Raw genomic sequence first — 45,512 nt, forward strand, 5'->3', positions numbered from 1 at the left:
CACTGCTCTACCAACTCCTCCTGGACTTCGATGAACTGAAGTAAGTTGCTGTCGAATTCTGCGTAACTCTTTGTTTAACAAGGAGTTTTCCGTTTCGACTGCGCCGGAAGTGGGGCGAATTATAGACTTCCAGAATCTGCCGTCAACCCTTAATTTGGTTTTTCTATCAAAGAGCCTGAAACACTCAAAGTCCGTCCTGTATAACGCATCAAAAAGGATAATTGAGCAATATATTGCTCATCACCAAACAGTTGAGCATCATAGCGCTCTTGCTTCTTTTATATGACTTCGGACGAATTCCCCAATGACCACCTCCCCCCGCAGCCTGGCCTCGACACTGTTCCCTGTCGGCCTGCTGTTGATCGCCATGGCCTCTATCCAGTCCGGCGCCTCGCTGGCCAAGAGCATGTTCCCTGTCGTTGGCGCACAAGGCACAACGGCACTGCGCCTGATTTTCGCCAGCGTGATCATGCTGCTTTTGTTGCGCCCGTGGCGCGCCAAACTGACCTCCAAGTCCTTACGTACCGTCATCGTCTACGGGATGGCGTTGGGTGGCATGAACTTTCTCTTCTATATGTCATTGCGCAGCGTGCCCCTGGGGATTGCGGTCGCCCTGGAATTCACCGGCCCCCTCGCGGTGGCCATTTACGCCTCTCGGCGCGCAGTCGACTTCCTGTGGATTGCCCTCGCCATCATCGGCCTTCTCTTGTTGATCCCGATGGGCGAGGCCAGCAGCGGCATCGACTTGCTGGGGGCAGCCTACGCGCTGGGAGCAGGCGTCTGCTGGGCACTCTACATTCTGTATGGTCAGAAAGCAGGGAATGACAACGGCGTCCAGACCGCCGCCCTCGGGGTGATGATCGCCGCATTGTTTGTTGCACCTATCGGCATCGTCCACGCAGGCAGCGCATTGCTGACTCCCGCACTGATCCCGATCGCCATCGGCGTCGCCATTCTGTCCACCGCCCTGCCCTACACCTTGGAAATGGTCGCACTGACGCGCCTCCCTGCCCGAACCTTCGGCACTCTTATGAGCATTGAGCCGGCTTTCGGCGCGCTTTCCGGCCTGTTATTCCTGCACGAGCACTTGTCCTTCGCCCAGTGGCTGGCAATCACTTGCATCATTTTGGCCTCCGTAGGTGCCACGGTAACGATGCGCAGCGAACCAAAGCCACTGGTTGCCTCGGATTGAAGTCTGTTTGAATGTAGCTCTGGTATTTACCGCACATTTAGGCCATGTTTAAGCCGTAAACGAATGTCATTCATGGAGAATTTCGACAAGGACAGCGCGAACGCTACACCCGAAAGCGAGTAGAGCCGGCCTCTGGCATTGCAAGGCGGCTATTAAGGATAGGAATGAAGCGAATTTTAATACTGTTAATGGTCATGGCCGTTGCTGGTTGTGCCGCGACCACCAAGACAGAAGTGAAACGTGGCAAAAAAGGGTTGCATATCAACTGTTCCGGCCTGTCTTCTTCCTGGGAGCAGTGCTACACCAGTGCGACCAACTCCTGTGGCGCCAAGGGCTACCGAGTAATCGCAAAGTCCGGTGACAATTCTGAGGAACCTGGGGACTACCCATTCGGCCTCAACCCTGCCGGCTACACCAGCCGCAGTATGATCGTCATCTGTAAGTAATCGAATGAGCAGTCATCTCTGACTGCTCCTATCAAATCCGGATACAAATCCGGCCCTTCGCGACACGGCGTCTAAACTCCTGCTCTACCATCGAGCCAACGGAGTTCCCATGACACACAACAAAAAAATCGTATTGGTAGTGGGCGCCGGTGATGCAACCGGCGGCGCCATTGCCAGACGCTTCGCCCGCGAAGGCTATGTGGCCTGCGTCAGCCGCCGCAGCGCCGATAAGTTACAGCCGCTGGTGGACAGTATTAACGCAGTGGGCGGCGAAGCCCATGGGTTTACCTGTGATGCGCGTAAAGAAGAAGACGTCATCGCGCTGATCGAACAGATCGAAACTGAGCTGGGTCCGATTGAAGCCTTTGTGTTCAATATCGGCGCCAATGTGCCGTGCAGCATCCTGGAAGAAACCGCGCGCAAGTATTTCAAGATCTGGGAGATGGCCTGCTTCTCCGGTTTTCTGAACGCACGCGAAGTGGCCAAGCGCATGGTCACGCGCAATCGAGGCACCATCCTGTTTACCGGCGCCACCGCCGGATTGCGCGGCGGCGCAGGTTTTGCCGCCTTCGCCGGGGCCAAGCACGGGATTCGGGCCCTCGCGCAAAGCATGGCGCGGGAACTGGGTCCCAGGAACATCCATGTCGCCCATGTCGTGATCGATGGTGCCATTGACACCGACTTCATTCGCGACAATTTCCCGCAGAAATACGCACTCAAAGACCAGGACGGCATCCTCAGCCCCGAGCATATCGCCGATAACTATTGGCACCTCCACAGCCAGCCACGTGATGCCTGGACCTTTGAACTGGACCTGCGCCCCTGGAATGAACCCTGGTAAGCACGCCCCCATAACAATAATCAGCGAGCATCGACCATGCGTAAAACCCTGGAATTCTTCTTTGACCTGGGCAGCCCCGCCACCTACCTGGCCTACACCCAGCTACCGGCATTGTGCGCGGCAACCGATACACAGCTTGTGTATAAACCCATGTTATTGGGCGGCGTGTTCAAGGCCACCGGTAACGCCTCTCCAATCACCGTTCCTGCAAAGGGTCGCTACATGCTCGATGACCTGGCGCGTTACGCCCGGCGCTACAACGTACCGCTCCGGTTCAACCCGCACTTCCCCATCAATACGCTGGTGTTGATGCGAGCGGTCACCGGCATCCAATTACACCAGCCTGAGCGTTTCCTGGACTTCGTTGATTGCCTGTTCCATGCCCTTTGGGTCGAAGGCCGTCACTTGGGAGACCCCGCCGTCGTGGCTGCCGTACTCACTGAATACGGATTTGCCGCCAATGAAATCCTGAATTTGGCCAATGACGAAACCGTTAAGGCTGCCTTGAAGGACAACACCGAACAGGCCGTTCAACGCGGCGTGTTCGGTGCCCCCAGTATGTTTGTAGGCAACCAGCTGTTCTTCGGTCAGGACCGTCTGGAATTTGTGCGCGAAGCGTTGAGTTAGAGCTTGATGGCCAAAACGCCCTGGCACGTTACTGCCTGGCAGGTAATCAGATAGCCGCAGTGCGTACCTGCAACCACTCCAGCGCGGCACCGCTGAGCAATGGGCTCAAACGCTTGCGCACCTCAGTGTGGTAAGCGTTGAACCACTCACGCTCGTCTGCCGTGAGCAACGATGGCAACAGGCAGCGCGTGTCGATCGGGCACAAGGTCAGGGTTTCGAACTTGAGAAACTCACCGAACTCGGTCTTGCCCGCTTCGCGGTTCAACACCAGGTTCTCGATACGCACGCCCCAACGGCCTGGACGGTAAGTACCCGGTTCAATGGAGGTGATCATCCCCGCTTGCATCGCCGTTTGCGGCGCGGTAGCCGCCTGGTAGGCAATCACTTGTGGGCCCTCATGCACGTTGAGGAAATAGCCTACACCGTGGCCAGTACCGTGGCCGTAGTCCACGCCTTCCGCCCAGATCGGCGCGCGGGCAATCGCATCCAGCAACGGCGACAGGATCCCTTTCGGAAAGTGGGCACGGGACAAGGCAATCACGCCCTTGAGCACCCGGGTGCAGTCCCGCTTCTGCTCGTCACTCGGCGTGCCGATCGGCACCATCCGCGTGATATCCGTGGTGCCGCCCAGATACTGGCCACCCGAATCGATCAGCAGCAGGCCATCGCCTTCGATCAGCGCGTGCTCTTCTTCAGTGGCGTGGTAATGCGGCATCGCGCCGTTGGCGTTGTAGGCCGCAATGGTGTTGAAACTCAACGACACATAACCAGGGCGGCGGCTGCGTGCAGCGGTCAGGTGTTCGTCGATGGTCAACTCGGTGATGCGCTCACGGCCCAGCGCACTGTCCAGCCAGGCGAAAAACTCGCACAGCGCTGCGCCATCCTGCTCCATGGCTTGGCGGATATGTTCTGCGTCGGCCAGGCTCTTGCGGGACTTGGCCAATGTGGTCGGGTTGAGGCCTTCGACCAGCTTGACGCCGGCATCGAGATTCTCCAGCAAACCCGCGGTAACGCGCGCCGGGTCGACCTGCAGACTGGCGCCCGCCGGCACCGCGCGCAATGCATCCGCCACTTCGCTGTAGTCGCGCAGCGTCAAGCCATCCTGCTCCAGCACAGCCCGCAACTCGGCGTCGACTTTGCTCAGCGCCACAAACAGCGTGGCCTGGTGTTGATTGATCAATGCAAAGGACACAAACACCGGGTTGAACGAAACGTCACCACCACGCAGGTTGAACAGCCAGGCAATGTCATCCAGGGTCGCGATGAAATGCCAGTCGGCGCCCTTCTCTTTCAAGGCAGCACGCAGCGAAGCGAGTTTTTCAATACGGCTGACAGTAGCCTGCGGTGGCAGGTGTTGATAGATCGGCTGGTTCGGCAATGCCGGACGGTCATGCCAGACTTCATCAAGCAGGTCGATATCGGTACGCAAGCGCGCGCCGCGCTCCGCCAGCTTACCGGCCAGGGTACGCGCCGAAGCCACGGCCATGACCGCACCATCCACCGCCACCACACCACCTTCCGGCGTTTGCTCGGCCAGCCACTCCAGCGGCCCGGGTTGGCCCGGCTGCAGCTTCACCAATTCGATGCCGCTGCCCTTGAGTTCCTTGGTCGCCTGTTCCCAGTAACGGCTATCGGCCCACACACCGGCGAAATCCGCAGTGACAATCAGCGTTCCCACCGAGCCATGAAACCCCGACAGCCATTGCCGCCCCTGCCAGTAACCCGGCAAGTACTCGGACAAGTGCGGGTCGGCCGACGGCACCAGCAGGGCATGAATACCCTCGCGGCTCATCAGTGCACGGGTATGCGCCAGGCGCTGGGGAACCGTTCCATGGGTCAAGGGCTGCGTACTCATTGTGTCTCCTGCTAACCACGAATAATTGTTATGTGTCGCGATAAATGAATCAGACCGCCCAGAACGCCGGTGCGCTGGCGAGGGCCGCCTTGATCAGTTGCACCGCCTGGTCGATATCCTGTTCAGTGGTAAACCGGCCGAGGCTCAAGCGAATGGTGCGGCTGGCGCTGCGTGCATCATGGCCCAGGGCGAGCAGCACATGGGACGGTGCATTGCTGGCCGAATTGCAGGCCGAGGTCGCAGAAAACGCGATCCCCGCGCTCAACGCCGCGGCGTTGAATTCGCCTTCACTGAACGTGAGGCTCAGGGTATGGGGAATACGCTGTGTAGCGCTGCCATTGAGGCGCACACCGGCCACCGACTCCAACTGGTCGAGCAGGCGCTGGCGCAGAGCCACAATCACCGCCTTTTCTTCAGAGAAAGACGCCGCCGCCAAGGCGAACGCGGTGCCCATGCCAGCAATCTGATGGGTCGCCAGGGTGCCGGAACGCAAGCCACCCTCGTGGCCGCCACCGTGAATCTGCGCCAGGACCTTCTGCTGCGCCCGCGGACCGACGTACAAAGCACCGATACCTTTGGGGCCATAGAGTTTGTGCGCGGAAAACGACATCAGATCCACCGGCCACTGCGCCAGATCGATCGCCACCTTACCCGCCCCTTGCGCCGCATCCACATGCAACAACGCGCCGTGTTCACGCACGCGGGCACCGATGGCAGGGATATCGTTGAGGGTGCCGAGCTCGTTGTTCACCAGCATTAACGACACCAGGAAGGTGTCCTCGCGCAAGGCTTCGCTGACGGCATCGGCGCTGATCAAGCCATCGGCGTCCGGCACCAGGTAGGTCACGGCCACGCCGGCTTCCTGCAATTGTCGCGCGGTATCCAGGGTGGCCTTGTGTTCGATCTGGCTGGTAATGATATGCCCACCCGCCACGCCCCGCGCCTGGGCCACGCCTTTGATCGCAAGGTTGTTGGATTCGGTGGCGCCGGAGGTCCAGACGATTTGGTCCGGGTTGGCACCGACCAGCCCGGCCACCTGACGACGCGCCTGTTCGACCGTCTGCCGGGCCGCCTGGCCGAACGCATGGGAACTGGACGCGGGGTTACCGAAATTGGCGTTGAAGCCCAGACACTCGACCATCACCTGGATGACCCGCTCGTCCACCGGGGTGGTGGCGGCATAGTCGAAATACAACGGACGTTTATTCATGACGTTAGAAACTCGCAGAGCAGGTTCCCGAGAGCAGCGTCTCAGGGGCACGGACCGGGACAGAGGTCGTCAGGTTTAACCGATCACACGCCATTAAAGAAGGACCACTTTATGTAAATGTGCGTAGGAACGCTCCTGAAATTCAGCTTAACAGGCTGAAGTCGCTCCATGGCAAACAAAAAGCCCGAGGATCCTTGTGGATAACCTCGGGCTTTTTGTCGCTGGGCGCGGGTTCAACTGGGACGACCATGCAGGGTCACGCTGCGTTCGGCATTCATTTCGCCCTTGCTATCAAAGTCGAAGGGTTTCTGTGGCTGGCCGGTCAGCGCGGCGCGCTGCTGTTGATATTCGTCAAACGACAAACCACGACGGCTCAATGCTTCGAGGGCCAACTGCTTGGTTTCTTCTGCGGTGTAAGGACGCAATTCAGGCGAAGGATGAGTCGCACATCCGGCAAGGACTGAGCTGACAATCAATAAGGAAACAGCGAGGAATCGGTTCATGGTGGTGGCCCTGCAAAGGAGGTTTCGAGTCAATGAACACAGGCTACTCCGGCCCCTCAATGGTGAAAAATCACCTGCCTTGATAGTTGCTATCAACCGCCAACGCACCTTCGATAGCACCGCCTTTATATTTCCTTATGATCTATAAGTATGGAAATACGTTCATTTACGGAATAAACACAACCCTCTATAACGGGACTACACCGCCCTGGCACTGTTGCCCACGCAACTGTTGCCCTGGCAACAGCCAATCAACAAATCACCAGGCAGCCAACACCGGCATTTTTCAGCAGTGAGCCTGCAACCCGCGTCGATCAAGGCTTGCACCCGTTGGTACAGCTCTTGCTCAAGCGGTTGCACTCCACCTGCTATGAACCACTGTTGAAAAAGGAACTGTTCATGACCCGTCCCCTGAATGTTGTTGCCCTCTCCGGCGGAACCTGGCGCCCGTCCCGTACCCTGGTGTTGACCCAGGCGGTGCTGGCTGAGCTGGCTACCTTGCTGCCGATCCAGGCCACCCTGATCGAGCTGGGCGATATCGCCCGGCCGCTGGGCGGTGCGCTGTCCCGTGATGAACTGCCCGCAGAAGTCGAAGCGCAACTGTTGGCCATCGAACAGGCCGACTTGCTGATCGTCGCCGCGCCGGTCTATCGCGGTTCCTACCCGGGCCTGCTCAAGCACCTGTTCGACCTGGTCGGCCTCAATGCGCTGATCAGCACCCCCGTGCTCCTGGCGGCAACCGGCGGCAGCGAACGCCACGCGCTGGTCCTCGACCACCAACTGCGTCCGCTGTTCAGCTTTTTCCAGGCGCTGACCCTGCCGATCGGTGTGTACGCCACCGAGGCCGACTTCACCGACTACCAAATAACCAGCGAATTACTGAAAGCCCGTATTCAACTGGCGGCAGAACGCGCAGCGCCTTTGTTCGCCGCGCACTCCCCCTCTCTGCTGAAAATCGCTTAAGGATTGGTCATGGATGTTTTCTGGTTTCTGCCAACGCACGGCGACGGTCATTACCTGGGCACCACCCAGGGTGCACGGCCGGTCACCCTCAATTATCTGAAACAAGTCGCCCAGGCAGCTGACAGCCTGGGCTACCACGGCGTGCTGATTCCTACCGGGCGCTCGTGCGAAGACTCCTGGGTCATCGCCTCGGCCTTGGTGCCGCTGACCGAACGCCTGCGTTACCTGGTGGCGATTCGTCCGGGCATCATTTCGCCGACTGTCTCGGCGCGCATGGCGGCGACCCTCGATCGCCTGTCCAATGGCCGCCTGCTGATCAACGTGGTGACCGGCGGCGACCCCGACGAAAACCGTGGCGACGGCAGTTTCCTCGACCACGCCGAACGCTACGAAGTCTCCGACGAATTCCTACGTATCTGGCGCCGTGTGTTGCAGGGCGAATCGGTGGATTTCGAAGGCAAGCACCTGCGCGTGCAAAACGCCAAGGCCCTTTACCCGCCGGTGCAGAAGCCTTACCCGCCGCTGTACTTCGGTGGATCCTCCGACGCCGCCCACGACCTCGCCGCCGAGCAGGTGGACGTGTACCTGACCTGGGGCGAACCACCCGCCGCCGTTGCGGAAAAACTCGCGGATGTGCGTGAGCGCGCCGCACGCCACGGGCGCACCGTGAAGTTCGGCATCCGCCTGCATGTGATCGTGCGCGAGACCGAAGAAGACGCCTGGAAAGCCGCCGACAAGCTGATCGAGCACATCAGCGACGAAACCATCGCCGCCGCGCAAAAATCCTTTTCGCGCTTTGATTCCGAAGGCCAACGCCGCATGGCCGCCCTGCACGACGGGCGCCGTGACAACCTGGAAATCGCCCCCAACCTGTGGGCCGGCGTCGGCCTGGTGCGCGGCGGGGCCGGCACCGCGCTGGTGGGCAACCCGCAACAAGTGGCCGAACGCATCAAGGAATACGCGGACCTGGGGATCGAGAGCTTCATTTTCTCCGGCTACCCGCACCTGGAAGAAGCCTATCGCTTCGCCGAGCTGGTGTTCCCGTTGCTACCGGAACCCTATGCCAGCCTTGCCGGCCACGGCATCACCAACCTCACGGGCCCCTTTGGCGAAATGATTGCCAACGATGTGTTGCCGACCAAAGCTTGAGATCAATGAGGAACACCGTGTGACCGCCAAACCCCACAGCGTCCTGCCGTCCCCCTTGCAGACCGCCAGACTGCTGGCCGCCGACTTCGCCCTCACCGCCGTCGAACGTGACGAACGCGGCGGCACGCCCAAGGCTGAACGCGACGCCCTGCGCCAGAGCGGCCTGCTGGCCCTGAGCATTCCCACCCAGTACGGTGGCCTCGGCGCACGCTGGAGCGACACCCTGGGTATCGTGCGTGAATTCGCCAAGGTCGACAGCTCCATCGCCCATGTCTTCGGTTTTCACCACCTGATGCTCGCTACCGTGCGCCTGTTTTCACGCCCGGACCAATGGCAACCCTGGTTCGAACAGACCGCGCGCAAAAACTGGTTCTGGGGCAACGCCCTCAACCCGCTGGACACGCGCACCGTGGTCAAGGATTTCGGCGGCTGGCGCGAGTTCTCCGGCAAAAAGAGCTTCTGCTCCGGCGCCAGCGACTCTGAAATGCTGATCGCTTCGGCGGTGGACGAATCCGCCGGTGGCAAACTGCTGATCGCAGCGATCCCCAGCGGGCGCAGCGGCATCACCTTGCACAATGATTGGAACAATATCGGCCAGCGCCAGACCGACAGCGGCAGCGCCAGCTTCGAACGGGTGCGCGTCGAAGAATCCGAGCTGCTGCTCGATCCGGGACCGCTGAGCACACCCTTCGCCTGCCTGCGCCCGTTGATCGCCCAACTGACGTTCACCCACATGTTTCTCGGCATTGCCGAAGGCGCCTTCGAGGAAGCGCGCAATTACACCCTCACCGAAACCCGCGCCTGGCATAAATCCTCGGCCGAAGATGTGCGCAGGGACCCTTACGTACTGCATCACTACGGCGAATTCTGGGTCGCACTGGAAGGCGTGCGCCTGCTGGTGGAGCGCGCTGCCGACCTGCTCGACCAGGCCTGGGCCAAAGGCCCGAACCTCAGCGAAACCGAACGCGGCCAGTTGGCCATTGCCATCGCCACCGCCAAGGTCGCCGCCACCCAGCAGGGCCTGGAGCTGTGCAGCCGCCTGTTCGAAGTCACCGGCGCGCGCTCCACGCACGCATCGCTGCGCCTGGACCGTCACTGGCGCAACCTGCGCACCCAGACCCTGCACGACCCGGTGGACTACAAACTCCACGAACTGGGGGACTGGGCGCTGAACCACTCCCTGCCGATTCCAACGTTCTATTCCTAAGAGAGGTGCCCATGCAGCTGTTGACCCTACCGCCCTCGCCCGCCCTCGCGACCTCGATCCGCGCCACGGCCCAGGTCTTCGAAGACCCCAAATCCCAGGCGTTGCTCGACCACATCCAGCAAGTGGCGCCCAGCGAAGCCAGCGTGCTGATCATCGGCGAGACCGGCACCGGTAAAGAGCTGGTGGCACGCCACATCCACAACCTCAGCGCACGGCGCAACCGGCCGTTCGTGGCGGTCAACTGCGGGGCGTTCTCCGAGTCCCTGGTGGAGGCCGAACTGTTCGGCCATGAAAAAGGCGCCTTCACCGGCGCCCTCAGCGCCAAGGCCGGCTGGTTCGAGGAGGCCGACGGCGGCACGTTGTTTCTCGATGAGATCGGCGATTTGCCGATGGCGATCCAGGTCAAACTGCTGCGGGTCCTGCAGGAACGAGAAGTCGTACGCCTGGGTTCGCGCAAGAGCATTCCGATTGATGTGCGCGTCTTGGCCGCAACCAACGTGCAGTTGGAAAAAGCCATCAACGCCGGGCATTTCCGCGAAGACCTCTATTACCGCCTCGACGTGGTCAGCCTGGAGCTCAGCCCGCTGCGCGAGCGCCCCGGCGATATCCTGCCGCTGACCCGACACTTTATCGAAGCCTACAGCCAGCGCCTGGGGTATGGCCCCATCACCATCAGCCGCGAGGCCGAGCACAAGCTTAAAAGCTACAGTTGGCCGGGCAACATCCGCGAGTTGGAAAACGTAATCCACCACACCCTGCTGATCTGCCGGAACGGCGTGATCGAGCGCGACGACCTGCGCCTGTCTAACATGCGCATCGAGCGCCAGGACGACAGCCAGCACGGCAGCGACAACAGCGCTGAAGCATTGCTGGCGCGGGCCTTCCAGAAACTGTTCGAGGAACAGGCCGGCGCCCTGCATGAAAAGGTCGAAGATGCCCTGCTACGGGCCGCCTACCGTTTCAGCCATTACAACCAGGTCCACACCGCCAACCTGCTCGGCCTGAGCCGCAACGTCACACGTACGCGCCTGATCAAGATCGGCGAGCTGGCGGTGAACAAGCGCCGGCCCGGAGAAAACGTGCAAGGCGAGCGCATGCTGCACCTATCCATTTAGGCGGCAGTGCAACGCGTTGTCGTGGCTGCGCTCGAAACTGCGCAGCACCTGGAACGAACCAAAGGTCACGGCCGTGGCCTGGTGGGCGCGAATCAATGTCCAGAAATCTTCCTCGCCATGCTCAAAACACTGGAAGGCCGCCTCGCCGTCTTCACGCGAGTGCCATTGCAGGTAATTGAGCACCCGCCGTCCGTCATCGCTGACCAGCACACTCGCATTGATAAAGCCGCCATGGCCCTGGGCCAGGCGTTCGCTCTGAAGGGTCAGGGCGGCCACCAGGGCAGATTGTTGCCGGGGTTCGATCTGAAACTCGATCAATTGAGTGAAGCTGCGATTCTTCTCTGATACCTGCATGAACACTCCCCTTCCTCTGTAGGCAGAATCTTGCGATTCGATGCCATGCAGGGTAAAACCTCTAGTTAAGTCAAGGTCAAGCGCTTATCTGGAGTTTTTCATGCTCAACAAGGAACTCACTGTCGGCCAACTGGCCGCCCGCAGTGGTGTGGCGGTCACGGCGCTGCACTTCTACGAAACCAAGGGGCTGATCAAGAGCAATCGCAACGCCGGTAATCAACGGCGTTACCCCCGGGATGTACTGCGGCGCGTGGTGGTGATCAAGATCGCCCAGCGCCTGGGCATTCCGCTGGCAACGATTGGCGAAGCCTTGCAGACATTGCCGGAGGCGCGCACGCCCAACGCCCAGGATTGGGAGCGTTTGTCGGCGCTGTGGCGGCAAGACCTGGATGAGCGCATCAACAAGCTGACGCTGCTGCGCGACAAGCTCAATGGTTGTATTGGCTGCGGATGTTTGTCGATGGAGGCGTGTCCATTGCGCAATCAGGATGACCAGCTTGGTGAGCGCGGGCCGGGGGCACAGTTGCTGGAACCGACACCCCCTGCATGACCTGCGGCCCCAACACTTCGTCGACTGCCCACAGGCCACACGGAACGTGGCCTATAGTGAAGAGGCCGTTTCTCTACAACCACAATCAAGGAGAGCGATATGAGCGTTGAACCTATTCCGAAGGGCTACGCCAGCATCACGCCTTATATGGGCATCGACAAAGCCAGTGAAGCCATCGAGTTCTACAAAAAAGCCTTCGGCGCCACCCAGGTCATGCGTCTGGACATGCCGGATGGCAAAGTCGGCCATGCCGAGCTGCGCATCGGCGATTCGGCCATCATGCTGGGCACGCCCTGCGACGGAATGGCCCTGCGCAACCCGGCCGAACACACCAGTGTCGGCTTGCATCTGTATGTGAGCGATGTCGACGCGCAGTTCAAGCAAGCCGTTGCGGCTGGCGCCAGCGTCGTGTCCGAGCCCAAGGACCAGTTCTATGGCGACCGCTCCGCCAGTGTGAAGGATCCGTTCGGTCATCTGTGGTTCCTGGCGACCCACAAGGAGGACCTGACCGAAGCACAGATCCGCGAACGTGCCGAGGCCCTGTTCAAACAAGGCTGACCCTTTGCAGGAGCGAGCAAGCCCGCTCCTGCATCACACTTCATGAACACCCCCTCCACGTTTTTGCCCTTGCCCCGAATGCCGCGTGATTCCACGATGCAAGCATTCATCACAAGGAGTCATTCCATGTTCGCCGGATTCCAGAAAGACCAGTGCCACGTCAACGGCGTGGACATCAGCTACCGCAAAGGTGGTACAGGTCCCGGTCTGCTCCTGTTGCACGGGCATCCGCAAACCCACGTCATCTGGCACAAAGTCGCCGAGCAACTGGCTGAACACTTCACCGTGGTGGCCGCCGACCTGCGCGGCTATGGCGACAGCAGCAAGCTGCCGGCCAATGACCATCACACCCATTATTCGAAACGGGAAATGGCCCGGGACAACGTCGAACTGATGCAGGCGCTGGGCTTCGACAGGTTCTCGGTGCTGGCCCACGACCGTGGTGCCCGCGTGGCCCACCGCATGGCCCTGGACCACCCGGCGGCCGTGCAACGCATGGTGCTGCTGGACATTGCCCCGACCCTGTCGATGTACGCGCAGACCAACGAAGCCTTCGCCCGCGCCTACTGGCACTGGTTCTTCCTGATCCGTCCGGCGCCCTTGCCGGAAGCCTTGATCGAGGGCAACCCGGAGCTGTACCTGCGTAGCGTGATGGGCAGTCGCAGCGCCGGGCTCAAGCCGTTCACTCAGGAAGCCTTCGCCGAATACTTGCGTTGCCTGAAATTGCCGGGCGCCGCCACGGGCATCTGCGAGGACTACCGTGCTGCCGCCGGTATCGACCTTGAGCACGACCAGGCGGACATCGACGCCGGCCATCACCTGAGCCTGCCGTTACTGGTGATGTGGGGTGCCGAAGGCACTGTCGGGCGCTGCTTCGAGCCGCTCAAGGAATGGCAGAAAGTCGCCACCGACGTGCGTGGCAAGGCCCTGCCGGCCGGCCATTACATCGCCGAAGAAGCCCCTGAGTTGCTGCTGGGCGAAGTCCTGACCTTCCTTCGCTGAGCAGCGCTGTAACCCCGGTTCTTCCGCATCCTCGGCATTATCTGCCGGGAGGGCACCGATCGGCGCCTTCGCTGCTATCGCGTTCACCGCCGGCAAGCAACCGGGCCTGCCGAAAGGTCTGCCCAACCGGTGCTATTCTGGCGGCTCATGCCGCCAGCCCCGTTTGTGATGACTAACAAGAAAGATACCGTGCCCCTACCCGAAGACCTGCGGGTGTTCCTGACCGTGATCCGCAAGGCCGGTTTCGCTGCGGCGGCCGATGAGCTGGGCTTGTCGCCAGCGTATGTCAGCAAGCGCATCCAGATTCTCGAAACCACCTTGGCCACCCGCCTGTTGCACCGCACCAGCCGGCGCATTGCCCTGACCGAAGACGGTGAACGGGTGCAGCGCTGGGCGGTGCGCATCCTCGAAGATTTCCAGCAACTGTCCGATGAACTCTCCGACGCCCATGACCGCCCGCGTGGCCACCTGCATCTGTGCAGCAGCTTCGGTTTCGGTCGCAACCATGTGGCCCCCGCCGTATCGTTGCTGGCTGAGCAGTACCCGGACCTGGAAATCCGCCTGGACCTGTTCGACCGCGTGGTGGATATCGTCAGCGAAGGCTTCGACCTGGAGATCCGCGTGGGCGACGACATCCCCGGCCAGCACATCGGCCGTCGGCTGGTGAGCAACCGGCGCGTGCTGTGCGCCGCCCCGGCTTACCTGGAGCGGCGCGGCACACCGCAACAGTTGAGTGACCTGGAGCAGCACGACTGCCTGATACTCAAGGAGCGCGATAACGCGTTCGGCATCTGGAACCTGGAGCGCGACGGCACCCAGGAAAGCGTGCGCGTACGCGGGCCGCTGTCGTCGAACAATGGCGAAATTGTGTTGCAGTGGGCGTTGGATGGGCGCGGGGTGCTGCTGCGCTCGATGTGGGATGTGAAGCCGCTGTTGGAGCAAGGCAAGCTCGTGCAGCTACTGCACGGTTATACCCAGAGCGCCAACGTGTGGGCGGTGTACCCGACACGGTTGGCGTATTCCGGGAAGCTGCGGGCCTGCGTGGAGTTTTTGCAGGAGCATTTCAAGGGATTGTCGATCTAGCTCAGCCAGGGGTTGGCTTGCAGGTGCCGGCGTTCGAAGGCCTTGATCTCCGCACTGCGCTGCAAGGTGCTGCCGATGGCATCCAGGCCCCGCAACAACGCAGTCTTGCGCAGGGTATCGATCTGGAACGGGATCACCTGGCCATCCGCCAAATGGATCTGCTGGGCTTCAAGGTCGACACTGATCTGCGCCTGGTCCGCCTGGCTGACGGTCTTGCCCAGTTGCTGCAACACCGCCTCATCCAAGGTGATCAACAACACCCCGTTGCGCTGGCAATTGTCATAGAAAATCCCCGCGAAGCTGCTGCCGATCAGCGCGCGGATGCCCATCTGCTTCAAGCCCCATACCGCGTGTTCCCGGCTGGAACCGCAGCCGAAGTTCGGCCCGACCACCATGAAACATGCGCCCTGCCAGGCCGGCAGGTTCAGCACGAACTCGGGGTTGGGCTCGCCGGACGGCAAGAAGCGCAGGTCGAAGAACAGCCCGCGGTCCAGGCCGCTGCGGTCAATACCCTTGAGAAACTGTTTGGGCATGATCACATCGGTATCGATGTTGGCCGCCAGCATCGGCGCGGCCTTGCCGGTGACCAGGGTGAAGGGTTGCAGGCTCATGGGTGCGCTCCAAAGTGGCGGATATCAGTGAGGCGGCCGGTAATGGCAGCGGCGGCGACCATCGCCGGGCTCATCAGGTGGGTGCGTGCGCCCGCGCCCTGGCGGCCTTCGAAGTTGCGGTTGGTGCTGGACGCACAGCGGTCGCCGGGGGCGAGCACATCGTCGTTCATCGCCAGGCACATCGAGCAACCCGACTGACGCCATTCAAAGCCGGCGTCGATAAAAATCGCTGCAAGGCCTTCGGCTTCGGCCTGGTCGCGCACTTCGGTGGAGCCCGGCACGATCATCGCCCGCACGTGTTCAGCGACGCGCTTGCCACGCACCACGCTGGCGGCGTCGCGCAGGTCTTCGATGCGGGCGTTGGTGCAGGAGCCGATGAACGCATGGCTGATGACGATCTCGCTCAACGGCATACCGGCTTCCAGGCCCATGTAGTTGAGGGCGCGGCGCATGTCCTGGCGCAGGATCGGGTCGCTGACGTCCTGCGGGTCGGGCACGCGGGTGCCGATGGGGGCGGCCTGGTCGGGGCTGGTGCCCCAGGTGACCATGGGTTCCAGGGTGCTGGCATCGAGGTGCACTTCCTGGTCGAACACCGCATCGGCATCCGAGTGCAGTTGGCGCCAGCCCACCAGTGCCTGGTCCCACAGCTCGCCTTTCGGCGCACGCGGCTTGCCCTTGAGGTAGGCGAAGACTTTTTCGTCCGGCGCCATGAACGCGCCGCGCGCGCCCGCTTCCACCGCCATGTTGCAGATGGTCATGCGCGCCTCGACGCTCAGCGCATCGATGGTGGAACCACGAAACTCAATGGCATAGCCCGTGGCACCGGAAGCGCCGATCTTGCCGATCAGCGCCATGATCACATCCTTGGACGTCAGGCCGGGTGCCAGGTCGCCCTCAACCGTGACCCGCAGGGTCTTCAGGCGCTTGTAGACCAGCGTCTGAGAGGCCAGCAGGTGTTCGATCTCCGAGGTGCCGATGCCGAAACCGAAGGCACCGAGGGCGCCGTAGGTGGTGGTGTGGCTGTCACCGGCGGCGATCACCATGCCTGGCAGGATAAAGCCCTGCTCCGGGGCGATTACGTGTTCGATGCCCTGGCGCTTGTCGAGGATGTCCAGCAGCTCGATGCCGAAGTCCCGGCAGTTCTCCGCCAGGTAGGACACCTGCCGCGCCCCGCCTGCATCGGGCATCGCCGCGACGCGCTTGGGCGTGGTGGGGTTCACATGGTCGACCACGGCCAGCGCCGTGCCTGGGCGCCACACGTTGCGCCCGGCCTCGCGCAAGCCGCTGAAGGCCTGGGGGCTGGTGTATTCGTTGATCACCTGGCGGTCGATGTAAAGCAGCACATGGCCCTGGTCATCCAGGGGGCACACCGTGTGGGAATCGATGTGTTTGTCGTAGAGGGTTCGGGCAGTCATTTTTCTGGGCTCACTTTTGTCGGCGCTCAACGGTATGCGCCCATCCTACGCAGCCGCCTCGCCCCATCAATGGCGCCTGGGTGATGGCTTGGAACATGTTTCGTGTTCGATCAAGGCGATAAAACGCCCCGAATGTGAACCTGAAACATTTTCTTTCATATCCGCCTTAGGGATTTCTCATTCTCATCCGTCTTAACTTAGATACAGCCCGTCGCGTCAGCAAAAGCTACGACTGGCCTTTTCCGGGCCTCCATTGCCCTCCTCCGATCAAGACCCTCATTCACATGTCGAAGAAGTCACGCTCCAAACTCTGGTTTCTCGTACATAGCTGGCTGGCATTGCCTATCTGGTTCTTTGTACTGATCGTCTGCGTCACCGGCACCCTGGCGGTGGTCAGCCAGGAGATCGTCTGGCTGGCCAACCCGGATATCCGTGCGAGCAAGCCCTCGGACGATGCCGAACCGCTGAGCTATGACCAGGTGATCGCCGCCATCAAGCGCGATGAACCCCAGGTATATGTGCAGTCGATCAGCCGGCCCGACGAATCGCATTTTGCCTTGAGCGTCGACCTCAGCTACCCCGACGGACGCTCGGTGGAGGTCTACGTCAACCCGTACACCGGGGCGATCCAGGGCATCAGCCCCTCCTTCAACTTCCAGCAGTTCACCCGCGCCCTGCATGGCTGGTGGCTGGTGCCGTTCACCAATGGCTACAGCTGGGGCTGGTACCTGGTGTCGGCACTCGGCATCCCGCTGCTGGCGTCGCTGGTCACCGGGCTGGTGGTGTACAAACGGTTCTGGAAAGGCTTCCTGCGCCCGACCCTGCGGATCCGCCACGGCGCGCGGATTTTCTGGGGGGACTTCCACCGCTTGAGCGGTATCTGGTCGATCTGGTTCATAGCAGTCATCTCCGTTACCGGCATCTGGTTCCTGATCCGGGCGATTTTGGGCGACAACCAGATTTCGATTTCCACCGAACCGGTCATCCCGGTGATTGCCCGGGAGAAGGTGCCGATGTCGGCGCCCGGCGTGCCGGCCCCCATGATTCCGGTGGACGAGGCGATCAAGATCGCCACCCAGCGCATTCCTGGCCTGGAGGCAAGTTTCATCAGCCTGCCGCTCAATGCCTACAGTCACCTGCAGATCGGCGGGCGGGGCTGGTACCCGTTGATGTTCCAGACCGCGCAGATCAACCCCTATGACGGTGAAGTGGCTGCGGCGCACCTGCTGTCCGACCGTTCGAAGCTGGAGTTCGTCACCGAATCCATGCGCCCCCTGCACACCGGCGACTTCGGCGGCATCTGGATCAAGCTGATCTGGGCCTTCTTCGGCCTGATCATGAGCATGATGGTGTTGAGCGGCCTGCTGATCTGGACCAAGCGCACCGCCCTGGCCACCCTCAATGCCTTCAAGCGTGAAGCCAAGGCACAGCACAAACCGGTTTCCCTCCCCGCCCGGCAGGCGCAAACCTCGGAGGCCAACTCATGAGCAAGGTCGCTGCGGTAAAACCATCGCCTCTGCGGGCGCTCTGGCTGAAATGGCGTTTCCATCTCAATGTGCTGCTGTTGCTGGTGCCGCTGGGCTTCATGCCCAAGTACTTCGCGGATGCAGCGCTGTTTCGCGGCGACACCGGCATCGGCGAACGGGTGGCCGGCGACGTACAGGTCGGACCCTGGAGCCTGAAGCTTGCCGAGTTTCGCAATGAAGGCCCGCGCCCCGACCCGGCCGGCCCGATGAAATTCTTCAACGCCGCCCTGTGCGACAGCTGTGCCAACCAGGTCAAGGCCACCTACCTGCGCATCGGCAAGCCGCGCAGCCTGCGCGCTGCCGGGGTGATCTTCTTCGGTACGCCCTACCGCATGGGCGCCGGCCTGCCGATCCCGGAACGCACGCCCGTCGACGCCGAACTGTGGGTGACCATGGAAGGCTGGGACGGCAGCATGCACCAGGGCTCCATCCCGTTGAGCCAGGCCTCGCCTGCCACGATTGCCTGGCTGAACAAGCAAGGAGTTAAACCATGACTTTGATGCGACTGACCCGCGCCTGCGGCGTCCTGTTGATGGGTGCGGGGTTCAGTACCGTCGCCCTCGCCCACAACCCGATGTGCGAGTGCAAGGAAATCCCCGGTGAGCAGATCCAGTGCAAGGGCGGCTTCTCCGACGGCAGCGGTGCACCCGGCGTGACCCTGGACGTGATCGGCTACGACGAAACCATCCTGGTGCCCGGCAAACTCGGCCAGGACTCGACCCTGACCTTCAAGAAACCGTCCGCCGAGTTCTACGTGCTGTTTGATGCCGGTCCCGGCCACGTGGTGGAAATCGACCAAGCGGATATCCAGCCGCAATGAGTACCACACAGGTTGTACGCCCGGCCGGTGCCGGTCACGAAACCCTCTACGTGCTGCTGTTGTGCCTGATCATCCTCGCGGTGGCCGGCTCGGTAATAGCGCTGCACGGTGAATCCCAGGAAGTCGCGGCGGTGCCCAGCCACCAATTGGACGCGCGCCGCGACCTGAGCGCCGCCGAGCAAGGCGTCTATGCGGACCTGCGGGTGACCCTGGATGAAATCCAGCTGTTGCAGCAGGAACAAAGCGCGCTGCCCAGCCCGGCGCAACTGGCCGAAGAAGGCTTTGCGCCGTTTGCCCAGGACGCCAGTTCGGTCAGCCGCGGCGATCACCGCTGGCAACTGTTGGAACCCTCGGCCTACCTGGGCTTGAGCCAGGCGCCAGCGACCAGCGGTTCATTATTGATGCGCGTGCACGGTGCCGAGCCGGACATCTGGCTCAATCGCCAGGCCAACCTCGCCGCTCCCTCCGACCTCTCCGACCAGGCGCTGATCGCAGCCGGCTGGCGGCAGGTGGTCGCGCAATTCGATGCCGGCGTCACCCGCCAGCACCGTCACTGAACGAGAAGACCGATTGCCCATGTCTATTTCATCGCCCCTGTTGCGCCTGTTGCTGGTTGGCCTGTTCAGCCTGATGCTCGCTCCCCTTGCCAATGCCGAGGCAACCAAGCGCCTGCGTATCGGCATCACCTTGCACCCTTATTACAGCTACGTGGCCAATGTCGTCGGCGACAAGGCCGAGGTGGTGCCGCTGATTCCGGCCGGTTTCAACCCGCATGCCTACGAGCCACGCGCCGAAGACATCAAGCGCATCGGCACCCTGGACGTGATCGTGCTCAACGGCGTCGGCCACGATGATTTCGCCGACCGCATGATCGCCACCAGCGAGCGCCCGGACATCCCGGTGATCGAAGCCAACGCCAATGTGCCATTGCTGGCCGCCACCGGTAACGCCGCACGCGGTGCGGGCAAGGTGGTCAACCCGCATACCTTCCTGTCGATCAGCGCATCGATTGCCCAGGTCAACAACATTGCCCGCGAACTGGGCAAGCTCGACCCGGACAACGCCAAGACCTACACCCAGAACGCCCGCGCCTACGGCAAGCGCCTGCGCCAGATGCGTGCCGATGCCCTGGCCAAATTGACCAGCGCACCCAACCCGGACCTGCGCGTGGCCACCGTGCATGCGGCCTACGACTATCTGCTGCGCGAGTTCGGCCTGGAAGTCACCGCCGTGGTCGAACCGGCCCACGGCATCGAGCCAAGCCCCAGCCAGTTGAAGAAAACCATCGACGAACTGCGCGCCCTGGACGTGAAGGTGATCTTCTCGGAGATGGACTTCCCGTCCACCTACGTCGACACCATCCAGCGTGAATCCGGGGTCAAGCTGTACCCGCTGTCGCATATTTCCTACGGCGAATACAGCGCCGAGAAGTACGAAGTGGAAATGACCGGTAACCTCAACACGGTGGTCCGGGCAATTCAGGAGTCCGGAGCATGACGGCGGCGGAACAGCTGAAGGCGGTCAGCGTCGGCCCGACGCTCGAGTTCGACAAGGTGTCGTTGACCCTGGGTCGCACCGCGATCCTCGATGCGGTGAGTTTCCAGGTACAGCCGGGCAGCATCCATGCGCTGGTCGGCCCCAACGGCGGCGGTAAAAGCTCGCTGATCAAGACCCTGCTCGGGCAAACACCCCATCAGGGTCGGCTGAGCCTGCATTGGCCAGCCGCGCCCGGCACCATCGGCTATGTACCCCAGGCCCTGGAGTTTGACCGGGGCTTGCCGATGACCGTGGATGATTTCATGGCTGCCATGTGCCAACGGCGCCCGGCGTTCCTGGGCCTGTCCAGGCACTACGCCGGCGCGATCGGGGACGCACTGGAGCGCGTCGGCATGCAGGACAAACGCAAGCGGCGCATGGGCGCCCTGTCCGGCGGTGAACGCCAGCGTGTGCTGCTGGCCCAGGGGCTGATCCCGGCGCCGCACCTGCTGGTGCTGGATGAGCCGATGTCGGCCCTCGACGAAGCCGGTATCCAGGTGTTCGAGCGCCTGCTCAATGACTGGCGCCTGGCCGGGATCACCGTGCTGTGGATCGAGCATGACCTGGAAGCCGTGGGCCGCCTGGCCGACCGCGTCACCGGCCTGAACCGCCGCGTGCTGTTCGATGCCACGCCCAAGGAGGCGCTGACCCCGGACCGCCTGCTGACCCTGTTCTCCACCCACCCTCGGAGCCCGGCGCAATGAGTTATGAAGCCTTTCGCTTGATGGTCCAGGGCTGGGCCTCTTCTGGCTACCTGCCGGAGGCGCTGGCCTACGGTTTTGTGGTCAACGCCCTGCTCGCCGGTCTGCTGATCGGCCCGGTACTGGGCGGCCTGGGCACGCTGGTGGTGGTCAAGCGCTTCGCATTTTTCTCCGAAGCGGTTGGCCATGCCGCGTTGACCGGCGTGGCAGTCGGGATCCTGCTGGGGGAACCCTACACCGGGCCGTATGGCGCCCTGTTCGGCTACTGCCTGCTGTTCGGCATCCTGCTCAACTACCTGCGCAACCGCACGGGCCTGGCGCCGGACACCTTGATCGGGGTGTTCCTGTCGGTGTCCCTGGCGCTGGGGGCGAGCCTGTTGCTGATCCTGGCCGGCAAGATCAACGTGCATATCCTCGAGAACGTGCTGTTTGGCTCGGTGCTGACGGTCAACGGCAACGATCTGCTGGTGCTGGCGGTTGTCGGTGCGCTGGTGATGGCCCTGGCGCTGCCGCTGTACAACCGCATCATGCTGGCCAGCTTCAATCCGCAGTTGGCCGCTGTGCGCGGCGTCGCCGTGAAAACCCTGGACTACCTGTTCGTGATCCTGGTGACGCTGATCACCGTCGCGGCGGTCAAGGTCATCGGGGCGATCCTGGTGGGGGCGCTGCTGGTGATTCCGGCGGCTGCGGCGCGCCTGCTGAGCCAGTCGCTGAAGGGCTTCTTCTGGGTCTCGGTGGCGATTGCCACAGTCAGCACCCTGTGCGGGATCCTGCTGCCGATCATCTTCGACCTGCCCGTGCCGTCCGGCGCCGCCATCATCCTGGTCGCCGGTATCGCCTTCGCCCTGGCCGCCATCGCGCGCGGCACAGTGCCCAGCCTCAAAGGGAATCTTGGATAATGCGCCCTGTACTTCGTCCATTGGCTATGGCCATCACGTGTTTCATCAGCACTTCGGCCCTGGCGGTCGACGGGGTAGAGCCCAAACCTCTCAAGATCCATCAGGGATTGGGCCACGCCGCACTGAGCAAGGCCACTTCGGTAAAACAGGTGAAGATCCTCGCTTCGCTGCCGATTACCTACGGCCTGGCCGAGGTGCTGCTCAAAGGCACCAACGTACAGCTTGAGCGCGCCGCGCCGGCCAACTTGCCAGGTTCACGCCAGGTGTCCTACTTCACCGGCCGTGGCGCGCCGGCCCTGAGCAAATTGGCGCTGGACGCCGACGCCGCCATCGGCCTGCGCTCATTGTGGGCCGATGACCCGCTGTACCCGGTGGCGCGGCGTAGCAATATCCGTATCGTCGAAGTCGACGCCGCCCGCCCGGTGGATGGTGGCTTGCCCGGCATCGCCGTACAGCCGGGCGTTGCCGATGGCCTGAACAGCCAGCCATGGCAGTCGAGCAACAATATGGGACGCATGGCCGATGTACTGGCTGCCGACCTGAGCCGCCTGGCCCCGGGCGCCAAGCCGAAGATCGACGCCAACCTCGCCGCCCTCAAGCAGCGCCTGCTCAAACTCACCGCCGACAGCGAAGCGCGCCTGGCCAAGGCGGATAACCTGAGTGTGGTCAGCCTGAGCGATCACTTTGCTTATCTGATCAGCAGTTTGAACCTCGAAGCGCTCAGCACCGATGCACGGCCGGATGCCGACTGGACGCCCGAGGCGCTACAGAAACTCACGGCCGAGCTGAAGGACAACGATGTGGCGGTGGTGCTGCATCATCGCCAGCCGAGTGAGGCGGTGACGGCAGCGGTAACGGCAAGTGGCGCCAGGCTGCTGGTGCTGAACGTGGACGGTGCGGAACCGGTGGCGGAGCTGGAGACCAATGTGGACCAGGTGATCAAGGCGCTGACCCCATGACATCCACACCGACATGAATCGCATCATGCCGCCAGAACTCCAGGTCGCAGTCGATCAACCGCTGGTGCTGGTCATAATTGACCCGGGCGATACGCAAGCCCGGGCTGCCCACCGATACGCGCAACGCCGCAGCAGCCTCCACCGGCAGTGACGTCGGCACGATCTCGAAACGCACCCGCCCGTAGTGCAGGTCGTACTTGCGTGCGTACAGCTCGGTCATCGACTGATTCAAATCACACGCCAGGATCCCCGGGAAATACTGCGGGTTCAGGTAGTGCTCCACATACAACACCAGGCGTCCATCGATGCGCCGCCCCCGGCAGATCTGGATCACGCTCGACAGTGCCGGCAGCTGCAACCAGGCGCACACCGCCGCCGACGCCGGTTGCAGCCGCGCGGAGATGACCTCGGTGGACGCCACCCGCCCCTGGTCGCTGACCATCGCGTGAAAGTGGCTGCGTTGCATCAGGTTGTAGGCCAACCGTGGCGGCGAGACAAACCAGCCGCGTCGCTCCTCGCGATAAATCTGACCCTGCGCTTCCAGTTGTAACAAGGCTTCCCGCACGGTAATCCGGGTGGTACCGAACAACTCGCTGAGCTTGCGCTCGGCCGGCAGTTTGCTGGCAGGCGGCAACAGGCCGTGGTCGATCTGCTCTTGCAGCGCCAGGCCGATGGATGTCACCGCCTTGATTGCCTCATCACGCATCAACGTTACCTATCTGGACTAGACCAGCACCGACAAGGTGCACAAACCGCTCCGTAAATGGGCTTGCACGGTTGAGTGCCAGCCTAGGTAGTACAGATGACCGACAGATGACAGTCCGTGTGCAGCCGTCGCAGCACACCCTGCAATACGTCGGCCAAGTCCCTTCCCCACGGGCACTTGAGCATGGTCTACGCTGACTCTGCGACAAGCGACATCAGCATTTTAAAAACGACATCGACATGAAACTGTCATCCATCGAGCCTAGATTGGCTCAGGTATTGCTCTGACCTAGACCAACAACACCGCAGAAACAACCGCCGCGTTGAAAACGCCCAAAGGAGCTTCGGATGAAACAGCTTTTCCTGGCATCACTGTTAGGCTCGACCATTGCCATGTGCACCGCCGCCATGGCCGCTGATACCGATCTAAAAACCCTGGAAGCTGCCGCCAAGGCAGAAGGCGCTGTCAACAGCGTCGGCATGCCCGATGACTGGGCCAACTGGAAAGGCACCTGGGAAGACCTGGCCAAGACCTACGGCCTCAAGCACATCGACACCGACATGAGCTCGGCCCAGGAAATCGCCAAGTTCAAGGCTGAAAAAGACAACGCCAGCGCCGACATCGGCGACGTGGGCGCGGCGTTCGGGCCGATTGCGGTGAAGCAGGACGTGACCCAGCCGTACAAACCGTCCACCTGGGCCCAGGTCCCGGATTGGGCGAAAGACAAGGACGGTCACTGGGCCCTGGCCTACACCGGCACCATCGCGTTTATCGTCAACAAGAAGCTGCTGCACGGCTCTGAAGTGCCCACCCGTTGGGCTGACCTGCAAAACGGCAAATACAAGGTCTCCATCGGTGACGTAAGCACTGCGGCGCAAGCGGCCAACGGCGTACTGGCAGCCGCCATTGCCAATAAAGGCGACGAAAAGAACATCGCCCCCGGCCTGCAATTCTTCACCAAGATCGCCCAGCAAGGCCGCCTCTCACTGTCCAACCCGACCATCGCCACCCTGGAAAAAGGTGAAGTCGAAGTGGGCGTGGTCTGGGACTTCAACGGCCTGAGCTACAAGGCCAAGATGGCCAACCCGGATGACTACGTGGTGCTGATCCCATCGGATGGCTCGGTGAAATCCGGCTACACCACCCTCATCAACAAATACGCCAAGCACCCGAACGCCGCCAAGCTGACCCGCGAGTACATTTTCAGCGACGCCGGCCAACTCAACCTGGCCAAAGGCAATGCGCGTCCGATCCGTGCTGAAACCGACCTGAAACTGCCGACCGAGATCGCCAAGAACCTGATCCCGGGCGAGCAGTACACCAAGGCCAACCCGCAGCCGATCAAGGATGCCGATGCCTGGGAAGCCACGTCCAAGAAGCTGCCCCAGCTGTGGAACGAGCAAGTCATCGTAGAGATGAAGTAAGCCTGCCACCCCACATTGGACTCCACTGGAGATCCAATGTGGGAGGGGGCTTGCCCCCGATGGCGGTGGATCAGTGACAGATATTCAAACTGACACACCGCTATCGGGGGCAAGCCCCTCCCACACTTGAACCCAGATGCATCAGGAATATCGAGCCAAGTCCATCGTTGCGGAGCGCCTCCCCCCATGAAGCACAATGTCATCCTTGTCGTGCTCGACGGCCTCAACTTCGAGGTTGCGCGGCACGCCATGGGGCACTTGCAGGCCTATGTCGGCGCAGGACGCGCAGCCCTGTACAAACTGGAATGTGAACTGCCCGCCCTGTCCCGCCCGTTGTACGAATGCATTCTCACCGGTGTAGCGCCGATCGATAGCGGCATCGTGCACAACAACGTCTCGCGCCTGTCCAACCAGCGCAGCATCTTCCATTACGCCACCGACGCCGGCCTCACTACCGCGGCGGCGGCTTATCACTGGGTCAGCGAGTTGTATAACCGCACGCCCTTTCTCGCCGCCCGCGACCGTCATACCGACGACCCGGCGCTGGCGATCCAGCACGGGCATTTCTACTGGAATGACCACTACCCGGATTCCCACCTGTTCGCCGACGCCGAAAGCCTGCGCCTCAAGCACGCGCCGAACGTCCTGCTGGTGCACCCGATGAACATCGACGACGCCGGCCACAAGCACGGCCTCGACACCCCCCAGTACCGCAACAGCGCACGCTCGGCCGACATCATCCTGGCCGACTACCTGCACACCTGGCTCGACGCCGGCTACCAGGTGCTGGTGACCGCCGACCACGGCATGAACAACGACCGTTCCCACAACGGCCTGCTCCCCGAAGAACGCGAAGTGCCGCTGTTTGTGCTGGGGACTGCGTTCAGCCTGGACAGCCGCGCCGCACCGAAACAGACCGAGCTGTGCGGCACCGTCTGTGAGCTGCTGGGCGTACCCCACGACAAACCTGTATGCCGGGAGCTGTTGAAATGATCCGAGGCAAATGGCTGGCGCTGCTGTGCCTGGTGCCTTTCGCACTGTTCTTTATCGTGTTCGAAATCGCCCCGTTGGTATGGGTGCTGATCAACAGCCTGCAAACCGAAGAGGCTGGCTGGGGCGTGGAAAACTTCACGCGCATCTTCAGCTCGAAGTTCTACCTGCAAGCCATCCAGTTCAGCCTGGAGATCAGCTTCTACTCCAGCGTGTTCGGCATCATCATCGCCACCCTCGGCAGTTACTCCCTGCGTCGGGTGGATTCGCCGCTGCGCAACTTCGTCACCGCCTTTGCCAACATGACCAGCAACTTTGCCGGCGTGCCCCTGGCCTTCGCCTTCATCATCCTGTTGGGCTTCAACGGCAGCATTACGATCATGCTCAAGCAGGCGGGGATCATTCAGGACTTCAACCTGTATTCGAAGACCGGGTTGATCATTCTCTACACCTATTTCCAGATTCCCCTCGGTGTACTGCTGCTGTACCCGGCCTTCGATGCGCTGCGCGAGGACTGGCGTGAGTCGGCGTCGCTGCTGGGTGCCAACGGTTGGCAGTTCTGGCGACACATCGGCTTGCCGGTGCTCACCCCGGCCCTGCTCGGCACCTTCGTGATCCTGCTGGCCAACGCCCTTGGGGCCTATGCCACGGTGTATGCGCTGACCACCGGCAACTTCAACGTGCTGCCGATCCGCATCGCGGGCCTGGTCTCCGGTGACGTGTCCCTCGACCCGAACCTGGCCAGTGCCTTGGCCGTGGTGCTGGTGGCGCTGATGACCGTGGTCACCGTGGTCCATCAACTGCTGCTCAAGAGGAGCTACCATGTCTCGCGCTGAAGCCGGCCCGGCCTCCCTCTACCACCGCGTGGTGGTGTGCCTGTTGTTTGCGATCCTGGTGCTGCCGCTGATCGGCACCTTCGTCTATTCCATCGCCAGCAGTTGGTCGGCAACGATCCTGCCCGCTGGTTTCACGGTGAAATGGTATGTGCAGCTGTGGAGCGACCCGCGCTTCCTGATGGCCTTCGGGCAATCGTTGCTGGTGTGCGTGGGCGCCTTGGTGCTGTCGGTGGTGCTGATTTTGCCGCTGCTGTTCGTGGTGCATTACCACTTTCCCAAACTCGACGCGCTGATGAACATCCTGATCCTGCTGCCCTTCGCGGTGCCGCCCGTGGTGTCGTCGGTGGGCCTGCTGCAATTGTATGGCTCAGGTCCCTTTGCGATGGTGGGCACGCCGTGGATTTTGATCGGCTGCTACTTCACCGTGGCACTGCCGTTCATGTACCGGGCGATCACCAACAACCTGCAGGCGATCAACCTGCGCGACCTGATGGACGCCTCCCAGCTGCTTGGCGCCAGCACCTGGCAGGCGGCGATCCTGGTGGTGCTGCCCAACCTGCGCAAAGGCTTGATGGTGGCACTGTTGCTGTCGTTCTCGTTCCTGTTCGGTGAGTTCGTGTTCGCCAATATCCTCGTGGGTACGCGCTACGAAACGCTGCAGGTCTACCTGAACAACATGCGCAACAGCAGCGGCCACTTCACCAGTGCCGTCGTGATTTCCTACTTCTTCTTTGTGCTGGTGCTGACCTGGGCCGCCAATATCTTGAACAAGGACAAAAGCCAATGAGCTTCGTCAGCGTCCAACACCTGCAAAAAAGCTACGCCGGCACCCCGGTGTTCAGTGACATCAACTGCGAAATCGCCAAGGGCGAGTTCGTCACCCTGCTCGGCCCGTCCGGTTGCGGCAAGTCCACGCTGCTGCGCTGCATCGCCGGGCTGACCTCGGTGGACAGTGGCAAAATCCTGCTGGATGGCCAGGACATCGTCCCGCTGAGCCCGCAGAAACGCCATATCGGCATGGTGTTCCAGAGCTATGCACTGTTCCCCAACATGACCGTGGAACAGAACGTCGCCTTCGGCCTGCGCATGCAGAAGGTCAACGCCGACGACAGCCACAAGCGCGTGCAGGAAGTCCTGCAACTGGTAGAACTCAAGGACCTCGCCGGTCGCTACCCGCACCAGATGTCCGGCGGCCAGTGCCAGCGCGTGGCCCTCGCCCGCTCATTGGTCACGCGCCCGCGCCTGTTGCTGCTGGATGAGCCGCTGTCGGCACTGGATGCGCGGATTCGCAAGCACCTGCGCGAGCAGATCCGCCAGATCCAGCGCGAGCTGGGGCTGACCACGATCTTTGTGACCCATGACCAGGAAGAAGCCCTGACCATGTCCGACCGGATCTTCCTGATGAACCAGGGCAAGATCGTGCAGAGCGGTGATGCCGAGACCCTCTACACCGCGCCAGTGGACGTATTCGCCGCCGGTTTCATCGGCAACTACAATCTGCTGGATGCCGACAAGGCCACCCAATTGCTGCAACGCCCGATCAACAGCCGTATCGCCATCCGCCCGGAAGCCATCGAGCTGAGCCGCAATGGCGAGTTGGACGCCTTGGTTCGCAGCCACAGCCTGCTGGGCAACGTGATTCGCTACCGCATCGAAGCGCGCGGCGTGGAACTGGTGGTGGACGTGCTAAACCGCTCGGCCGACGACTTGCACCCGGATGGGCAACGCCTGGCACTTTCCATCGACCCCAGCGCCCTGTGTGAAGTAGCCTGAGCAGCGACGATTATTGAGAGAGCGTGACGGATGGCATTGGTAATTTTTGATCTGGACGACACCCTGATCCATGGCGACTGCGCCACCCTGTGGAGCGAGCAGATGGGCCGCCTGGGCTGGGTCGACCCTGAGTCGTTCATGCGCAGGAACAACGAATTGATGGCCGCCTACAGCCAGGGCCAGCTGAAGATGGAAGACTTCATGGACTTCAGCCTGGAGCCGATGATCGGCCGCACGCCGGAGGAAATCGAGCACTTGGTGGAGCCGTGGGTCGAGGATGTGATCGAGCCGCTGATCTACAGCGACGCCACCAAGACCATCGCCCGCCACCGTGCGAATGGCGACCGGATCCTGGTGATCTCCGCCTCGGGCACGCACCTGGTTACGCCGATTGCGGCGCGGATCGGCATTGATGAGGTGCTGGGGATTGAGCTTGAAGTAAAGCACGGCGTGTACAGCGGCCATACTCAGGGTGTGTTGACCTACCGTGAAGGCAAGATCACGCGTTTACTGGAATGGCTGGCGCAGGAAGGTGAAACACTGGACGGCGCGTACTTCTATTCGGATTCGCGCAATGATTTGCCGTTGCTGCTGAAGGTGGAGCATCCACAAGTGGTCAATCCGGACCCGGTGCTGCGCGAGCATGCCGAAAAAGCCGGCTGGCCGATCCATCACTGGATCTGATTGAACCGAGATCAACATCTGGGAGGGGCGGTGCGACGATTCGACTTGCCCCGATGGCAGTGTGTCAGATGAAGAATTCTTCACTGTCCCAGCGCTATCGTCGCACCGCCCCTCCCACATTGACCGCATTCAGCTCAAACTTTCGTCGATCACCAACACCAGCTTTCCGGAAATCCGGTTGGTCGCAAGCTCGGCAAACGCCGCTTCGGCATCCCTGATTGCAAAGGTCCTCGCCAGTTGCGGGCTCAGCCGCCCTTCAACAAACAGCGGCCATACATGCTGGCTCAAGTCGCTGAGCAGGTCGGCCTTGAACTGATCACTGCGGCTGCGCAAGGTCGAGCCCAGCAACTGAATGCGCTTGCCCAGTACCTGGGCCAGGTCCAGTTGCGCGTCACGCCCGCCCATCAAGCCGATCAACACCCAACGACCATCGAGGGCCAGCAGCTTGAGGTCCAGCGCCGCATAGTTGCCACCGACCGGGTCGAGGATCACATCGAACGGCCCGAAATCCCGCAACCCCTCGATGCCGTCGGTACGCACCACGCCGCCCTGTGCACCGAGCTCCTCGCAATAGGTCAGGCGCTCTGCCGAGCCGACGCTGACCCAGCACGGGCTGCCAAACGCCTTGCACAACTGGATCGCCGCCGAGCCCACGCCGCTGGCGCCGGCATGCAGCAGTACCTTTTCACCGGGCTTGAGGCCCGCCAACTGGAACAGATTCAGCCACGCCGTGCTGTACACCTCGGGCAGCGCCGCCGCTTCGACCAGCGACAGGCCTTCCGGAACCGGCAGCACGTGGCGCGCATCCACCACCACTTCCTCGGCCATGCCGCCACCGGCGAGCAGTGCGCAAACCCGGTCACCGACTTGCCAGGACGAGCCGGCGCCCACTTCGCTGATCACCCCGGAACACTCCAGGCCCAGCACGTGGCTGGCACCCGGCGGCGGCGGATAGAGCCCCGCCCGCTGTAATAAATCGGCGCGATTGAGGCCCGCTGCCGCCACACGAATACGAACTTGCCCTACATCGCAAGTAGGACCGGGTTCTTCCAACCACTCCACATGACCGTCAACGCCTTGCAATGCTTTCACAGTGCCTCCATAGTGAGTCTGGACTGAGCCCGTAGCTGTATCGCCGGGCTTTTTGCATTATGCGACCGGACCATATGGAACCGGCTCCCTCAAAGACGGCCTAATATGCGTTATCAATTGCCCCCGCGTCGAATCAGCATGAAGCATCTGTTCCCCAGCACCGCCCTCGCTCTATTCATTGGTCTCGGCTTCGCCTCGATGTCGACCAATACGTTCGCAGCCAACAGCTGGGACAATCTTCAACCTGATCGCGATGAGGTGATTGCCAGCCTTAACGTCGTCGAGTTGCTCAAGCGCCATCACTACAGCAAGCCGCCGCTGGACGACGCTCGCTCGGTGATCATCTACGACAGCTACCTCAAGCTGCTGGACCCGTCGCGCAGCTACTTCCTGGCCAGCGATATCGCTGAGTTCGACAAGTGGAAGACCCAGTTCGACGACTTCCTCAAGAGCGGCGACCTGCAGCCCGCGTTCACCATCTACAAGCGTTACCTGGACCGCGTCAAAGCGCGTCTGGACTTCGCCCTGGGTGAGCTGGACAAAGGCGTCGACAAGCTCGACTTCACCCAGAAGGAAAACCTTCTGGTGGACCGCAAGGACGCACCTTGGCTGACCAGCACCGCCGCGCTTGACGACCTGTGGCGCAAACGCGTCAAGGACGAAGTGCTGCGCCTGAAGATCGCCGGCAAAGAGCCCAAGGCCATCCAGGAGCTGTTGACCAAGCGCTACAAGAATCAGTTGGCGCGCCTGGACCAGACCCGTGCCGAAGATATCTTCCAGGCCTACATCAACACCTTCGCGATGTCCTACGACCCGCACACCAATTATCTGTCGCCAGATAACGCGGAAAATTTTGATATCAACATGAGTCTATCGCTGGAAGGCATCGGTGCCGTCCTGCAAAGCGACAATGATCAGGTCAAGATCGTGCGCCTGGTACCGGCAGGCCCGGCCGACAAGACCAAGCAGGTCGCTCCGGCCGACAAGATCATCGGCGTGGCCCAGGGCGACAAAGAGATGGTCGACGTGGTCGGTTGGCGCCTGGACGAAGTGGTCAAGCTGATCCGTGGGCCGAAAGGCAGCGTGGTGCGCCTGGAAGTGATTCCGCACACCAATGCACCGAACGACCAGACCAGCAAGATCGTGTCCATCACCCGTGAAGCGGTGAAGCTCGAAGACCAGGCTGTGCAAAAGAAAATCCTCAACCTCAAGCAGGATGGCAAGGACTACAAGCTGGGCGTGATTGAGATCCCGGCCTTCTACCTGGATTTCAAGGCCTTCCGTGCCGGCGATCCGGACTACAAATCCACCACCCGCGACGTGAAGAAAATTCTCACCGAACTGCAGAAGGAAAAAGTCGACGGCGTGGTCATCGACCTGCGCAACAACGGCGGCGGCTCCCTGCAGGAAGCCACCGAGCTGACCAGCTTGTTTATCGACAAGGGCCCGACCGTGTTGGTACGCAACGCGGATGGCCGTGTCGACGTGCTGGAAGACGAGAACCCGGGCGCCTTCTACAAAGGCCCGATGGCCTTGCTGGTCAACCGCCTCTCGGCCTCGGCCTCGGAGATTTTCGCCGGCGCCATGCAGGACTACCACCGCGCCTTGATCATCGGCGGCCAGACCTTCGGCAAAGGCACCGTGCAGACCATCCAGCCGCTGAACCATGGCGAGCTGAAACTGACGCTGGCCAAGTTCTACCGGGTTTCCGGGCAGAGCACCCAGCACCAGGGCGTACTGCCGGACATCGATTTCCCGTCGATCATCGACACCAAGGAAATCGGCGAAAGCGCCCTGCCGGAAGCCATGCCGTGGGACACCATCCGCCCGGCGATCAAGCCGGCGTCGGATCCGTTCAAGCCGTTCCTGACGCAGTTGAAGGCTGACCACGACACCCGCTCCGCCAAGGATGCCGAGTTCGTGTTCATCCGCGACAAGCTGGCCCTGGCCAAGAAGTTGATGGAAGAAAAAACCGTCAGCCTCAACGAAGTGGACCGTCGCGCGCAGCATGCCGACATCGAAAACAAGCAACTCGTACTGGAAAACATCCGCCGCAAGGCCAAGGGTGAGGATCCACTCAAGGAGCTGAAGAAAGAAGACGAAGATGCGCTGCCGACCGAAGCGGAAAAAACCAAGCCGGAAGACGACGCCTACCTGGCCGAGACCGGCCGGATCCTGCTGGACTACCTGAAGATCAGCAAGCAGGTGGCCAAGCAGTAAATGATGGCGATTTAATGTGATCGCTCCTTGGAGTGTCATCATATAGACATCATTCTGTCGTGAAATGAAGGACCGCAGGTTTCAAGCCTGCGGTCCTTTTTTTTCGATCGAGATCGCCATGACCATGACCGAACAGCTGAATGCATTGGGCTCTATCTTGGCTCAAGGCAGTTTGCACAGCCTGTTCCAACCGATCATCTGCCTGTCTGAACGGCGCATTCTCGGCTACGAAGCCCTCAGCCGCGGCCCGTCCAACAGCCCGCTGCACTCCCCCGTCGCCCTGTTCTCCGTGGCCAGCCAGGCCGGACGCCTGAGTGAACTGGAGATCGCCTGCCGCGAAAGCGCGTGCCGGCGCTTCAGCGAGCAGAAGCTACCGGGCAAGCTGTTCCTCAACGTCTCGCCTCAATCCCTGATGGAAACCGCGCACCAACCGGGACGCACCCTGCAACTGCTGCATGACTACGGCATTCCACCGAGCCAGGTGGTGATCGAACTCACCGAACAAACCCCCACCAACGATATCGACCTGTTGCAAACCGCCCTGCATCACTACCGCAACATGGGCTTCTCGATTGCCCTGGATGACCTGGGCGCCGGTTATTCCAGCCTGCGCTTGTGGTCGGAGCTGCGTCCGGATTACGTGAAGATCGACCGGCACTTTATCGACGGTATCCATCAGGATGCGCTCAAGCGCGAGTTTGTCGGCTCCATCCTGCAGATCGCCAAGGCGTCGCGCGCCCAGGTGATTGCCGAAGGCATTGAGTTGCACGAGGAGTTGGCGGTGCTGACGGAAATGGGTGTGGACCTGGTCCAGGGCTACCTGCTGTGCCGACCGCAGGAGCAACCGCCGCAGGAAGCCCGCCTCATGCTGCCCAAGCCCGACAGTTCCAATGTGGCACTGAACGATGAAGGCAGCGACCTCAGCGCCCTGCTGAGCGAACAGCCGGCGGTGGACCAGGACACCGCCACCGCCCAGGTACTCGAAGCGTTCCGCCGCCAGGCCAACCTCAATTCCCTGGCGGTGCTGGACGGGCGTGGGCACCCGATCGGTATCGTGCACCGGCATTCGCTGTCGGATGCGCTGCTCAAGCCGTTCGCCACCGACCTGTTTGCACGCAAGCCCATCAGCCGCTTGATGAGCACCGACTTCCTGGCGGTGGAGTTGAGCCAGTCGCTGCAACAGGTCAGCCGCCTGCTCACCAGCCGTGCGCGGCAACGTATCGAAGAAGACTTCATCATCACCCTCAATGGCGATTACCTGGGTCTGGGCCGGGTGATCGATGTGCTCAAGCTGATCACCGAACGGAAAATCCAGCAGGCGCGCTACGCCAATCCACTGACCCTGCTACCCGGCAACGTGCCGATCCAGCAGTGCCTAACACGTCTTCTGCAACAGCAGCGCGAGTCGGTGATCTGCTACGTGGATATCGACAGTTTCAAGCCGTTCAACGACATCTACGGCTATGGGCGTGGGGATGAGGTGTTGCTGTGCCTGGCGCAGTGCCTGAACGACCGCGTCGATCCCAGCCGCGACTTTGTCGGGCATATCGGCGGTGATGACTTTTTGCTGGTGCTCGGCCCGCAGGACTGGCGCAAGCGGCTCAACCAGCTGCTGGATGACTTCCACACCCAATGCCGGCGCTTCTACCGCGCCGAGCATCTGGAGGCCGGCTGTTTCGTGGCGTTGAACCGCCAGGGCGTGCGCCAGGAGTTTGCACTGCTGTCGCTGTCCATCGGGGTGGTGCATTTGTATCCACAGGCCTGTGGACAACTCGATGCCAGCCAGTTGGCGGAGTTGGCGTCGCAAGCCAAACACCATGCCAAGGATATGGCCGGCTACAGCATCCATGTGATCGACAGCATGGACGCACTGCCCCAGGCGCTTTAAGCCTCGGCGGACTCGGGATACTCGTATTCAAACACCCGCACCACTTCCGAAGCGTGCCAGGAGGCGGCGGCCACGCCATCGGACGGCCCGCTGAAACGCCCCAGGCGCTCTACGCACTCGAAGAAACCGGTACGCGGCAAACGGCTGGCACCCTGGCTGATCACCAGCGAGCTGCGCAATGGCTGCTCGGCCTTGGCGTCCAGCGCTGCCAGGTGTTCCAGGGCAGCGGCCAGGGTTTGCATGGCCGGAGTGGGAAATTGCAGGCGCTCCAACAGCGCGCGGTAGGTCAGCAAATGGCGCTGGCGGCGCGCCTGGTCCAGTTCGTTGAGTAACCCATCCCAGTGTTGACGGCTGATACGTAGGCTCAAGATTCATCCCTCCAACCTGCAACGCCCAATTCCCAGGCCAGGCTGCGGCGGATCGCGGCATCCGGCTGGCGTTCACCACTTTCAATCAATCCAAGATATGACGGGCTGATGCCCACGGTGCGGGCCAGGGTCTCGATCGCCAGGCCTTTGGCTTCGCGCAAGCCGCGCAGGTCGGCGAGCAGGCGCAGATCCTGCGCAGGGGCGGCTTGGGCAGTCGATACGGAAGGAGGTGGCGTAGGCTGTTGCTGACCGGCCGCTTTTAGCAACGCCTGGTACTGATCCCATGGCAACACCGCGTATTCGGGTTCGCCATTGCGTGAAATTATCTGAATATCCATGACTGCCCCGTAGGATAACTGCACTTACTAAGTAAGCTCTTTCCTTAGGAGTGTAATCCTAACAGCCACAAAGGTCGCAGGGGATAGCCAGGTCATGGGTTTTTTTGCGGGTTTTCCTGGGCCAGCAGCGCGGGCGTCGCAGGCAGCCGCTCAACCACGGCGAGCTTTTCCGGACGCTGGGCGTCGCGCCAGGCGCGAAACGCGCTCAGTTCGCCGTCCAGGGTTTTCATGACCCATGCCAGCACGGCAATGTCGTCGAGCATGCCGAACATGGGGATAAAGTCGGGGATCGCATCAATCGGGCTGAGGAAATACATCAGCCCCGCCACCACCGAGATCAGCGCCTTGGGGCTGATGGCCCGGTACTCACCGCGCCAGTAAGCCAGGCACAGGGCCTGGAGCAACCTGAGATCATCCTTGAGCTTACCCAGGCGATTGCCTTGGTTCGAGCCCTTGGCAGCGACCGCGAACAATAGCGTAGGCAAGCGCCCGCGACCCAGAAGGCGTGCGGCCATGGGCAGGAAACGGGTGAAATTGAACGGTGGTTTCATTCGTCACTCCAGTTCCATATGACATAAAAGGTTATCCACACAAATTGTGGATAACCTTGTGAACAGAGCCTGTTTTCCGGGCTGAAAGCCACGTAGTACAAGGCTTGCAGTCAGATCGGGCGTTTTTTGCGCACTGAAAAAAAACCCAAGATTTCATTGACTTGGCGTTGATGTGCGGCTACCCGTACTCGAGTCTTATATCAGACTGTTGGAGGTTGCAGACGTTCGTTTGAATTCGCCAGGCTCTGATGTGGGAGAGGGCTTGCTGACCACAGAAACAACAACGCCCCGTCGAGACGGGGCGTTGTATGTTCAGGCGCCGATTACTTCTTGGCGGCTGGTGCAGCAGGCGCGTCAGCCTTGGCTGGGTCCTTGATGGCCAGCAGTTCCAGGTCGAAGACCAGCACGGAGTTGGCTGGAATCGCCGGGCTCGGGCTCTGTGCGCCGTAGGCCAGGTCGGAAGGAATGTACAACTCGACCTTCTCGCCCACGTGCATCAGTTGCAGGCCTTCGACCCAACCCGGGATCACACCGCTGACCGGCAGGTCAATCGGGCTGCCGCGATCCACGGAGCTGTCAAAGGTGGTGCCGTTGGTGAGCTTGCCGGTGTAGTGAACAGTCACCACGTCGGTCGGCTTGGGCTGGGCGCCATCGCCCTTCTTCACGATCTTGTACTGCAGACCGGAAGCGGTGGTGACAACGCCGTCTTTCTTGGCGTTATCTTCGAGGAATTTCTTGCCGGCGGCTGCCGACTCTTCGCTCATCTTGGTCATGCGTTCTTCGGCACGCTTCTGCAGTGCGGCAAACGCTTCAACCAGTTCGTCGTCTTTGAGCTTCTGCTCTTTTTTGCCGACCGCATCTTCGATGCCCTGGGCTACCGCTTTGGAATCCAGGTCATCCATGCCTTCTTGGGCAAGGCTCTTGCCCATGTTCAGGCCGATACCGTAGGAAGCTTTCTGCGCCGGGGTTTTCAGCTCTACGCTGGTCTGCGAATCACAACCCGCAAGTACCAGGCTAACCAGGGCCACCGCCGCCGCCAACCGATGCTGTTTCATGCTATTTCCTTGTTCATGCGCCAAAAGGGCATTCGAATAAAGTCGCGAGCTTATCAGGCGGCCACGACCAATGGCTACCGGCATGTGAGCAGGAAACTTCCGATAAGTTCACGTGTTTAAAAGCATTTTCATTCATGATGCAGGGCCGCGACGGATCGTGGAGCCACCTACTACCAGGCTCATGGCCACTTGCCGCCCTTGTGGCGTAGTGGCATAACAACGCGACCACTCGACAAGGCCGAGACAAGGACAGCCATCTTGCGCATTTTTTCCCGTGTTTTACTCCTGATATTCGCCATGCTGGCCCTGGTGCTGGCCGTGGTGCTCTATTACACCATCAACCCCAAGCTGCCGGACTACGTGCCTGTGGAGCAGGTCCACTACCAGGACCAATGGAGTGCCGCCGACCGCCAGACCTATTACTTCACGCCCCAGGGCACGCAAGTGAAAGGCCTGCACTACGACTGGTTCACCGCCCTCGAACTGCCGTTTTCCGAGCGACGTTTTGCCACGCCCGACTACCTGGCGCGCTTCGGTTTCCTGGTCGACCCCAGGCAGGTGCCCACCGTGCAAAACCCCGGCAACTTGCCCGTGGGTTTCGCCCGGCATAAAAACGCCGGCAGCAACGTTGAATACCTGGATATCACCTGCGCCGCCTGCCATACCGGCGAGCTGCACTTCAAAGGCCAGGCCCTGCGCATCGACGGCGGCTCGGCCCAGCATGTACTGCCCTCCAGCGTTCCGACCCTGCGCGGCGGCAGTTTCGGCCAGGCGTTGGTCGCCAGCCTCGCCGCCACCTACTACAACCCGTGGAAGTTCGAGCGTTTTGCCCGCCAAGTGCTCGGCGATCGCTACGACGCCGAACACAAACAACTGCGCCAGGACTTCAAGCAATCGCTGAACCAGTTCCTCAAGGTGGCCTGGAATGACACCCATCGCGGCCTCTACCCCACCGAGGAAGGCCCGGGCCGCACCGACGCGTTTGGCCGTATCGCCAACGCCAGCTTTGGCGATGCGATTTCCCCCGACAATTATCGCGTCGCCAACGCGCCGGTGGACTACCCGCAGTTGTGGGACATCTGGACTTTCGATTGGGTGCAATGGAACGGTTCGGCCCAGCAACCCATGGCGCGCAATATCGGTGAGGCCCTGGGTGTCGGCGCCACGCTGAGCTTTTTCGACGCCGCCGGCCAGCCACTCCAGGGCGATGCGCGTTACCCGTCCAGCGTCCGCGTGCGTGACCTCAACCTCATCGAAGAAACCCTGCAACGCCTCAAGCCGCCGACCTGGCCCGAGGAGCTGTTCGGCGCCATCGACAGGCCCCTCGCCGCCCAGGGCCGTGCACTGTTCGCGGAAAACTGCGCCGGCTGCCATGTGCCCAGCGTCACCCAGGAACACGGCCGCCCGGTGCAGGCGCTTAAAATGCTGCCGGTGGACTACATCGGCACCGACCCCGGTACTGCCAGCAACATTGCCGACCAACGCTACGATCTCAGCGCCCTGCAATGGGACCCGGCGGAACTGGCCACACTCAACGTCGAGCTGCACCCGACGCCGACCGAACCGCTGGACCTGAAAAAGATGTCCGTGGCCAAGGGACTCGCCTACGTCACCGCGTTTGTCGAAGAGCATGCCTACCGTGCCGCCGGCGTGACCCCGGCCGAGCGTCCGCGCCTGGATGGCTACGGCTTGCCCATCGGCGTGCGCGAGCTGCGGGCCTATAAGGCGCGGCCATTGGCTGGCGTATGGGCTACGCCGCCGTTCCTGCACAACGGTTCGGTGCCGACGATCTATCAATTGCTCTCGCCTCAGGACGAGCGCAGCACCACCTTCTATAAAGGCACCTTCAACTACGATCCGCGTCATCTGGGCTTCGAGACCGGTGCGTTCAAGAATGCCTTCCTGTTCGATACCAAAATCACCGGCAACCACAACAGCGGCCACGAATTCCGTGCCGGGCAACGTGGCAATGGCGTGATCGGCCGTTACCTGCAACCGCAGGAACGCTGGGCGCTGCTGGAATACCTCAAAGTGCTGGGCGGCCCGCTGGAGCAACAACTGCCATGATGATTCGATCCCCCTACGACCGACCTTCCCTGCTTGCCCGCCTGTGGCTGCGCATGGGTGCGTTTCTCGGCAAGACCTTAGTCTGGCTGGTGGGCATCGGCCTGCTCGGCTGGCTGGCCGCTACCGCCTGGTATGCCTGGCAGCACAGCGGGCCGGTGTCGCCGAATGAGCAGGTTCCGCCCGGCGAAGCGGCGATGACCCAGGGCATCATCCAGACGGCGGTGCGCATCGTCGACCAGCACCGCGAAGGCACGCGCTACCTGCGCGACGCCCACGCCAAGGCCCATGGCTGCGTGAAGGCCGAAGTCAGCGTAATGGCCGACCTCGATCCGGCGCTGCGCCAGGGCGTGTTTGCCGAGCCGGGCAAGACCTGGCAGGCGCTGATGCGGCTGTCCAACGGCAACGCCTACCCGCAGTTCGACAGCATCCGCGATGCACGGGGCATGGCGCTCAAGCTGTTGGACGTGCCGGGCAAGCAACTGCTGGCCGACCAGCAGACCCGCACCGAACAGGACTTCGTGATGTTCAGCCACCCGAACTTCTTTGTCAGTGATGTCGCGGAGTACGCACAGAACATCGGCGCCCAGGCGGATGGCAAGAAAGTCCTGGCGTTCTTCCCCAAGGTCGACCCGCGTACCTGGCAGGTCCGTCACCTGTTCATCGCCCTGGCCACCCTGGCGCCGGCACCGGCGAGCCCGACACAGACCACGTACTTTTCGGTCTCGCCCTACAAGTTCGGCGCGGCCAACGCCAAGTTCCGCGTGGCCCCCGACCCACAAAGTTGCCCGGAATACGCACTGCCCAAACAGAATCAGGACCTGCCGAATTTCCTGCGCAGTGCCTTGAGCCAGCAGTTGTCTACCGATCGCGTGCCGGCGTGTTTCGTGCTGCAGATCCAGCGGCAGAACCCGCAGAAATTCATGCCCATCGAAGACACCAGCATCGAGTGGAAGGAAAGCGACGCGCCGTATGAGACGGTGGCCAAGGTGCGGATCCCGGCGCAGGACTTCGATACCCCCGAGCAGAACCTGGCGTGCGACAACCAGTCGTTCAACCCCTGGTTCGGCGTAGCAGAGCATCGCCCCATCGGCGGCATCAACCGCTTGCGCAAGGCGGTGTATGAAGCGGTCAGCGATTACCGCCACAGCCGCAACGCCCCGTAAAAAGTGCGTAACAATAGGCCCGCCCGTATAAGGATTGCGTCGGGTCTATTGAGCCGCTTTCTCCCCGCCTCTACCGTGAAGACCTACTCCATCACCTGTAGGAAAACACCGTGGAAAGCTCAACCCTCGGCATGCTCGTACTCACCCTGATTGCAGTGTTCGGCACCGCGTCTTTTTGTTTCGAGCACTTGGCGACGCGTCAGACGCGCAAGAAAAAAACCGGCCAACGTTGACCTTCAGCCAGATCACTCGACCTCGGCAGCCTTGGCCAGTAACCATTGACGAAAACTGCGCGCAGCCGACGGCGGGTTGCGGTGGTGGGGTTGCATCAGATGCAGGCGGCCCCGGCTGTGCATGGTATGAGGCAAGGCCATTTGCAGGCGCCCGGACGCCAGATCGTCTTCCAGCAGACTCTTCCAGCCCAGTGCGACGCCGTGGCCCATCACCGCCGACTGCATCAGCAGTTGATAGCTGTTGGTCCGCAACGCGTGGCGCGGGGTGTAATAGTCGGCACCGGCATCGGTGAACCAATCGGCCCAGGTCAGCCAATCGTGGTAGTGGTCCTCCACGATCAGCAAGGTGTGGGCATGCAGCAAATGGTGTATATCGCGAATCGGGCCGTGGTGTTCGAGGTAGACCGGGCTGCACACGGTGATGACCTGCTCGCTGTCGAACACCGGCGATAGCTCGAGGCCATGGGGCGCGGCCAGTTCATCCAGGTGATAGAACAGGCCCAGGTCATATTCACTGACGTCCAGATGGCTGGGGCTTTCGCTGCACAGGATGCGAATGTCCAGGTCCGGGTGTTCGCGCTGGAATTGCGGTAACAGGCCGGCGAGCCAGATCGTACTGATGGTGGGGGTGCTGGCCAGGGTCAACTGGCGGTCGGCGCCACGCCGACGCAACTCGGCGGACTCGCGATCCAGCTCGCGCAACAGACGCTGGATGGTACGGAAGTAACGCACACCGGCGGGCGTCAGGCTCAGGCCCTGGGCCAGTCGATAAAACAGCGGGCGGGCCAGGTCCTCTTCAAGGCGCTTGACCTGACGGCTGACCGCGCTCTGGGTCAGGTTCAGTTCATGGGCGGCCTGGGTAAAGCTCAAATGGCGGGCAGCCGCCTCGAACGTCTGCAAGCAGTTGAGCGGTGGAAGATCGACGTTTCGGCGCGACATGAACAGTTCCATTGGCAATGGCGAGCCCGAGTTGCCCCAGGCCCGCAGCGATCACGATGGCAAGCATCCTGCCAGTTGCCCGCTTACAGCGCGACCCTCGCCACGCGCTTGCTCCATTGCCGACGATGTTCCAACTGGCCCTGCTCCCAGGCGGTCTGCTCCGCTTCGATGTAGAACCACTCGGCATCGGCGTGCACGCTCAAATGGCTTTCCACCTCCACGGCCCACTGGTCACGGCCGACGCGGTAGTGCCATTCGATATCCGCCCGCGTCGACAGCGGGTCCCAAGGCAAGGTGCGATATTGCTCGGTGCAACGCTGGTCCACCGACAAGCCGTGATCGGTAAACCGTACCGCGCCCAGGTCGTCTTCGATCTTCACGCAGACTTCGCCACTGCCCACATCTTCGATCAGGGTGCGTTTCGGCGCAGCGGCGCGTAGGACTTCCATCGCCACCGGCGTCGCCGATTGCGGCGCCTCGAACGGGCAGTCCACCGCCGCACCGATGAACACCGGCAGTTGCAGGCTTTGCAGGGCCGGCAGCAAGGTCAACGTCGTGAGCTCGCGACTCGGCCACAGCAAGGGGAAGCTCGCAGTGCTCAGGGCCAGGCGCAGACGGTAACCGGCCGGCAGGCGCATGCCGATGTGATCGAGGTTTAGATGCACATCCATCGGTTCACCCGGGACTACAGGTGTTACGCGGGAGAAGTCTTCACGCAGCGTGAGATTAAGCACGCCATAACTGATCTGCGTCACCTGCCCGTCCGGTGCCACGGCATTCAGCCGGGCGACCAATTGGCCGCAGGCCGTGTCACTCGCCAGGCGCAGCTTGAGGCGAGCATCGCCCAGCAACGCCAATGGCTCGGTCAGCGGTTGGGAATCGAAGCACAGCGAGTGGGCGTCATCACGGCGCTGATCCGTCGGGCCGTCCGGGCCAAACCAGATGGCGCAGTATTCGCCCTGGTGCAGGCCCGTGGTCAGCGGCGAGCAAATGCTGCGCGTCGTGACCAAAGGCTGTGCTCCAGGATTCAGGCCATGTTCGCCCAGGCTGAAATCGGTCCATTGCACCTGAGGGTCCGGCCAGCCGGCGGTCTGTACCCAGACGCCCGGCCGTTCGGCATAACTGCCCTTCGGCGGCAGAATATCCTGTAGGTAAAAGGTGCACGCCGCGTCATCCATCACGCCGTTATCCACACCTTTGAGCCAGTGATCCCACCACCGCTTGGCCTCCTGCAGAAAGCCGATGGCCGGATTGGGCACCGCGAAATGCGGGTATTTATGAATCCACGGGCCGAGCATGGCCTTCTTCGGCCCCGGCAGGTTTTCCATCAGGCGCGACACGGTATTGCGGTAGGCATCGCCCCAGCCGCCCACCGCATACACCGCAGCCTTGATTTGCGCATAGCCCTCGCACACCGAGCCATGGCGCCAGTAGTCATCGCGGGTCTGGTGCTGCAGCCAGGTTTCGGCGAGCAACGGCATGGCGTCCAGGCGTTGGTGCCAGAGGCTCTTCCAGTCCTCGACCAACAGCGGATCGGGCACCGCAGCGCTGAAGTTGAGCATGGTGGCGGCCCAACCGAAGTTCTCCATCAGCAGGTTGCCGCCCTTGTAGTGGATGTCGTCGGCAAAGCGGTCATCGGTGGAACACAGCGTGATGATCGCCTTCAGCGCCTCGGGTTGGCGTGCCGCGACTTGCAGGCCGTTGAAGCCGCCCCAGGAGATGCCCATCATGCCGACGTTGCCATCGCACCAAGACTGGCGGCACAGCCAATCGATCACTTCAAGGGCGTCTTCCTGTTCCTGCAACAGATATTCATCGGCCATCAGGCCCTGGGACTCACCATTGCCACGCATATCGACGCGAACACACACATAGCCCTGCCCCGCCATCCACGGGTGGGTCAACGCATCACGCACGGCGGTGCCATCGCGCTTGCGATATGGCAGGTATTCCAGGATCGCCGGGAAGGTCTGCGGGTCGGCGACTTCCGGCAGCCAGATGCGTGCGGCCAGTTGGGTGCCGTCCCTCAAGGGGATCAGGCAGTGCTCGATTTCGCGCACGGTGTAAGCAAATTCAGTAACGATTTCCATCAGTAACTCCAACAGCAGTTCAGTCGATCAGCGGGCGAAATCGGGCACAGGGCTGGCGCCACGCAGTTCCGTTTCAGGTGTCCGCTGAAGGCGTTTCACGTCCAGCAAGTCGGGGTTTTTCAACCAGAAGATCAGCGAGGTACTGGCCAGCAACACCAGGATCATGCCCGGCAAACCGCCGAGGTTAGAGAGCATCTTCACCCCGTCCACCCCGACAAACGCGACCATCACCCACGACACCGTCCCGATGATCAGGCCCCAGACAATCTTCAACAGCGGGTTGCCGTCGAGGTCGGAATCGGCAGTCACGCCCTTGCTGCACAGGTTGGCAATCACGTCGGTGCTGGAGTCTGCCGCGGTCACAAAGGAGATGAACGCCACGAACAGCAGGAACGCGATCATCAGGCCGCTGGCTGGCAGTTGCTGGAACATCTGGTACAGCACGTGTTCCACGCCCTGTTCGTTGAGCACACGGTTGAGGCTGCCGTCGCCCAGCGCATCGAAATACAGGCTGGTGCCGGAGAAGATGCAGATCCACACCGCCGTGAACAACGCCGGGTAGAGCATGTTGATGTGGATGAACTCGCGCACGGTATAGCCACGTCCGATCTTGCCGAGGAACAGCGCGCTCACCGGTGCCCAGGCAAACCACACCGACCAGTAGAACACCGTCCAACTGTGCGGCCAGGTGTCGCCACTGGCAGCACCGGTGAACAGGCTGCGGCTGAAGAAGGTGTCGAGGTAGACGCCGAGGGATTCGACGCCGAGGCTGAACATGTACAAGGTCGGCCCGCACAACAGCACGAACAGTCCCAGGGCCAGCATGATCCAGGTATTGAACGAAGACAGCATCACAATGCCTTTTTGCAAGCCACTGGCGGCCGAGGCGACAAAGGTGATGACGATGATTGCAATGATGATGGCCAGGCGGAACGGCGTGGTTTCACCGCCGATGTATTGGGCCAGGCCACCGGCCAGGGTCAGCGCGCCTGTGCCCAGGGACGAGGCCATACCGGCGACCAGGGCGAACATCGCCAGGGTGTCGATCAGCCCGGCATAGCGCCGAACACGCACTTCACCGAGCAACGGCTCAAGCATGGCGCCGATGGAGAAACGGCTGCGGCGGTTGTAGAACACCAGGGCAAACACCAGCGAGGGCACCAGGTAGATCGCGTAGGGCGTAATGGTCCAGTGCAGGAACATCGTCGACATGGCAAAGCTCTTCGCCGCCGCGCTGCCGGGCTCAATCGGCAGGCTGGTGGGTGGGCCGTACAAGTGGTAGAGCGGTTCGGCGGTGGTCCAGAACAGCACACCCACCGCCAGCGTGGTGCACAACGCCACCATGAACCAGCGCCATTTGCTCAGCAAAGGCTGCGCATCTTCACCGCCGATACGCACCTTGCCCAGCGCGGAGAAGTAGACGATGGCGGTCAGCACCACCATGGCAAACGAGCCGGCGCTGAACAGCCAGGAAAAGTTTTTGAGGATCAGGTTGTTGAGCTGTTTGCTGATCGCCAGGAACGCATTCAGATCGATGTAGCTAGCGATCACCGCCGCCAGCAGGATCAGGAAAGTTGGCCAGAACACCAACGGACGCAGTGGATATTTCATCTAGAGCCATTCCCCTTGCAGACTATTTTTATGTTGGAGAGCGGGCACCGCAGCCTCCTGCTGCCGATGACTCGCCTGGAAGTCTTCGCGTGGCTATAGATAAACGTTTAAGCCGCAAGGGGCGCAATCGACCAATGTGCATGGGGGTATTCCCTCACGTCATGACGCACCAGCACAGTTCAGGGCGAATAGGCAGTGCACAACGTCAAGGCAAGGGAGGTCAAATCGCGGACGAAAAAAAGCCCGCTCAATGAGCGGGCTTCCTGGGGTGACCTGGCGTTCAGTGTTCCAGGTGACCGAATATGGCGCAGCGGACGGGACTCGAACCCGCGACCCCCGGCGTGACAGGCCGGTATTCTAAC

General features: G+C 61.6%; 46 protein-coding genes. 31 read left to right on the top strand and 15 right to left on the bottom strand.

The window, feature by feature from the left end; translation table 11 throughout:
• Positions 1-304: 304 nt before the first annotated feature.
• The 4 genes from rhtA to AC3WP7_RS28665 all read left to right on the top strand — a co-directional run bounded on the left by rhtA (position 305) and on the right by AC3WP7_RS28665 (position 3,106).
• Positions 305-1,192, top strand: a complete 888-nt coding sequence (gene rhtA, locus AC3WP7_RS28650; RefSeq protein ID WP_071492290.1) for a threonine/homoserine exporter RhtA — start codon at positions 305-307, stop codon at positions 1,190-1,192.
• 164 nt (positions 1,193-1,356) lie between these two features.
• The gene (locus AC3WP7_RS28655; protein WP_058426920.1) at positions 1,357-1,638 is read left to right on the top strand and encodes a hypothetical protein; all 282 of its coding nucleotides are present in this window, start codon (positions 1,357-1,359) and stop codon (positions 1,636-1,638) included.
• A gap of 109 nt (positions 1,639-1,747) precedes the next feature.
• The gene (locus AC3WP7_RS28660; RefSeq protein WP_092248073.1) at positions 1,748-2,479 is read left to right on the top strand and encodes an SDR family oxidoreductase; all 732 of its coding nucleotides are present in this window, start codon (positions 1,748-1,750) and stop codon (positions 2,477-2,479) included.
• A gap of 36 nt (positions 2,480-2,515) precedes the next feature.
• Complete coding sequence (locus tag AC3WP7_RS28665) at positions 2,516-3,106, top strand: 2-hydroxychromene-2-carboxylate isomerase (protein ID WP_102593158.1); 591 nt, start codon at positions 2,516-2,518, stop codon at positions 3,104-3,106.
• Positions 3,107-3,152: 46 nt separating this feature from the next.
• On the opposite strand, the gene AC3WP7_RS28670 is transcribed toward AC3WP7_RS28665, so the two are convergent.
• The 3 genes from AC3WP7_RS28670 to AC3WP7_RS28680 all read right to left on the bottom strand — a co-directional run bounded on the left by AC3WP7_RS28670 (position 3,153) and on the right by AC3WP7_RS28680 (position 6,674).
• On the bottom strand, positions 3,153-4,961 hold the full coding sequence (locus AC3WP7_RS28670) for an aminopeptidase P family protein (protein WP_102593157.1): 1,809 nt from the start codon (positions 4,959-4,961) through the stop codon (positions 3,153-3,155).
• Between the two features lie 49 nt (positions 4,962-5,010).
• Positions 5,011-6,171, bottom strand: a complete 1,161-nt coding sequence (locus AC3WP7_RS28675) for a cysteine desulfurase family protein (RefSeq protein WP_071492286.1) — start codon at positions 6,169-6,171, stop codon at positions 5,011-5,013.
• A gap of 233 nt (positions 6,172-6,404) precedes the next feature.
• Positions 6,405-6,674, bottom strand: a complete 270-nt coding sequence (locus tag AC3WP7_RS28680) for a hypothetical protein (protein WP_092248061.1) — start codon at positions 6,672-6,674, stop codon at positions 6,405-6,407.
• Between the two features lie 399 nt (positions 6,675-7,073).
• Here AC3WP7_RS28680 and msuE point away from each other — a divergent pair, with 399 nt between their 5' ends.
• From msuE to AC3WP7_RS28700, 4 genes are read left to right on the top strand one after another with little or no spacing between them, the layout of a single operon-like run.
• Complete coding sequence (gene msuE / locus AC3WP7_RS28685) at positions 7,074-7,637, top strand: FMN reductase (protein ID WP_092248091.1); 564 nt, start codon at positions 7,074-7,076, stop codon at positions 7,635-7,637.
• Between the two features lie 9 nt (positions 7,638-7,646).
• Complete coding sequence (gene ssuD / locus AC3WP7_RS28690) at positions 7,647-8,786, top strand: FMNH2-dependent alkanesulfonate monooxygenase (RefSeq protein WP_071492284.1); 1,140 nt, start codon at positions 7,647-7,649, stop codon at positions 8,784-8,786.
• 19 nt (positions 8,787-8,805) lie between these two features.
• A complete protein-coding gene (locus tag AC3WP7_RS28695) occupies positions 8,806-9,993 on the top strand; it encodes an acyl-CoA dehydrogenase family protein (RefSeq protein ID WP_093514461.1) in 1,188 nt (395 codons plus the stop codon).
• 11 nt (positions 9,994-10,004) lie between these two features.
• Positions 10,005-11,108 (top strand): sigma-54 interaction domain-containing protein, encoded by a 1,104-nt coding sequence (locus AC3WP7_RS28700; protein WP_071492282.1) that lies wholly within the window; start codon positions 10,005-10,007, stop codon positions 11,106-11,108.
• On the opposite strand, the gene AC3WP7_RS28705 is transcribed toward AC3WP7_RS28700, so the two are convergent.
• Positions 11,097-11,462 (bottom strand): antibiotic biosynthesis monooxygenase, encoded by a 366-nt coding sequence (locus tag AC3WP7_RS28705; RefSeq protein WP_071492281.1) that lies wholly within the window; start codon positions 11,460-11,462, stop codon positions 11,097-11,099. The genes AC3WP7_RS28700 and AC3WP7_RS28705 overlap by 12 nt on opposite strands.
• A gap of 100 nt (positions 11,463-11,562) precedes the next feature.
• Here AC3WP7_RS28705 and soxR point away from each other — a divergent pair, with 100 nt between their 5' ends.
• From soxR to AC3WP7_RS28725, 4 genes are all read left to right on the top strand, one after another.
• Positions 11,563-12,012: a redox-sensitive transcriptional activator SoxR gene (gene soxR / locus AC3WP7_RS28710; protein WP_102593156.1), complete on the top strand. Its 450-nt coding sequence runs from the start codon at positions 11,563-11,565 to the stop codon at positions 12,010-12,012.
• Between the two features lie 99 nt (positions 12,013-12,111).
• Positions 12,112-12,570: a VOC family protein gene (locus AC3WP7_RS28715; protein WP_102593155.1), complete on the top strand. Its 459-nt coding sequence runs from the start codon at positions 12,112-12,114 to the stop codon at positions 12,568-12,570.
• Between the two features lie 126 nt (positions 12,571-12,696).
• A complete protein-coding gene (locus tag AC3WP7_RS28720; RefSeq protein WP_102593154.1) occupies positions 12,697-13,572 on the top strand; it encodes an alpha/beta fold hydrolase in 876 nt (291 codons plus the stop codon).
• 168 nt (positions 13,573-13,740) lie between these two features.
• A complete protein-coding gene (locus AC3WP7_RS28725) occupies positions 13,741-14,655 on the top strand; it encodes a LysR substrate-binding domain-containing protein (RefSeq protein ID WP_207240106.1) in 915 nt (304 codons plus the stop codon).
• Here AC3WP7_RS28725 and leuD read toward each other — a convergent pair.
• Positions 14,652-15,266: a 3-isopropylmalate dehydratase small subunit gene (gene leuD, locus AC3WP7_RS28730; RefSeq protein ID WP_093530174.1), complete on the bottom strand. Its 615-nt coding sequence runs from the start codon at positions 15,264-15,266 to the stop codon at positions 14,652-14,654. The genes AC3WP7_RS28725 and leuD overlap by 4 nt on opposite strands.
• Positions 15,263-16,681 carry a 3-isopropylmalate dehydratase large subunit gene (gene leuC / locus AC3WP7_RS28735; RefSeq protein WP_102593153.1) on the bottom strand — a complete coding sequence of 473 codons (1,419 nt, stop codon included), beginning with the start codon at positions 16,679-16,681 and terminating at the stop codon, positions 15,263-15,265. The genes leuD and leuC overlap by 4 nt, the downstream gene beginning before the upstream one ends.
• A gap of 284 nt (positions 16,682-16,965) precedes the next feature.
• Between leuC and AC3WP7_RS28740 the strand changes: the two genes are divergently transcribed.
• Genes AC3WP7_RS28740 through AC3WP7_RS28775 form a run of 8 tightly spaced genes read left to right on the top strand, consistent with a single transcriptional unit; the run spans position 16,966 to position 23,122 of the window.
• Positions 16,966-18,168 carry a PepSY-associated TM helix domain-containing protein gene (locus AC3WP7_RS28740; RefSeq protein ID WP_071496151.1) on the top strand — a complete coding sequence of 401 codons (1,203 nt, stop codon included), beginning with the start codon at positions 16,966-16,968 and terminating at the stop codon, positions 18,166-18,168.
• Complete coding sequence (locus AC3WP7_RS28745; protein ID WP_092248034.1) at positions 18,165-18,701, top strand: PA2404 family protein; 537 nt, start codon at positions 18,165-18,167, stop codon at positions 18,699-18,701. The genes AC3WP7_RS28740 and AC3WP7_RS28745 overlap by 4 nt, the downstream gene beginning before the upstream one ends.
• The gene (locus AC3WP7_RS28750; RefSeq protein WP_071492272.1) at positions 18,698-19,027 is read left to right on the top strand and encodes a hypothetical protein; all 330 of its coding nucleotides are present in this window, start codon (positions 18,698-18,700) and stop codon (positions 19,025-19,027) included. The genes AC3WP7_RS28745 and AC3WP7_RS28750 overlap by 4 nt, the downstream gene beginning before the upstream one ends.
• Positions 19,024-19,584, top strand: a complete 561-nt coding sequence (locus AC3WP7_RS28755; protein WP_093530170.1) for a DUF6162 family protein — start codon at positions 19,024-19,026, stop codon at positions 19,582-19,584. Before AC3WP7_RS28750 ends, AC3WP7_RS28755 begins: the two co-directional genes overlap by 4 nt.
• 19 nt (positions 19,585-19,603) lie before the next feature.
• Positions 19,604-20,524, top strand: coding sequence for a metal ABC transporter substrate-binding protein (locus tag AC3WP7_RS28760; RefSeq protein WP_092248031.1), 921 nt, complete (start codon positions 19,604-19,606; stop codon positions 20,522-20,524).
• Complete coding sequence (locus tag AC3WP7_RS28765) at positions 20,521-21,267, top strand: metal ABC transporter ATP-binding protein (RefSeq protein ID WP_071492269.1); 747 nt, start codon at positions 20,521-20,523, stop codon at positions 21,265-21,267. The genes AC3WP7_RS28760 and AC3WP7_RS28765 overlap by 4 nt, the downstream gene beginning before the upstream one ends.
• Positions 21,264-22,163: a metal ABC transporter permease gene (locus tag AC3WP7_RS28770; RefSeq protein WP_071492268.1), complete on the top strand. Its 900-nt coding sequence runs from the start codon at positions 21,264-21,266 to the stop codon at positions 22,161-22,163. Before AC3WP7_RS28765 ends, AC3WP7_RS28770 begins: the two co-directional genes overlap by 4 nt.
• The gene (locus AC3WP7_RS28775) at positions 22,163-23,122 is read left to right on the top strand and encodes a metal ABC transporter substrate-binding protein (protein ID WP_102593152.1); all 960 of its coding nucleotides are present in this window, start codon (positions 22,163-22,165) and stop codon (positions 23,120-23,122) included. The genes AC3WP7_RS28770 and AC3WP7_RS28775 overlap by 1 nt, the downstream gene beginning before the upstream one ends.
• On the opposite strand, the gene AC3WP7_RS28780 is transcribed toward AC3WP7_RS28775, so the two are convergent.
• Positions 23,103-23,828, bottom strand: a complete 726-nt coding sequence (locus AC3WP7_RS28780; RefSeq protein ID WP_033900319.1) for a UTRA domain-containing protein — start codon at positions 23,826-23,828, stop codon at positions 23,103-23,105. The genes AC3WP7_RS28775 and AC3WP7_RS28780 overlap by 20 nt on opposite strands.
• Before the next feature lie 347 nt (positions 23,829-24,175).
• Between AC3WP7_RS28780 and AC3WP7_RS28785 the strand changes: the two genes are divergently transcribed.
• The 6 genes from AC3WP7_RS28785 (at position 24,176) to AC3WP7_RS28810 (ending at position 29,535) form a co-directional block, all read left to right on the top strand.
• Positions 24,176-25,252: an ABC transporter substrate-binding protein gene (locus AC3WP7_RS28785; protein WP_092248020.1), complete on the top strand. Its 1,077-nt coding sequence runs from the start codon at positions 24,176-24,178 to the stop codon at positions 25,250-25,252.
• Positions 25,253-25,438: 186 nt separating this feature from the next.
• Positions 25,439-26,245, top strand: coding sequence for an alkaline phosphatase family protein (locus AC3WP7_RS28790; protein WP_102642520.1), 807 nt, complete (start codon positions 25,439-25,441; stop codon positions 26,243-26,245).
• On the top strand, positions 26,242-27,078 hold the full coding sequence (locus AC3WP7_RS28795; RefSeq protein ID WP_092248014.1) for an ABC transporter permease: 837 nt from the start codon (positions 26,242-26,244) through the stop codon (positions 27,076-27,078). The genes AC3WP7_RS28790 and AC3WP7_RS28795 overlap by 4 nt, the downstream gene beginning before the upstream one ends.
• Positions 27,065-27,865 (top strand): ABC transporter permease, encoded by an 801-nt coding sequence (locus AC3WP7_RS28800; RefSeq protein ID WP_092248011.1) that lies wholly within the window; start codon positions 27,065-27,067, stop codon positions 27,863-27,865. Before AC3WP7_RS28795 ends, AC3WP7_RS28800 begins: the two co-directional genes overlap by 14 nt.
• On the top strand, positions 27,862-28,851 hold the full coding sequence (locus AC3WP7_RS28805; protein WP_092248008.1) for an ABC transporter ATP-binding protein: 990 nt from the start codon (positions 27,862-27,864) through the stop codon (positions 28,849-28,851). Before AC3WP7_RS28800 ends, AC3WP7_RS28805 begins: the two co-directional genes overlap by 4 nt.
• Positions 28,852-28,881: 30 nt before the next feature.
• A complete protein-coding gene (locus tag AC3WP7_RS28810) occupies positions 28,882-29,535 on the top strand; it encodes an HAD family hydrolase (RefSeq protein WP_092248005.1) in 654 nt (217 codons plus the stop codon).
• Positions 29,536-29,664: 129 nt separating this feature from the next.
• Here the strand turns inward: AC3WP7_RS28810 and AC3WP7_RS28815 are convergent, their stop codons facing one another.
• Complete coding sequence (locus AC3WP7_RS28815) at positions 29,665-30,627, bottom strand: zinc-binding dehydrogenase (RefSeq protein WP_102592992.1); 963 nt, start codon at positions 30,625-30,627, stop codon at positions 29,665-29,667.
• Between the two features lie 138 nt (positions 30,628-30,765).
• Between AC3WP7_RS28815 and AC3WP7_RS28820 the strand changes: the two genes are divergently transcribed.
• The gene (locus AC3WP7_RS28820; RefSeq protein WP_170856108.1) at positions 30,766-32,847 is read left to right on the top strand and encodes a carboxy terminal-processing peptidase; all 2,082 of its coding nucleotides are present in this window, start codon (positions 30,766-30,768) and stop codon (positions 32,845-32,847) included.
• 118 nt (positions 32,848-32,965) lie between these two features.
• Positions 32,966-34,735, top strand: a complete 1,770-nt coding sequence (locus AC3WP7_RS28825) for a bifunctional diguanylate cyclase/phosphodiesterase (protein WP_071492291.1) — start codon at positions 32,966-32,968, stop codon at positions 34,733-34,735.
• Here the strand turns inward: AC3WP7_RS28825 and AC3WP7_RS28830 are convergent.
• The 4 genes from AC3WP7_RS28830 to bamJ all read right to left on the bottom strand — a co-directional run bounded on the left by AC3WP7_RS28830 (position 34,732) and on the right by bamJ (position 37,047).
• The gene (locus tag AC3WP7_RS28830) at positions 34,732-35,103 is read right to left on the bottom strand and encodes a hypothetical protein (protein WP_005786715.1); all 372 of its coding nucleotides are present in this window, start codon (positions 35,101-35,103) and stop codon (positions 34,732-34,734) included. The genes AC3WP7_RS28825 and AC3WP7_RS28830 overlap by 4 nt on opposite strands.
• Entirely contained in the window at positions 35,100-35,441 is a 342-nt protein-coding gene (locus AC3WP7_RS28835; RefSeq protein WP_093514451.1) for a helix-turn-helix domain-containing protein, read from the bottom strand. The genes AC3WP7_RS28830 and AC3WP7_RS28835 overlap by 4 nt, the downstream gene beginning before the upstream one ends.
• A 92-nt stretch (positions 35,442-35,533) precedes the next feature.
• Positions 35,534-35,992, bottom strand: coding sequence for a YkvA family protein (locus AC3WP7_RS28840; RefSeq protein WP_093514450.1), 459 nt, complete (start codon positions 35,990-35,992; stop codon positions 35,534-35,536).
• A 323-nt stretch (positions 35,993-36,315) separates the two neighbouring features.
• Positions 36,316-37,047 (bottom strand): BamJ family beta-barrel-assembly machinery protein, encoded by a 732-nt coding sequence (gene bamJ, locus AC3WP7_RS28845; RefSeq protein ID WP_071492256.1) that lies wholly within the window; start codon positions 37,045-37,047, stop codon positions 36,316-36,318.
• A 258-nt stretch (positions 37,048-37,305) separates the two neighbouring features.
• Between bamJ and AC3WP7_RS28850 the strand changes: the two genes are divergently transcribed.
• The 3 genes from AC3WP7_RS28850 (at position 37,306) to AC3WP7_RS28860 (ending at position 40,510) form a co-directional block, all read left to right on the top strand.
• Positions 37,306-39,114, top strand: a complete 1,809-nt coding sequence (locus AC3WP7_RS28850; protein WP_102592993.1) for a di-heme-cytochrome C peroxidase — start codon at positions 37,306-37,308, stop codon at positions 39,112-39,114.
• Positions 39,111-40,277 carry a catalase family protein gene (locus AC3WP7_RS28855; protein WP_102592994.1) on the top strand — a complete coding sequence of 389 codons (1,167 nt, stop codon included), beginning with the start codon at positions 39,111-39,113 and terminating at the stop codon, positions 40,275-40,277. Before AC3WP7_RS28850 ends, AC3WP7_RS28855 begins: the two co-directional genes overlap by 4 nt.
• 110 nt (positions 40,278-40,387) lie before the next feature.
• Positions 40,388-40,510: a hypothetical protein gene (locus AC3WP7_RS28860; RefSeq protein ID WP_256572963.1), complete on the top strand. Its 123-nt coding sequence runs from the start codon at positions 40,388-40,390 to the stop codon at positions 40,508-40,510.
• 12 nt (positions 40,511-40,522) lie between these two features.
• On the opposite strand, the gene AC3WP7_RS28865 is transcribed toward AC3WP7_RS28860, so the two are convergent.
• From AC3WP7_RS28865 to AC3WP7_RS28875, 3 genes are all read right to left on the bottom strand, one after another.
• Positions 40,523-41,449, bottom strand: a complete 927-nt coding sequence (locus AC3WP7_RS28865) for a LysR substrate-binding domain-containing protein (RefSeq protein ID WP_058427309.1) — start codon at positions 41,447-41,449, stop codon at positions 40,523-40,525.
• Between the two features lie 83 nt (positions 41,450-41,532).
• Positions 41,533-43,539, bottom strand: a complete 2,007-nt coding sequence (locus tag AC3WP7_RS28870; protein WP_102592995.1) for a CocE/NonD family hydrolase — start codon at positions 43,537-43,539, stop codon at positions 41,533-41,535.
• A 27-nt stretch (positions 43,540-43,566) separates the two neighbouring features.
• On the bottom strand, positions 43,567-45,150 hold the full coding sequence (locus tag AC3WP7_RS28875; protein ID WP_102592996.1) for a BCCT family transporter: 1,584 nt from the start codon (positions 45,148-45,150) through the stop codon (positions 43,567-43,569).
• Between the last annotated feature and the right edge of the window lie 362 nt (positions 45,151-45,512).

Source organism: Pseudomonas sp. FW305-3-2-15-C-LB1, from assembly GCF_058787615.1.

What these genes read in the sequence shown, in the direction of transcription:
- AC3WP7_RS28795 (WP_092248014.1), top strand. Translation starts at nt 26,242, where the DNA reads ATGATCCGAGGCAAATGGCTGGCGCTGCTGTGCCTGGTGCCTTTCGCA.
- AC3WP7_RS28720 (WP_102593154.1), top strand. Translation starts at nt 12,697, where the DNA reads ATGTTCGCCGGATTCCAGAAAGACCAGTGCCACGTCAACGGCGTGGAC.
- AC3WP7_RS28715 (WP_102593155.1), top strand. Translation starts at nt 12,112, where the DNA reads ATGAGCGTTGAACCTATTCCGAAGGGCTACGCCAGCATCACGCCTTAT.
- AC3WP7_RS28705 (WP_071492281.1), bottom strand. Translation starts at nt 11,462, where the DNA reads ATGCAGGTATCAGAGAAGAATCGCAGCTTCACTCAATTGATCGAGTTT.
- AC3WP7_RS28675 (WP_071492286.1), bottom strand. Translation starts at nt 6,171, where the DNA reads ATGAATAAACGTCCGTTGTATTTCGACTATGCCGCCACCACCCCGGTG.
- AC3WP7_RS28655 (WP_058426920.1), top strand. Translation starts at nt 1,357, where the DNA reads ATGAAGCGAATTTTAATACTGTTAATGGTCATGGCCGTTGCTGGTTGT.
- AC3WP7_RS28800 (WP_092248011.1), top strand. Translation starts at nt 27,065, where the DNA reads ATGTCTCGCGCTGAAGCCGGCCCGGCCTCCCTCTACCACCGCGTGGTG.
- AC3WP7_RS28760 (WP_092248031.1), top strand. Translation starts at nt 19,604, where the DNA reads ATGTCTATTTCATCGCCCCTGTTGCGCCTGTTGCTGGTTGGCCTGTTC.
- AC3WP7_RS28660 (WP_092248073.1), top strand. Translation starts at nt 1,748, where the DNA reads ATGACACACAACAAAAAAATCGTATTGGTAGTGGGCGCCGGTGATGCA.
- AC3WP7_RS28700 (WP_071492282.1), top strand. Translation starts at nt 10,005, where the DNA reads ATGCAGCTGTTGACCCTACCGCCCTCGCCCGCCCTCGCGACCTCGATC.
- msuE (WP_092248091.1), top strand. Translation starts at nt 7,074, where the DNA reads ATGACCCGTCCCCTGAATGTTGTTGCCCTCTCCGGCGGAACCTGGCGC.
- AC3WP7_RS28665 (WP_102593158.1), top strand. Translation starts at nt 2,516, where the DNA reads ATGCGTAAAACCCTGGAATTCTTCTTTGACCTGGGCAGCCCCGCCACC.
- soxR (WP_102593156.1), top strand. Translation starts at nt 11,563, where the DNA reads ATGCTCAACAAGGAACTCACTGTCGGCCAACTGGCCGCCCGCAGTGGT.
- leuC (WP_102593153.1), bottom strand. Translation starts at nt 16,681, where the DNA reads ATGACTGCCCGAACCCTCTACGACAAACACATCGATTCCCACACGGTG.
- AC3WP7_RS28725 (WP_207240106.1), top strand. Translation starts at nt 13,741, where the DNA reads ATGACTAACAAGAAAGATACCGTGCCCCTACCCGAAGACCTGCGGGTG.
- AC3WP7_RS28805 (WP_092248008.1), top strand. Translation starts at nt 27,862, where the DNA reads ATGAGCTTCGTCAGCGTCCAACACCTGCAAAAAAGCTACGCCGGCACC.
- AC3WP7_RS28855 (WP_102592994.1), top strand. Translation starts at nt 39,111, where the DNA reads ATGATGATTCGATCCCCCTACGACCGACCTTCCCTGCTTGCCCGCCTG.
- AC3WP7_RS28840 (WP_093514450.1), bottom strand. Translation starts at nt 35,992, where the DNA reads ATGAAACCACCGTTCAATTTCACCCGTTTCCTGCCCATGGCCGCACGC.
- bamJ (WP_071492256.1), bottom strand. Translation starts at nt 37,047, where the DNA reads ATGAAACAGCATCGGTTGGCGGCGGCGGTGGCCCTGGTTAGCCTGGTA.
- AC3WP7_RS28875 (WP_102592996.1), bottom strand. Translation starts at nt 45,150, where the DNA reads ATGAAATATCCACTGCGTCCGTTGGTGTTCTGGCCAACTTTCCTGATC.
- ssuD (WP_071492284.1), top strand. Translation starts at nt 7,647, where the DNA reads ATGGATGTTTTCTGGTTTCTGCCAACGCACGGCGACGGTCATTACCTG.
- AC3WP7_RS28810 (WP_092248005.1), top strand. Translation starts at nt 28,882, where the DNA reads ATGGCATTGGTAATTTTTGATCTGGACGACACCCTGATCCATGGCGAC.
- AC3WP7_RS28820 (WP_170856108.1), top strand. Translation starts at nt 30,766, where the DNA reads ATGAAGCATCTGTTCCCCAGCACCGCCCTCGCTCTATTCATTGGTCTC.
- AC3WP7_RS28740 (WP_071496151.1), top strand. Translation starts at nt 16,966, where the DNA reads ATGTCGAAGAAGTCACGCTCCAAACTCTGGTTTCTCGTACATAGCTGG.
- AC3WP7_RS28870 (WP_102592995.1), bottom strand. Translation starts at nt 43,539, where the DNA reads ATGGAAATCGTTACTGAATTTGCTTACACCGTGCGCGAAATCGAGCAC.
- AC3WP7_RS28750 (WP_071492272.1), top strand. Translation starts at nt 18,698, where the DNA reads ATGACTTTGATGCGACTGACCCGCGCCTGCGGCGTCCTGTTGATGGGT.
- AC3WP7_RS28765 (WP_071492269.1), top strand. Translation starts at nt 20,521, where the DNA reads ATGACGGCGGCGGAACAGCTGAAGGCGGTCAGCGTCGGCCCGACGCTC.
- AC3WP7_RS28790 (WP_102642520.1), top strand. Translation starts at nt 25,439, where the DNA reads ATGAAGCACAATGTCATCCTTGTCGTGCTCGACGGCCTCAACTTCGAG.
- AC3WP7_RS28825 (WP_071492291.1), top strand. Translation starts at nt 32,966, where the DNA reads ATGACCATGACCGAACAGCTGAATGCATTGGGCTCTATCTTGGCTCAA.
- rhtA (WP_071492290.1), top strand. Translation starts at nt 305, where the DNA reads ATGACCACCTCCCCCCGCAGCCTGGCCTCGACACTGTTCCCTGTCGGC.
- AC3WP7_RS28785 (WP_092248020.1), top strand. Translation starts at nt 24,176, where the DNA reads ATGAAACAGCTTTTCCTGGCATCACTGTTAGGCTCGACCATTGCCATG.
- AC3WP7_RS28780 (WP_033900319.1), bottom strand. Translation starts at nt 23,828, where the DNA reads ATGCGTGATGAGGCAATCAAGGCGGTGACATCCATCGGCCTGGCGCTG.
- AC3WP7_RS28670 (WP_102593157.1), bottom strand. Translation starts at nt 4,961, where the DNA reads ATGAGTACGCAGCCCTTGACCCATGGAACGGTTCCCCAGCGCCTGGCG.
- AC3WP7_RS28775 (WP_102593152.1), top strand. Translation starts at nt 22,163, where the DNA reads ATGCGCCCTGTACTTCGTCCATTGGCTATGGCCATCACGTGTTTCATC.
- AC3WP7_RS28835 (WP_093514451.1), bottom strand. Translation starts at nt 35,441, where the DNA reads ATGGATATTCAGATAATTTCACGCAATGGCGAACCCGAATACGCGGTG.
- AC3WP7_RS28745 (WP_092248034.1), top strand. Translation starts at nt 18,165, where the DNA reads ATGAGCAAGGTCGCTGCGGTAAAACCATCGCCTCTGCGGGCGCTCTGG.
- AC3WP7_RS28755 (WP_093530170.1), top strand. Translation starts at nt 19,024, where the DNA reads ATGAGTACCACACAGGTTGTACGCCCGGCCGGTGCCGGTCACGAAACC.
- AC3WP7_RS28680 (WP_092248061.1), bottom strand. Translation starts at nt 6,674, where the DNA reads ATGAACCGATTCCTCGCTGTTTCCTTATTGATTGTCAGCTCAGTCCTT.
- AC3WP7_RS28865 (WP_058427309.1), bottom strand. Translation starts at nt 41,449, where the DNA reads ATGTCGCGCCGAAACGTCGATCTTCCACCGCTCAACTGCTTGCAGACG.
- AC3WP7_RS28770 (WP_071492268.1), top strand. Translation starts at nt 21,264, where the DNA reads ATGAGTTATGAAGCCTTTCGCTTGATGGTCCAGGGCTGGGCCTCTTCT.
- leuD (WP_093530174.1), bottom strand. Translation starts at nt 15,266, where the DNA reads ATGAGCCTGCAACCCTTCACCCTGGTCACCGGCAAGGCCGCGCCGATG.